51 protein-coding genes, 2 tRNA genes and 2 riboswitches (1 of these 55 running past the window's edge) are annotated in these 53,695 nt (G+C 38.2%); of the genes, 30 read left to right on the top strand and 23 right to left on the bottom strand.

Annotated features, from left to right (window positions below):
* A partial coding sequence (locus ACZBKJ_RS06065) for an EF-Tu C-terminal domain-related protein (protein ID WP_463199953.1) occupies window positions 1-175 on the top strand: 175 nt, incomplete at its 5' end.
* Between the two features lie 158 nt (window positions 176-333).
* Here ACZBKJ_RS06065 and ACZBKJ_RS06060 read toward each other — a convergent pair.
* Window positions 334-410, bottom strand: a tRNA-Arg gene (locus ACZBKJ_RS06060).
* 248 nt (window positions 411-658) lie between these two features.
* Between ACZBKJ_RS06060 and ACZBKJ_RS06055 the strand changes: the two genes are divergently transcribed.
* From ACZBKJ_RS06055 to ACZBKJ_RS06040, 4 genes are all read left to right on the top strand, one after another.
* A complete protein-coding gene (locus ACZBKJ_RS06055; protein WP_463200055.1) occupies window positions 659-1,228 on the top strand; it encodes a c-type cytochrome in 570 nt (189 codons plus the stop codon).
* A 137-nt stretch (window positions 1,229-1,365) separates the two neighbouring features.
* Entirely contained in the window at window positions 1,366-2,313 is a 948-nt protein-coding gene (gene ispH, locus ACZBKJ_RS06050) for a 4-hydroxy-3-methylbut-2-enyl diphosphate reductase (RefSeq protein ID WP_463200054.1), read from the top strand.
* A gap of 126 nt (window positions 2,314-2,439) precedes the next feature.
* Window positions 2,440-3,624, top strand: coding sequence for a phospholipase A (locus ACZBKJ_RS06045; RefSeq protein WP_463200053.1), 1,185 nt, complete (start codon window positions 2,440-2,442; stop codon window positions 3,622-3,624).
* Between the two features lie 35 nt (window positions 3,625-3,659).
* Complete coding sequence (locus tag ACZBKJ_RS06040) at window positions 3,660-4,355, top strand: ComF family protein (RefSeq protein ID WP_463200052.1); 696 nt, start codon at window positions 3,660-3,662, stop codon at window positions 4,353-4,355.
* A gap of 21 nt (window positions 4,356-4,376) precedes the next feature.
* On the opposite strand, the gene ACZBKJ_RS06035 is transcribed toward ACZBKJ_RS06040, so the two are convergent.
* From ACZBKJ_RS06035 to pepN, 4 genes are read right to left on the bottom strand one after another with little or no spacing between them, the layout of a single operon-like run.
* Window positions 4,377-5,117, bottom strand: a complete 741-nt coding sequence (locus tag ACZBKJ_RS06035) for a 16S rRNA (uracil(1498)-N(3))-methyltransferase (protein ID WP_463200051.1) — start codon at window positions 5,115-5,117, stop codon at window positions 4,377-4,379.
* Entirely contained in the window at window positions 5,114-6,445 is a 1,332-nt protein-coding gene (locus ACZBKJ_RS06030) for a 3-deoxy-D-manno-octulosonic acid transferase (protein ID WP_463200050.1), read from the bottom strand. The genes ACZBKJ_RS06035 and ACZBKJ_RS06030 overlap by 4 nt, the downstream gene beginning before the upstream one ends.
* 9 nt (window positions 6,446-6,454) lie before the next feature.
* Window positions 6,455-8,149, bottom strand: coding sequence for a tetratricopeptide repeat protein (locus tag ACZBKJ_RS06025; protein WP_463200049.1), 1,695 nt, complete (start codon window positions 8,147-8,149; stop codon window positions 6,455-6,457).
* Between the two features lie 2 nt (window positions 8,150-8,151).
* A complete protein-coding gene (gene pepN / locus ACZBKJ_RS06020; RefSeq protein ID WP_463200048.1) occupies window positions 8,152-10,710 on the bottom strand; it encodes an aminopeptidase N in 2,559 nt (852 codons plus the stop codon).
* A 245-nt stretch (window positions 10,711-10,955) separates the two neighbouring features.
* Between pepN and pal the strand changes: the two genes are divergently transcribed.
* The 9 genes from pal to ACZBKJ_RS05975 all read left to right on the top strand — a co-directional run bounded on the left by pal (window position 10,956) and on the right by ACZBKJ_RS05975 (window position 20,477).
* Window positions 10,956-11,477 (top strand): peptidoglycan-associated lipoprotein Pal, encoded by a 522-nt coding sequence (gene pal, locus ACZBKJ_RS06015; protein ID WP_463200047.1) that lies wholly within the window; start codon window positions 10,956-10,958, stop codon window positions 11,475-11,477.
* A 91-nt stretch (window positions 11,478-11,568) separates the two neighbouring features.
* Window positions 11,569-12,186, top strand: a complete 618-nt coding sequence (locus ACZBKJ_RS06010; protein WP_463200046.1) for a 4'-phosphopantetheinyl transferase family protein — start codon at window positions 11,569-11,571, stop codon at window positions 12,184-12,186.
* 799 nt (window positions 12,187-12,985) lie between these two features.
* Window positions 12,986-13,468 (top strand): pilus assembly FimT family protein, encoded by a 483-nt coding sequence (locus ACZBKJ_RS06005; RefSeq protein WP_463200045.1) that lies wholly within the window; start codon window positions 12,986-12,988, stop codon window positions 13,466-13,468.
* A 9-nt stretch (window positions 13,469-13,477) separates the two neighbouring features.
* Window positions 13,478-14,044, top strand: coding sequence for a type IV pilus modification protein PilV (pilV, locus tag ACZBKJ_RS06000; protein WP_463200044.1), 567 nt, complete (start codon window positions 13,478-13,480; stop codon window positions 14,042-14,044).
* Complete coding sequence (locus ACZBKJ_RS05995; protein ID WP_463200043.1) at window positions 14,031-14,900, top strand: prepilin-type N-terminal cleavage/methylation domain-containing protein; 870 nt, start codon at window positions 14,031-14,033, stop codon at window positions 14,898-14,900. The genes pilV and ACZBKJ_RS05995 overlap by 14 nt, the downstream gene beginning before the upstream one ends.
* A complete protein-coding gene (locus ACZBKJ_RS05990) occupies window positions 14,901-15,602 on the top strand; it encodes a hypothetical protein (RefSeq protein WP_463200042.1) in 702 nt (233 codons plus the stop codon).
* Between the two features lie 34 nt (window positions 15,603-15,636).
* Window positions 15,637-19,530 (top strand): pilus assembly protein, encoded by a 3,894-nt coding sequence (locus tag ACZBKJ_RS05985; protein ID WP_463200041.1) that lies wholly within the window; start codon window positions 15,637-15,639, stop codon window positions 19,528-19,530.
* 36 nt (window positions 19,531-19,566) lie between these two features.
* Window positions 19,567-20,058: a type IV pilin protein gene (locus ACZBKJ_RS05980; RefSeq protein ID WP_463200040.1), complete on the top strand. Its 492-nt coding sequence runs from the start codon at window positions 19,567-19,569 to the stop codon at window positions 20,056-20,058.
* Window positions 20,052-20,477 (top strand): type IV pilin protein, encoded by a 426-nt coding sequence (locus tag ACZBKJ_RS05975; protein ID WP_463200039.1) that lies wholly within the window; start codon window positions 20,052-20,054, stop codon window positions 20,475-20,477. Before ACZBKJ_RS05980 ends, ACZBKJ_RS05975 begins: the two co-directional genes overlap by 7 nt.
* 24 nt (window positions 20,478-20,501) lie before the next feature.
* On the opposite strand, the gene ACZBKJ_RS05970 is transcribed toward ACZBKJ_RS05975, so the two are convergent.
* Both ACZBKJ_RS05970 and epmB read right to left on the bottom strand, forming a co-directional pair.
* Window positions 20,502-22,295, bottom strand: a complete 1,794-nt coding sequence (locus ACZBKJ_RS05970) for an aminopeptidase P family protein (RefSeq protein ID WP_463200038.1) — start codon at window positions 22,293-22,295, stop codon at window positions 20,502-20,504.
* A gap of 47 nt (window positions 22,296-22,342) precedes the next feature.
* On the bottom strand, window positions 22,343-23,371 hold the full coding sequence (epmB, locus tag ACZBKJ_RS05965) for an EF-P beta-lysylation protein EpmB (RefSeq protein ID WP_463200037.1): 1,029 nt from the start codon (window positions 23,369-23,371) through the stop codon (window positions 22,343-22,345).
* Window positions 23,372-23,548: 177 nt separating this feature from the next.
* Here epmB and efp point away from each other — a divergent pair, with 177 nt between their 5' ends.
* Complete coding sequence (efp, locus tag ACZBKJ_RS05960; RefSeq protein ID WP_463200036.1) at window positions 23,549-24,118, top strand: elongation factor P; 570 nt, start codon at window positions 23,549-23,551, stop codon at window positions 24,116-24,118.
* 91 nt (window positions 24,119-24,209) lie between these two features.
* Here efp and gcvP read toward each other — a convergent pair whose 3' ends face one another.
* The 6 genes from gcvP to gcvT all read right to left on the bottom strand — a co-directional run bounded on the left by gcvP (window position 24,210) and on the right by gcvT (window position 31,819).
* Complete coding sequence (gene gcvP, locus ACZBKJ_RS05955; protein WP_463200035.1) at window positions 24,210-27,065, bottom strand: aminomethyl-transferring glycine dehydrogenase; 2,856 nt, start codon at window positions 27,063-27,065, stop codon at window positions 24,210-24,212.
* Window positions 27,062-27,469, bottom strand: coding sequence for an RDD family protein (locus tag ACZBKJ_RS05950; RefSeq protein WP_463200034.1), 408 nt, complete (start codon window positions 27,467-27,469; stop codon window positions 27,062-27,064). The genes gcvP and ACZBKJ_RS05950 overlap by 4 nt, the downstream gene beginning before the upstream one ends.
* 134 nt (window positions 27,470-27,603) lie before the next feature.
* Window positions 27,604-27,984, bottom strand: a complete 381-nt coding sequence (gene gcvH, locus ACZBKJ_RS05945) for a glycine cleavage system protein GcvH (RefSeq protein ID WP_463200033.1) — start codon at window positions 27,982-27,984, stop codon at window positions 27,604-27,606.
* 80 nt (window positions 27,985-28,064) lie between these two features.
* Window positions 28,065-29,507, bottom strand: coding sequence for an aldehyde dehydrogenase (aldA, locus tag ACZBKJ_RS05940; RefSeq protein WP_463200032.1), 1,443 nt, complete (start codon window positions 29,505-29,507; stop codon window positions 28,065-28,067).
* A 691-nt stretch (window positions 29,508-30,198) separates the two neighbouring features.
* Entirely contained in the window at window positions 30,199-30,675 is a 477-nt protein-coding gene (locus tag ACZBKJ_RS05935; protein WP_463200031.1) for a hypothetical protein, read from the bottom strand.
* 28 nt (window positions 30,676-30,703) lie between these two features.
* Window positions 30,704-31,819 (bottom strand): glycine cleavage system aminomethyltransferase GcvT, encoded by a 1,116-nt coding sequence (gene gcvT, locus ACZBKJ_RS05930; protein WP_463200030.1) that lies wholly within the window; start codon window positions 31,817-31,819, stop codon window positions 30,704-30,706.
* Between the two features lie 59 nt (window positions 31,820-31,878).
* A riboswitch (glycine riboswitch) is annotated at window positions 31,879-32,004 on the bottom strand.
* A 41-nt stretch (window positions 32,005-32,045) separates the two neighbouring features.
* Window positions 32,046-32,150, bottom strand: a riboswitch (glycine riboswitch).
* A gap of 72 nt (window positions 32,151-32,222) precedes the next feature.
* On the opposite strand from gcvT, the gene ACZBKJ_RS05925 reads away from it, so the two are divergent.
* The 5 genes from ACZBKJ_RS05925 to rplI all read left to right on the top strand — a co-directional run bounded on the left by ACZBKJ_RS05925 (window position 32,223) and on the right by rplI (window position 34,431).
* Window positions 32,223-32,543: a YcgL domain-containing protein gene (locus tag ACZBKJ_RS05925; protein ID WP_463200028.1), complete on the top strand. Its 321-nt coding sequence runs from the start codon at window positions 32,223-32,225 to the stop codon at window positions 32,541-32,543.
* 115 nt (window positions 32,544-32,658) lie between these two features.
* Window positions 32,659-33,147, top strand: coding sequence for a hypothetical protein (locus ACZBKJ_RS05920; RefSeq protein WP_463200027.1), 489 nt, complete (start codon window positions 32,659-32,661; stop codon window positions 33,145-33,147).
* A 144-nt stretch (window positions 33,148-33,291) separates the two neighbouring features.
* Window positions 33,292-33,687, top strand: a complete 396-nt coding sequence (gene rpsF / locus ACZBKJ_RS05915) for a 30S ribosomal protein S6 (RefSeq protein WP_463200026.1) — start codon at window positions 33,292-33,294, stop codon at window positions 33,685-33,687.
* Window positions 33,688-33,705: 18 nt separating this feature from the next.
* Window positions 33,706-33,933 carry a 30S ribosomal protein S18 gene (gene rpsR, locus ACZBKJ_RS05910; RefSeq protein WP_463200025.1) on the top strand — a complete coding sequence of 76 codons (228 nt, stop codon included), beginning with the start codon at window positions 33,706-33,708 and terminating at the stop codon, window positions 33,931-33,933.
* An 18-nt stretch (window positions 33,934-33,951) separates the two neighbouring features.
* On the top strand, window positions 33,952-34,431 hold the full coding sequence (gene rplI / locus ACZBKJ_RS05905; protein WP_463200024.1) for a 50S ribosomal protein L9: 480 nt from the start codon (window positions 33,952-33,954) through the stop codon (window positions 34,429-34,431).
* A 165-nt stretch (window positions 34,432-34,596) separates the two neighbouring features.
* Here rplI and ACZBKJ_RS05900 read toward each other — a convergent pair.
* Window positions 34,597-34,687: transfer RNA gene (locus ACZBKJ_RS05900), tRNA-Ser, on the bottom strand.
* Between the two features lie 137 nt (window positions 34,688-34,824).
* Between ACZBKJ_RS05900 and ACZBKJ_RS05895 the strand changes: the two genes are divergently transcribed.
* From ACZBKJ_RS05895 to ACZBKJ_RS05875, 5 genes are all read left to right on the top strand, one after another.
* Window positions 34,825-35,160, top strand: coding sequence for a carboxymuconolactone decarboxylase family protein (locus tag ACZBKJ_RS05895; RefSeq protein ID WP_463200023.1), 336 nt, complete (start codon window positions 34,825-34,827; stop codon window positions 35,158-35,160).
* Between the two features lie 95 nt (window positions 35,161-35,255).
* The gene (locus ACZBKJ_RS05890; RefSeq protein WP_463200022.1) at window positions 35,256-35,630 is read left to right on the top strand and encodes a rhodanese-like domain-containing protein; all 375 of its coding nucleotides are present in this window, start codon (window positions 35,256-35,258) and stop codon (window positions 35,628-35,630) included.
* An 80-nt stretch (window positions 35,631-35,710) separates the two neighbouring features.
* Window positions 35,711-36,802: a 3-deoxy-7-phosphoheptulonate synthase gene (locus tag ACZBKJ_RS05885; protein WP_463200021.1), complete on the top strand. Its 1,092-nt coding sequence runs from the start codon at window positions 35,711-35,713 to the stop codon at window positions 36,800-36,802.
* Between the two features lie 46 nt (window positions 36,803-36,848).
* A complete protein-coding gene (locus ACZBKJ_RS05880) occupies window positions 36,849-37,511 on the top strand; it encodes a Smr/MutS family protein (protein WP_463200020.1) in 663 nt (220 codons plus the stop codon).
* A gap of 73 nt (window positions 37,512-37,584) precedes the next feature.
* Window positions 37,585-38,226 carry a FixH family protein gene (locus ACZBKJ_RS05875; protein WP_463200019.1) on the top strand — a complete coding sequence of 214 codons (642 nt, stop codon included), beginning with the start codon at window positions 37,585-37,587 and terminating at the stop codon, window positions 38,224-38,226.
* A 43-nt stretch (window positions 38,227-38,269) separates the two neighbouring features.
* Here ACZBKJ_RS05875 and ACZBKJ_RS05870 read toward each other — a convergent pair whose 3' ends face one another.
* The 3 genes from ACZBKJ_RS05870 to ACZBKJ_RS05860 form a co-directional block, all read right to left on the bottom strand.
* The gene (locus ACZBKJ_RS05870) at window positions 38,270-39,796 is read right to left on the bottom strand and encodes a vWA domain-containing protein (protein ID WP_463200057.1); all 1,527 of its coding nucleotides are present in this window, start codon (window positions 39,794-39,796) and stop codon (window positions 38,270-38,272) included.
* A gap of 293 nt (window positions 39,797-40,089) precedes the next feature.
* Entirely contained in the window at window positions 40,090-41,133 is a 1,044-nt protein-coding gene (gene adhP, locus ACZBKJ_RS05865) for an alcohol dehydrogenase AdhP (protein ID WP_463200018.1), read from the bottom strand.
* A 205-nt stretch (window positions 41,134-41,338) separates the two neighbouring features.
* Window positions 41,339-41,734: a hypothetical protein gene (locus tag ACZBKJ_RS05860; RefSeq protein ID WP_463200017.1), complete on the bottom strand. Its 396-nt coding sequence runs from the start codon at window positions 41,732-41,734 to the stop codon at window positions 41,339-41,341.
* Between the two features lie 225 nt (window positions 41,735-41,959).
* Here ACZBKJ_RS05860 and ACZBKJ_RS05855 point away from each other — a divergent pair, with 225 nt between their 5' ends.
* The 5 genes from ACZBKJ_RS05855 (at window position 41,960) to ACZBKJ_RS05835 (ending at window position 47,879) form a co-directional block, all read left to right on the top strand.
* Complete coding sequence (locus ACZBKJ_RS05855) at window positions 41,960-42,949, top strand: polyprenyl synthetase family protein (protein WP_463200016.1); 990 nt, start codon at window positions 41,960-41,962, stop codon at window positions 42,947-42,949.
* Between the two features lie 50 nt (window positions 42,950-42,999).
* Window positions 43,000-43,854 carry an EamA/RhaT family transporter gene (locus tag ACZBKJ_RS05850; RefSeq protein WP_463200015.1) on the top strand — a complete coding sequence of 285 codons (855 nt, stop codon included), beginning with the start codon at window positions 43,000-43,002 and terminating at the stop codon, window positions 43,852-43,854.
* 21 nt (window positions 43,855-43,875) lie between these two features.
* A complete protein-coding gene (locus ACZBKJ_RS05845) occupies window positions 43,876-45,945 on the top strand; it encodes a UvrD-helicase domain-containing protein (protein WP_463200014.1) in 2,070 nt (689 codons plus the stop codon).
* 508 nt (window positions 45,946-46,453) lie between these two features.
* Window positions 46,454-47,668, top strand: a complete 1,215-nt coding sequence (locus tag ACZBKJ_RS05840) for an RtcB family protein (protein ID WP_463200012.1) — start codon at window positions 46,454-46,456, stop codon at window positions 47,666-47,668.
* A gap of 4 nt (window positions 47,669-47,672) precedes the next feature.
* Window positions 47,673-47,879 (top strand): hypothetical protein, encoded by a 207-nt coding sequence (locus ACZBKJ_RS05835; RefSeq protein WP_463200011.1) that lies wholly within the window; start codon window positions 47,673-47,675, stop codon window positions 47,877-47,879.
* A gap of 10 nt (window positions 47,880-47,889) precedes the next feature.
* Here ACZBKJ_RS05835 and ACZBKJ_RS05830 read toward each other — a convergent pair whose 3' ends face one another.
* The 6 genes from ACZBKJ_RS05830 to lon all read right to left on the bottom strand — a co-directional run.
* Window positions 47,890-48,612 (bottom strand): ribonuclease HII, encoded by a 723-nt coding sequence (locus ACZBKJ_RS05830; RefSeq protein ID WP_463200010.1) that lies wholly within the window; start codon window positions 48,610-48,612, stop codon window positions 47,890-47,892.
* 42 nt (window positions 48,613-48,654) lie between these two features.
* On the bottom strand, window positions 48,655-50,538 hold the full coding sequence (gene mnmC2 / locus ACZBKJ_RS05825) for a tRNA (5-methylaminomethyl-2-thiouridine)(34)-methyltransferase MnmC2 (protein ID WP_463200009.1): 1,884 nt from the start codon (window positions 50,536-50,538) through the stop codon (window positions 48,655-48,657).
* Window positions 50,539-50,543: 5 nt separating this feature from the next.
* On the bottom strand, window positions 50,544-51,077 hold the full coding sequence (locus ACZBKJ_RS05820; RefSeq protein ID WP_463200008.1) for a hypothetical protein: 534 nt from the start codon (window positions 51,075-51,077) through the stop codon (window positions 50,544-50,546).
* A complete protein-coding gene (locus ACZBKJ_RS05815; RefSeq protein WP_463200007.1) occupies window positions 51,070-51,378 on the bottom strand; it encodes a YciI family protein in 309 nt (102 codons plus the stop codon). The genes ACZBKJ_RS05820 and ACZBKJ_RS05815 overlap by 8 nt, the downstream gene beginning before the upstream one ends.
* 22 nt (window positions 51,379-51,400) lie before the next feature.
* Complete coding sequence (locus ACZBKJ_RS05810; protein WP_463200006.1) at window positions 51,401-52,015, bottom strand: inner membrane-spanning protein YciB; 615 nt, start codon at window positions 52,013-52,015, stop codon at window positions 51,401-51,403.
* Between the two features lie 106 nt (window positions 52,016-52,121).
* On the bottom strand, window positions 52,122-53,695 hold the 3' portion of the coding sequence (gene lon / locus ACZBKJ_RS05805; RefSeq protein ID WP_463200005.1) for an endopeptidase La. It continues 865 nt past the right edge of the window; the window shows 1,574 of its 2,439 coding nt (coding positions 866-2,439); its start codon lies off the right edge, out of view; the stop codon is at window positions 52,122-52,124.

The following is a 53,695-nucleotide window of genomic DNA, read 5'->3' as shown; positions in this document are numbered from 1 at the left end:
TGTAACAGGCGCTATCACTCTACAAGAAGGCACTGAAATGGTTATGCCAGGTGATAACGTTGAAATGAGCGTTGAGCTAATCCACCCAATCGCAATGGATAAAGGTCTTCGCTTTGCAATCCGTGAAGGCGGTCGTACCGTTGGCGCGGGCGTTGTTGCTAGCGTAAAAGACTAGTTCCTAATTAGTCCTAAAACCTCTATTGGTGAGAACCAGTAGGGGTTTTTTGCTTTTAATGCATTCATTGATTAGGTGGCTTACTGTCTTTGTTTAATGTATTAAACTAAAATTCAAATAACAAAAAAGCCATTTTATGGTAAAAATGGTTAACAAACTGGCGCGCCCAGCGGGAATTGAACCCACGACCTTCAGCTTCGGAGGCTGACACTCTATCCAACTGAGCTATGGGCGCACAGGCTGACAATTTTACCAACTTTTATTTAAAATAGCTATATTTTTATTAAAAATATGAGTTGTTTTTAAGGTTCTTTGAAAATTATGGAAAAATAACTAAATAATGAAATATCCAGCAGTAATCTTGCTAAATTTTTACAAAATATATAAAAAACATAACATTTTCTTTGACTTTTCCTTTATAATATCAGGGTAATTTTGTAAGATAACCCAGAGCATATGCTCAAGGCTAAATGAGATGATGACATGAAAAAAATCGCAACATTATCTTTGGCGACTCTACTGGCGTTTTCTGGTATTATGACCAGCCAAGCAGAGGAAGCAAAACAAGAAGTTCAAAAAACCGAAGCTGAAGCCCAGCCCACTAGTGATGCGCCTGCTGACGCTCAAACTGCTGAAGCAGCACCTGCACCAGAGGCACCTAAGGAAGTAATTCCAGAAGATAGTGTTCAGGTAAAAAAACTAATCGCAATGCATGCTGATTTGGTTGCTCGTATTGCACCTGTCGGTAAAGTGTGCTTTAATGGTGAAGAGTGCGATATTAATATTACAGTGCTTGCGCCAAAAGTTGAAGGACAGGCTCGCGATGGTGAAAGTTTATATAAGGCAATTTGTGCAACTTGTCATGACGCTGGTCTAGTTGGCGCACCAAAGGTAGGAACTGGCGATTGGGCGCCGCGTATTGCTAAAGGAAAAGCACTTTTGTATAACCATGCAACCAATGGTTTTAATGCGATGCCCGCTCGCGGTGGTGCAGATATCACCGACGAAGAAGTAAAAAATGCTGTAGATTACATTATTTCTAAATCCAGCTGATTGCTTTTTTGCATGACTAGCCAAATGATATCTGTCATTTGGCTTTTTGGTGTTTTTACATTTTCTTGTTTACAATTGTTTTTGTAATGTGTTTGTAATTTAATCCATAATTTATTTTAATAACCAAAGTGAGCATTATGCATATTTTACTTGCCAATCCCCGTGGTTTTTGCGCTGGTGTAGACAGGGCCATTGCTATTGTTAATGAGGCTTTACGCCGTTTTAATCCGCCAATTTATGTGCGTCATGAAGTTGTGCATAATAAATTTGTAGTAGAGGATTTGGCAAGACGGGGCGCTATTTTTGTAGAAGAATTAGATGAAGTGCCTGATGGTGCAATTGTAATTTTTTCAGCACACGGAGTGTCAAAGGCGGTTGAAGATGAGGCGTTACGTCGGGATTTAACGGTTTTTGATGCGACTTGTCCTTTGGTAACTAAAGTACATATTGAAGTTGGTAAGTTTGCTAAATCAGGTATGGATGCTATTTTAATTGGACATGCTGGACATCCTGAAGTTGAAGGTACGATGGGGCGTTTTGATACCCGATTTGGTGGAAGAATTCATTTGGTGGAAGATGTGGAAGACGTTGCTAATTTATCATTAAATGAACACAGTAAGACCGCTTTTGTTACTCAGACGACCTTATCTATTGATGACACAGCAACAGTTATCAATGCATTAAAGGATAAATTTCCCCAAATTAATGCCCCCAGAAAAGACGATATTTGTTATGCCACCCAAAACCGTCAAGATGCGGTAAAATCTTTGGCAAAAGTATGTCAAGTTGTTTTGGTGGTTGGTAGTCCTAATTCATCAAATTCCAATCGTTTGCGAGAACTTGCCGAACGCTTGGGGGCAAAAGCCTACTTGATTGATAATGCCAGTCAGATGGATAAAACTTGGTTTGATGGCGTGTATCAAGTTGGCGTAACGGCTGGAGCTTCAGCACCTGAAATTTTAATTCAAGAAGTTTTAGATACCTTGCAAGCTTGGGGTGGACAAACACCTAAAGAATTATCAGGCATTGAAGAGAATGTAACCTTTAGTCTACCTAAAGCGTTACGTAATCATCAAAATAGCTAATTTACTTATAATTTACAATAAATCAACCTTTTGTTAGAATACATTGATTTATTTTTTTTAATAAATTACAAGATGATGCATATCCCTGTCTTGGGGTGTGACAAAGAATCAACGAGGAAAAACTTTATGAAATTTATCCTTAAAACTTTGGTTTTGGCAGTGCTGATAACATCGGTATCAGCACATGCAGACACTCTTCAGACATTAAATATGCAAGAAGATAAGCCTGCAATGGACATACTGGAAACTACGTCGCGAAAGAGCACTCAAGTTCTATTTTATGAATGTGCCGCAGTAGTTAATGATAGTGCGCGATTGGCGTGTTTTGATAACGTTGCTCAAGGCAATCAGCCAAGTGTTTTAAAAGAAAAATTACCTTTGGATTTATCCAGAACAGTTGTTAGTACTATCAAGGGCAACCCTCAAGCGGTTTTGGCTCAAAAACAGATTGCTTACGGCAGTGATAAAATTGAGCAAGACGCTGAAAAGTATACACCGCTTAGTTTGACTTACGATTTAGATAAAAACAGCCCTATTGGTTTATGGAAAGTGCGTCCACATAATCCAACCTATATTTTACCATTATTTGTTAATGGCAAACCTAATCGCAATCCTAGTACTCCCAATCAGGAAGTTAAACATTACAGTACTGATGAAATGCGCGGTGTAGAAACTAAAATGCAAGTTTCTATGAAGGTTAAAGCGGTAGAAGACCTATTTGGTACTAATGCGGATTTATGGATGGGCTACACCCAACAATCGCATTGGCAAGTATATAATGAAAATAATTCTCGCCCATTTCGTGCTTCTGATTATCGTCCTGAAATTTTTGTCACTCAGCCTGTGTCTGCACGTTTGCCTTTTGGTGGTAAATTACGCATGATTGGAGCGGGAGCAGAGCATCATTCTAATGGTGAAAAAGACCCATTGTCGCGCTCTTGGAATAAGGCGTATCTTATGGGTGGTATGGAGTGGGGGAAACTGACCGTCATTCCGCGAATTTGGACACGTTTTGCTAATAAAGACAGCAATAAGCCAGATGATAACCCTGATATCCAGCGTTATTACGGTCATGGTGATATACAATTTATTTATCAGTTAGGTCAAGGTTCTCAGATATCAGGACTTGGTCGATTAAATCCCGCCACAGGTAAAGGCGCTTTACAATTGGATTACGTATATCCTTTAGGGCGTGGCATTAGTGGTTATGTGCAAGTGTTTCAAGGGTATGGACAATCCATTGTTGATTACAACCATGAAACCACTGCGGTAGGCGTAGGTATTATGCTTAATGATTGGCTTGGCTTATGAATCTGTTTTGGGTAATTGTGTTTGGATGAGTATTTGTGTTTAATAAATACACTCCAAAATTCCCATCCCATGTTTTGGCTACATCTTATCAACGATTTTTGGGTGATTGCCACTTGTGTGGTCAGCCCAAAAAGTCGGGCGTCTTAATATGTGATTATTGCCACCAGCAGCTTCAAAGAGTTCCTGTATTAAAAATTGATGATAAATTACCCTTGATTGTTGGTAGTTTTTATGATGTGCCATTTAACCGTGTGATGTCTGCTTATAAAGACCATGAGGATTTATCAGCACTGATGGTTCTTTATCATTTGCTTTGTTGGCTTCCAAGACCAAAAGGGCTAACAGCTCAAACCGCTATTATCATCCCTACCCCAACGACAAAAAGTCGTTTAATAAAGCGTGGATTTAATCCAGTTTTAGTACTAGCAAAATTTTTAGCATATCACTGGCAGATTCCGTTATGGCAAGGGGTTTTGCGTGAAGACAATCAAATTCATCAACGAGGATTAAGTCGCAGTCAAAGATTAAAAAACGTTCAAGAGGATTTTTATTTGGCGGAGACCATACCCAAAGTTCGTCATGCAATTTTGTTTGATGATGTGGTAACAACAGGGGCAACGCTGCAAGCAATTGCAAAAGTGGTTCAAGAACATAACCCAAAAATTCATACAGTTGGATTTGCAGTTTTACATGGCAAGCCTGGCATTCATTTGCCATTTTTGGCAAAATAAAGATGGTTGAGTTAATTAAAATTAAGCCAAGTATCGACCAAGTAGCGCATTAACTGCGCTTTCGGTGCGTAAAATTCTATCACCCAAACCAACACTATCAACCCGCATTTTTTCTAGCAAATCAATTTCATAGGGAATAAATCCACCTTCTGCTCCTACAAATAAAATCTGTGGAAGTCCAACTGTTTGGCTAAACGTATAAAACGGCGTTTTGGCATAAGGGTGGGCAACTACAGCAATTTTATTTGATGAGACTGTGTCATTTTTCATCAGTTTTGGTAAGCTGTCTTCAACAAAGGGTTTAAAATATTTTGCCAAGGTGATTTTAGGCGGAATACTATCCACTGCTTGCTGCAACCCTTCAAGTACAAATTCATCCAAGCGACTTAATAAGGGCGAATGCCAGTAGCTTTTATCAGTGCGAAAACTGTTCATTAATATGATATGTTCTACACCCATTGCGCTTATATCCAACATAAGCCGTCTTAAAACCTTTGGGCGTGGCAAAGCTAAGATCAGGGTCAAATCCAGCTTTTTGGGTGGTTTTTTATCTAAAATAACGTAATTTAATAAACATTGAGTATTGGTAAGTTTTGCAACTTGTCCAAAACCAAGCATGCCATCTATCATGCCAATTTTTAGACTATCACCAACTTTTGTTTTAAGGACTTTATGTAAATGCGTCAGCTGACCTTCATCGCTGATGATGGCGGATGTTTGAGATTTGTTAAAGGCAGTTTTGGGCAATAAAATAACATTCATAATTGCTTGATTTTATTATTAATTGATAAAAAGGGTTTTAGATAATCAAACTGTATTTGGGCAGCATTTTGTTTTTCTAGGGTAAGTTTTTTAGCTTTTTCTCCCAAAGTTTGACAATCAGCTAGTTGTTTTAACCAGCCAAAGAGTGCCTGATAAAGTGTCACATCATCATCAACTTGAGTTAAGGCGTCTATATTTTTAAGCTCAGAGACTAAAAGTTCACAATTTTTAACATAACTGCCCATAATAATTGGTTTGCCAAGACTGGCAGGTTCAATTGGGTTGTGCCCGCCAACATCAATCAAAGAACCTCCAACAAAAACAACATTTGCCAAAGCATACCACGCTAAAAGTTCGCCCATGCTATCTGCAAGATATATTTGAGTTTTTTGGGTGATGAATTGGTTTTGGCTGCGTCGGTGAGTGATAAAAGAGTGGGTTAGTTTGGCAACGTCTTCAAAACGTTCTGGGTGTCTTGGCACTAAAATCAATAATGCATCTGGAAAATCTTGCAATAATTTTTGATGAGCTGACAAAATAATTTCGTCTTCACCTTTATGAGTGCTGCCGGCTGTCCAAATAGGGCGGTTAATGCTCCAGCTGTTTTGATAAACATAGGCTAGTAAATTTTTATTGACATCATCCATAACAATGCTGCTTGCCCATTTTAAAGAATCAGCCCGTTTAACATTTGCCGAATTTGCCCCAAGTGCGATAAATCGTTGATAACTGTCATTATCTTGGGTGATGATGAGTGATAAATTTGCCATCATAGTACGACTGATATCATGCCATTTTTGATAGCCCAAAAAAGATTTTTGGGTCAATCTGGCATTAACCATCATACTGGGAATGTGTTGTTTTTTTAACAGATACAGTGTGTTTGCCCAAAGTTCTGTTTCAATAAAAAGAGCCGCACTTGGCTTGATGTGTTGAAGAAATTGCTCAATCACAGACATATCATCTACAGGCACAAAACTATGTTGAACATTTTTACCTAATTTGTCGTCAAATAAGGTATGAGTACGGTTAAAACCTGTTTGCGTGGTATTTGTAATCCAAAGATTAAATCCTTGATTTAAAAAAATATTTAATAAAGGTAAGGCGGTGTTAATTTCCCCTAAAGATACTGCATGACACCAAATCAGCCCCCTTCTTTTTTGTGTTGGTACTGGTAAATAAGACCGCCCAAAACGTTCAGCAATTTCTCGCTGATAAGTGGGTTTTTTACCCGATTTTTTAATCAACCATAAACGATACAACGGTTTAATAAGACAAATAAGCAACCGATAATATAAAGGCGGTTTTTGTAAACCTTGAGAATCCATTGCCTGCCCTTAAAAAAAGCTACCAAGCAGCATTAATAAAAATATCATAATTGCGGCAACCACACCAACAATAATGCCATATTTTTTATTGGTTTCTTGATCATTTCGTGAAACATTTTTGAGCATTTCCGCCTGGTTCATGTAGGCGCAAACTTTTCTAGCCTCTATGTGTCCACCATCAGCCGCTTTCTTTAGCCAATATTCACCAATATTTTGGTCAGGAGCGATTCCATCATTGTCTTTGTCAAAACCTTGATAATACAATCGGCTCAGTAATTTTTGTGCGCGAATATCACCCATTTCAGCCGACTTTTTAATTAAGGCAACCGCCTTTGAAGTGTTTTGTGGCACACCACGCCCTTCAAAAAAATACAATGCTAATCGAGTCATAGCTGACATATTGCCATTTTTTACCAGTCCAACCAAGACTTGTAGGGCCTTATTACGAATTTGAATTTGTTCGGGGCTAAAGCTAATTTGATTGATGATTTTGCCTTCTAAGAGTTCTGCATTGATGTGTTTGTCAAATCTATCCAAAATCATACTGGCTTTTTGATAGCCGTCATTGTTGTCGCTGGCAACTTCAACATTTAGTAGGTCGCTATAGGCTTCAGTAAACAGTTTTGGGGTGTGTGATGCTCTAGCTCTTTGTTTGTAACTGGCAGGTGTTGGCGTCTTACTTGATGGGTAAGCGGGCTTAACTGTGTTTGATTGGGTTTCAGACAAATCAGGACTGGTGGAGATATTAGGCGGGCTTTCTGCTTGTATTGTGTCCAATGGTGCATTATTTTTTATGTGAATATCTTGACTATTTTTCTGATTTAGTGCGTTATCATCATCAAGCTTCGCCATTTTTTTATCAGCATTATTAACCAAAGAATCATCAATAGTTGTTTCATCTTTATTGACTTGCGGCGCTGTTTCAGCGATTTGACGAATTTCATCGATTTGTGCCATTAATTTTATGTCGTCTGGACTATGAACCATTTCTGAATTGAGTCTTGGTACTGCTTTCATGGTGTTGAGCAATTCTTTGGCTTCATCATTTTCCAAAGATAAGAATTTTTGTAAAAAGTCATGCACTGCCCAATATAAACTGTCTTCTAAAGGTTCATCACTAGGGCTGCCAGTATGGTCTAATCCACGAAAAACCCTGTCAAACGACCCAAAAATTCTTGAACCAATAACTGACAATACAAAGAAATTTTGAGCAACATTTTTGCGCAGCGCATTCACTCCAAAAGCATGCACAAAAAATCCTTGATAAAAAGTATCTACTTCACCTGCGCTTAATTGACCGCCAGAGAGGTTGGCAAATGCTCTAGCATAAACTTTGCTAAAATCTTGAGCAACGTAAAGTGATAAATTTGCGTCTTTGATAAAACGATTAATTTCGGTTTTAATTACTTCAACGGTGTGATACATCAAGACCGCAAGTAGTTTGATAAATTCGTTATGGTTTAACACCAAAATTTCACCGATTTGCCGATTTGCCAAATCTGATTTGACTGATGATAACAAAGCATCAATCACCTTTAGACTGTTTAAATCGGCGGTAACACCCAAGCGCTGTTCAACAAACAAACGTTTAAGTCTGTTTTGATAAGCAAATGTTTTATTGGGTTTATCTTCTTTTAGACTTTGCCAAAGTTGAATGACTTCAGCATCAAACTCAAAATAAACAAAAACAGCAGTGTCATTCATAATCAATCCAGCATATTCATCAAACATTCTTGCACATTTTTTGATTGCACGTTGTGTTTTAGGATTATTAATTTGGTTTTTACCATGATTTTATCAGCATCATTTAGGGTCTGCCAGCGTGCCAAAGCGGTTAAAAGTCGCGCCGCCAAAATAGGATTTTGATTGTCTAAGCGTTTGATGGCTGATAAATATAAATCCAGCCCCGCATCGCTCCAAAGCTGAATGGGTTTGTTTGTCAGTGCTGATAGCGTGGTACGCACGCGGTTTGGTGTTTGCCAATCATAATCGCTGCGTTTCATTAAAGTGTCAATAAATGACACATCTCGACTGTCAGCAGATGCTTGCGCGCTAAACCATAAATCAATCACTAAATCTTCTTTGGCAAATTTTTGATAAAAATCAGCTAGATGTTTTTCTGTATTTGGTAAATCAAAGCAAATCATCGCTGATAATGCACCAAGTGTTTCGCTCATACAGGTGGCGTTTTGATATTGATATTCTGCCCAATCTTGTGCTTTTTCTTGGTTGGCGGTCAAAGCAATTTTTAATAATACGTTACGCAAGAGTCTTTGCCCGCGTGCTTTGGCAGAGTCTTGATATGGCGTTATTGGTAGGGCATGATACCAAATATTTAATTCTTGTTTTAAACCATTGGCAATGGCTTGTTTTAATGCATCTCGGATTTGTTTGACAGTTTTGGGCTGGTAATTTTTGTCATACGCCATAGCAAGTTCGGTTTCACTTGGCATATCAAATAATCTAGCCGCCAGCATTGGGTCATTATCTATTAAAGAAGGTATGGCTTGTTTTAATGAATCTATGACAATTTGCGTATTGCTGGATTGTCCTAATAATAAACGATTAATCAAAGTTTGCATGGCTTGCCAGCGGTTAAAGCCTTCAGGTTCAAAACTGACCAACTTAGCAAGTTCATCATCACTGTACTCAAATTCTAATTTTACAGGTGCAGAAAAATTACGTAAAACTGAAATCACAGGACGCACACCACCTAAATCAAGTCCATCAAGGCAAACCGTTTGGGATTTTTGATTTAAAAGATGGGTTTTTTGGCTTAGGAGTTTGCCAGTTTCACCGTGAAAAACTGCCATATCTACAGGAATGGGTAAATCTTTTGGGGCATTAAACCCTGCAACATGGCGAGTATGCTGACTTAAATGCACTAAAACTTGATTGTTTTCTACTGTAAAATGCCCAGAAAGTACTGGAGTTCCTGGTTGTTGATACCAAATTAGAAAATCTAAAACTCGTTTATCAGCAATTGCCAAAGCGGATAAAAAATCTTCCACAGTTACTGCCATGCCGTCATAACGACGAAAATATTCATCAGTTCCTTGACGAAATTTTTCTTTACCCAAAAGGGTCGCAATCATACGCACAATTTCTGCACCCTTTTCATAAATAGTTGTGGTGTAAAAATTGTTAATTTCCACAAAACTATCAGGGCGTACAGGGTGTGCAAGACTGCCTGCATCTTCGGCAAATTGATGGCTTCTTAAAAATGCAACATCTTCAATTCGTTGTACCGCAGGCGAGCGATGACTTGATGAAAAACTTTGTTCGCGAAAAACGGTAAACCCTTCTTTTAAACACAACTGAAACCAGTCTCGACAGGTGATACGGTTACCCGTCCAGTTATGAAAATATTCGTGAGCAATCACTGCTTTGACGTAAAAACTGCGTTCATCGGTGGTTGTCTCTGGGCTAGATAATACGCACGAGGTGTTAAAAATATTTAAGCCCTTATTTTCCATCGCCCCCATGTTCAATTGACCTGTTGCCACAATCATATAGCGGTCTAGGTCATATGCTCGCCCATAATGCACCTCATCCCAGTGCATGGCGTCTTTTAGGGCGGTCATAGCAACCTGACATTTGGCAATGTCGCGATTATGAGCATAAATCTCAAGCAAAACCTCTCGACCTTCAATGGTGGTGTAGTGATCACTTAAAATTTGCAAATCACCAATTACACAAGCAAACAGATAACTTGGTTTTTTGGTGGGATCATGCCAAATAGCAAAATGACGACCGCTATCAGCTTTTCCTTTATCAATAAGATTGCCGTTAGCTAATAATGTGGGATATTTATCGTCAGCTTCGATGCGGGTGGTATATGTTGTTAAAATATCTGGTCTATCAGGAAAAAAGGTAATTTTACGAAACCCTTCAGGTTCACACTGTGTTACAAACATGCATTCATCGCCGCTACCTGCTTGATAGAGACCTTCTAAAGCGGTGTTGGTTTGAGGGGTGATGCGAACTTTGGTAAACACAGTTGCTAAATCAGGGGCATTTTTAATTGTCAGAGTTTCTTGATTTAAAATATAATCATTTTCTGACAAATGATTGCCATTAACTGACAATTCTAAAAGTTCTAATTCTTGTCCAAATAATATTAAATCTCCTGTATGTTTTTTGTGCATTTGTAATGTACTGCTGACAATGGCATGGTCATCAAATAAACAAATGTCTAAATCCACGCTATTAACATGATAAACAGGTGGCAAATAGTCTTTTAAATAAATTTTTGTTTGTGTCATTTTTATGCTCTTTGGTCTAATAAAAAAATATTTTTTTGGTTTTAAAAAAAATTAAACGGGTCATACTATCAAAAAAATTGCTTAAAATCATCACAGCTTTGTGTAATTTCATTATTTTTTCCGCCAAAATGTTTAAAAAACCGTTCAAAATGCCTTGTCAAATGTGAATATCTTTGTCATCATAGTCAGGAAATCTTATCCTATTTTTGCTTAAAAAATAAACAGATACTTTTATGGAGTAAACTATGTCTCATTTAAACCTAAAAAAAATCTTCGCTATTATACTGACAGCAGGCGCAGTTATGATGACTGGCTGTGCTAACAAACCAAAATCTCAAGTAGTGGTTGCTCCTTTAGGTATGGGCGGCGGTCACCTAAATGGCGGTTACATGGGCGGCGGTTTGGTTAATAACTCCGACGCCATTCGTAACGCCGCTCAAAACTTGCAAAGCACAGTACATTTTGATTTTGATTCAGATGCCATCAAGCCTGAAGCCGCTCGTATTTTGGACGCTCAAGCCAATTTTTTAAACAGTAACCAAGGGGCTAGAGTTCAGGTAGCAGGACACACCGATGAGCGTGGAACACGTGAGTATAATATGTCATTAGGTGAACGTCGCGCCGCCGCAGTTCGTAGCTATCTTGGTAGTAGAGGCGTAAACATTTCCAACATTGAAATCATCAGTTTTGGTGAAGAACAGCCAGTTGCCACAGGTTCAAACGAAGCATCTTGGGCGCAAAACCGCCGTGCTGAGTTAAGCTACTAATTTAATTAATTGGGTTGTTGCCATAAACAGCTTTTACTGTAAGGCTGGTTTAAGCTGTTTATATATTTAAATTTATGTTAATAAGGTTATTGTGCTGATTTCACCTGTCATCACCCACCAGCAAGATAAAACAGTGATTGCTTGTGCTGATATAAATACCAATTTTAGCTTGGCAAGCAAACAAAATGTACAATCTTTAGCGGTTAGGCAGCTTTTAAGTTGGCTGCAATGTAGGCTTAACTTAACAGGCAGACTAATTGAAACTGCATTTCCTTATCACTTCTTTAGCCAAAATAATCAGCAGTTTTTTGTTTGTTTTAGTCACAGCCAAAACAAAGTAGCTGTTATTATCAGCCCAAAAATATGTGCTATTGATATTGAAACTAGAGTCATCAAGCAATCAATTGCCAAGCATTTTTTTCATGCAGATGAATTGATGTTTTTGCATAAAATGCCTATTAAAAATCAGGAATTTTTCCATTTAGTCTTATGGCAATTTAAAGAAAATCTAGTCAAGCTATATGGTCAAACTCTGATTTTCTGGTTGCGGCAAAATCATAGTCAGATATTGCCTTATATAAAATACAGCAATAACAAGCAATCCATTAAGCTCAATTTTAATGTTTGGCAAGACTGCTGCCAAAAAGATTCTTACCAGCAATTTTTTTGCCATCAAGATTACCAATATAGTGCAATTTTTAGCACTTAAAATTAAATATATATGATTAAAATTTAAGCATATAGGCAATATTTGTACCGTAAATTTTTAAAAACCAAATCTGCAACTAAATCGCAACAATCATTGGATGGTTACATACATTTATGACTAACTTTGCCAGTTGCCATCTGAAAATTTTGTCAGCTTTTTTTACAAAATCATAACCAACTTTTTATCAATCACTACAAACCTGCCAAAAATTTCCACTTGGCACAAAAAAGTCAATGATTTTTGGAATTATGTGAACAAAATTTCATCAATAAACAGTGAGATAATTTTAAAAAACCAATCATGATTTTTAATCTGTTTGTAAAGGACTTTTTACCCTCATTCATTGCTTAATTTCTAAGCATAATTCCGCCAAGATACAAACCTTAACAATTCATCACATAAAGACAATAATAACACATTCCCAGATTGTAATAAAATTAATATTTATAACTTATTGATAATTGAATAATTTTAGTTCAAGATTTTTTTGCTATAGCTTTATGTTATAAATTTGTAAAACAAACTGCTTTGGTCATGGATTGAATTTTGCAAACTTTCTGTAAGTATTTTGATTTATTTTTAATCAAAATTTTAAATTAACCATGGCTAAGACGGCAATTTGTAAGGCGATTGATGAACAATATTTTTAGCAATCAATTGTTGCTAAAGTCTTGCCATTTATACCATAGTAACTCAAGTTTTATCAAAAAACACTACACGTATATGGGTATAAACTATATTATGATGTTATCGTAATTGAAGCGATTAATAAATTGGGCAAAGCATTTAGAGACGGATTATGAAGCAGCAAAAAGGGTTTACTTTGATTGAAATGATGGTTGTGGTGGCATTAATTGCTATCATCGCAACTTTGGCTGTGCCATCAATGCGAACCTTTATCCAGAGAAGCCAAGTAGATGAGCAAACCCGTAATCTTGCAAATTTTTTGCAAGAGGCGCGCAGTGGAGCAGTTTTGTTAAGAACGCCACAAAAAGTTGTTGTTCAATCTACAGGGGTGGCAGGTGGCAATTCTAGTGTATCTGCTAATACTCATACTTGGACGCCTGATTCAGATAGAGTCAATATAACGCATAATAATGTATCCGGTGCTGGTTCATCAACACCAGAAAATTTTGAATTTTCTTTTATGGGGGCAACCAATCTAAATGATTATGCCTGTTATGAGCTAAAACACCCCAACAATGCCGCTATTGTACGTGTGTTGATATTAGATAAAATGGGAACAAGCCAAATACACCAAGATATGACAGCTTGCCCTTAGGAATAAACGATGAAACCTATTTTTAATTCTCATCAAATGTTTTCTAATCAAATTTCCCACCAAAAAGGCATTGGCTTATTGGAAGTGATGGTTGCTTTATCACTGTTGGCAATTGCAGTGCTTGGTTATGCAGGCATGCAGGTGCGCTCAGCCAAAGTGGGTTTGGAAGCAGATAATAACACCCGAGCGGTGGAATTTGCTCGTGATTTGCATGAACGCATGCGAATCAATCGCGAAGGTACAAAAGTATTTGAAGGCAATTATAACACCAAAACTCCTGCAAAAAATTGTAGAACTACTAACTGCACGCCTAACGAGCTTGCCCAGTTTGATTTTAGTGTGGTTGCTAAAAACGCTGAAGAAATGGCAATGGATATGGCAGTGAGGCAATGCCCGATGGCAGGCACAGCAGAAAAACGCCACTGTATTTTTGTGGCGTGGGGCAAAACCACCCCAACGATTAAACCCGACCCAGAGATTGACGCTGCTGATACGGATTGCATTTCAAACACCTTAATTTATGCCCCCGATGCCCAATGTATTTTTATGGAGAGTTTTAGTTATGCAAAACCCTAATTTTTCAAACCAGCAAGGGTTTACGCTGATTGAACTAATGATTGCCATTACGCTTGGGTTGATTGTTACGGCGGCAGCTTTGATGATGTTTTTAAGTTCTCAGCGCTCGCTTGCAATGCAAAATGGCTTATCTAGCATTCAGCAAAATGCAACATTTGGCTTAACCAATGTTGCAAAAGATTTGCGTCATATTAATTTGGATTCAGGCAGTGAGTTTGTCAATCGTTCAAATAATAAGTCAGGTATTGTTTTTCAAACTATAGCTGGCGTTACTGCTGATAAAGTTACTAAAGCAGAGTCTGGGCAAAGCATAATGACTCCAGATAGTGACCAACTCACCATTCGTTATGTTAACCGTAAAAACAACACAATGAATTGTGAAGGCGTGATTGTTGAACAGGATAAGGAAATTATTCAGCGCTATTACATTGATAAACTACCCCAGGTTCAGCAAAATCAAGGCGATACCCGTTATGGGCTATTTTGTGAGGTGCTTGATGAAAAAAAGACAGGCAAACCCGCCATTGCCATCGCTGATGCTGAAAGTTTTAAAGTGAGTGTGGTTACAAGAGATTTTAATGGCACGCCTGCTGACCGCAAAGACGACCAATTGCGTTATCAGACGTTAAAAGAATACATTACGGCCCCAACTGGTAATGCGGTTGTTGCTGTTGAAATTGGTGTGGTGATACGCTCATCAGGTTCAGTGCATGCTGATAGTAGTATTAATGCCAATCCAACGTTTACCATCGCTGGTCAGGAAGTAAAACTATCCAACCCGCCATCTACCGCCAGCCATCTTAGAGTGCCAGTAACTCAGATGGTGGCGATTCGTAACAGTCAAGGAGTTGAGTAAATGAAACAACAACAAGGGGCAACCATGATTATTGTGCTTGTGGTGCTACTGTTAATTGCAGTTGCAGGTACGGTGGCACTGCGTTCGGGTGTATTTGGTATGCGATTATCTACCAACACACAAGCAGGTAATTTGTTGATTAACAATAACGACTCAGCATTGACTAAATTTGAAAGCATGGACAAAAGTGAAGTCGAGGCAAACTTTGCCCAAGGTGGTACGTACAACTTTTTGTTAAATCCTGCAAATGCCACCAAAGAAATGGTATTTTGTTATAACGCCAAAGACGCTAATACTTTTGCTTACGATAAGGCAGCGGTTATTAATGAGGGTAATACACCTGATAGAGTGGGTAATTTTTGTACAACAGATAAAGCATCATCAGGTCGTAACGCGGTTATCACACAAGTGCATATGCGTCGCAATACCGCTGATGATAGAGTTGCCGAGGGTTATACTGTATCAAGTAGTGTGCCAACAATTGAAAATCGAATTAATTTGTCATTATCGTCAATTTCAGTAATGCCAACCTTCACCAATTCTACCATTACACCTGAGCAAATTAATGGCTGTTTGCAAAAAACTGCTTTTGAAGATGAGGCAACCACTCAAACCAACGCTAAATGTTTGCAAGCGTTAGGTGTGGCTTATGAAGTACAAAGTGTGGATTTTGAGTCAGGTAACGCAGTAAAAGTACAGTAAATAAATTGGTAAGAGTAAATAATAGAGTCAAATCATGAAAAAATTATCCTTAAAAGCCCTATGTGCATCCATTAGCACATTAATGGCAATGATGGCAATAACAACTCCTATCGCTCAGGCAACAGATACCGAGATTTATCAGGTGGCTACTAAAGGCAAAACCACTCTAATGTTAACCATTGATATTTCAGGTTCTATGGGTGATGATGCATTTTTAACGGATTACGCACTGCAGTATTCTCAAGCCATCAATCCTTGTTATTATGGCGGCGGCTATCCTAGCCGTAGAAAAATTAAGACTGAAAATGTGGTAGATGCCAGTGGAAACAAACTTTATAGTCGAAGTTTTTGTGATATTCCAAAAAATCAGGTCAATAATGCCAACTATTATGCTAGATCTCGTTATTATTACCCTCAAGCACCAGGAGCGTGGGTTACTGACCCACAAGGCTGTAATTTAATGGGTACAAGTGGTAGTCAATTTTACCGTTGTTATGATCGCATGAGCCGATTAAAAGAGGCACTATATGATACACTTGCTGGCAATCCAGTCAAAGGTATTGAAAGATTAAGCGGCGATAAAATCATTGGTATTGCAACTTTGGGAGTTGTTGCTCGTCAAAATGGTCAGCCATGGACACCAACTGGCGACCCTTTAAACTCACCAGATAAGCCATATTATCGTGACGCAGGAGCGGTACGTGTGCCTGCTCGTCCGCTTGATGAAGTGGTCAATGGTAAGACCCAGCGCCAGCATTTATTAGATTTATTAAAAGACGAACAAATTTTCCGAGCTTATTCATCAACGCCAACCGCACGTAGCTATGCCGAAGTTGTATCCTACATGATGGGTACAACCACTCTTGAAAACGATGTTACCATGCGTCAGCTCTACATGCAAGATACTCAGTCTTTTGCTCAACGCTGGTGCGCAACCTGGCAATCAAATGGTATATGTTCTAGATGGGTATTTAATGCTAGTGAAGCTCCTAGAGGCGCAATTAGTGGTGACACTAGTTTTATCTATCCAACGGCAATCCCTCAAAACTTGTTAAGTAGCTATTTTCGACCAGCTCAACAGCCAAATGCCAGAATGTTGTGGGGTTATTATAGTCCTACTTATGGTTATTCAGGTTCTGGTTTTCCATTTTCTAGTTTTGATGCCAAAAAAGCTGATAGAAAAACTTATCAAGCTCCAGAATCTCTAACTCAACCTGAACGTGAGCGAGTATGTAATGGCCAGGGTGTTTATATGCTCTCAGATGGTGCCCCATCTATTTTATCTGGCGAAGAGCGTATGATGCGTTTAGCTTTGGGTAGCCAAGGTTCAAGTTTTAGTTGTGGTGATGATGACTGGACATGTATCCATAAATTTTCTGAAACCTTGCTTGATGGCACAAAAAACCCTCATGGTATTAAATTTAAAACAGCAGCAGTAGGTTTTGGTCGTCCTTATATCTTTGCGCCTGCTTATGATTCCAATAAGAAAAAAACAGAAAACCTAAAAGCTATTGATGATTATGCCAGAACTTTACCTAGCGAGGCAACTTTGCTTGCTTTTGATGGGGGTAGACGTTCTTATGTGGACGTAATTCATAGTCCATTAAACTTTGCTCGATGGGGAATTAAAGGAGAAGGCGGTTGGTATTCAGGTAACCGTTCTGAAGATGTGGTTAATAGTATTAATGCCTTTATTAGTCAAATAACTACAGATATTCCTGAAGTGGTTACAGGTCAGCCATTTATTCCAGTTAATCCATTAAATCCACTTCGTTATATGGATGATGCTTATTATGGTACATTCACCCCCAAGGTTGGTTCAAGTTATAGGTTTTGGGCGGGTGATATGAATAAGTATCTTGTTAAAAATCAAAAGATTTTAGGTAAAGATGGCAATCCTTTGTTTGACGACACTGGATTTATTAACTCTGGCGCTACTGGCTATTGGGATGCTGGTGTGGCCTCCAAATTGCCATTACGTCAAAATCAAAGACAGGTATTTACAAACACTGATAGAAGTGTAAATACTCCTTTAACTAAAGTTACTGTAAACAACCTATATGGTGGTAACGCGGTATTAAGCAATTTGGTTTATCGTAATGCTTGGTTGAATGCTTTGGGTTATAGGGTGGATGTTAATGGTACACCAGTTGAACAAAGTGCCTTACCAACAATTCCAGAGTTAAGACAAGTTGGTGCAGTGCTGCACTCCACGCCCATCATTTTAACTCAAACGGGTAAAGTTGTGCGTGATAGTGGTGGTTTAAATACTTCAGACGGTCGTGAAGATTATTTGTTGTATGGCAGCACTCAAGGCATGATTCATGTAGTTAATACTCAAACAGGGATGGAAAAAGTTGCTTTTGTTCCTCAGGAAATGATAACAGGTTCTACAACTCGTCCTGATAATCGCCAAAACTTCCAAGATGCTGAAACAGCGTTAGGTTCTATGAACTATGGCATGGATGGACAGTGGACAGCTTATACCCAATACAAAGCATTGGAGTCGGGTGGATTTACTGTAAATGACCCAAACAATATGGCAGCAACCTCTACCAATCTTGGTGGTTTTGGATTGCAGTGGGTGTATGGTGGTATGCGCATGGGCGGACGAAGTTACTACGCTCTAGATTTATCTAATGTGGATGCTCCAAAATTAAAATTCCATATCGCACCAGAATCTGCTGCACCAAATACACCTCTATATTACATGGGTCAAAGCTGGTCAAAACCTGTCCTTGGTTTTGTAAGATGGCAGGGTCAGCGCCGTCTGGTGATGTTTGTGGGTGGTGGTTATGATGCAGGTTATGAAAACCGTTTATATGACCAAGCAACCGCTAACACCACAGGTCAGGCATCGGGTGCAGGTGTGTATATGTTTGATGCTCATACAGGTAGTTTGTTATGGTGGTCTAGCAAATACGCTCCTAATACAACAGCTAGTGGTGCTACCCATTCAATCAATAATCCAGCCTTACAGTATAGTGTTGTAAGTAACATTTCAACCTTTGACCGTGATAACGATGGTTTGGTGGATAATTTGATTTTTGGCGATTTGGGTGGTCAAGTATTCCGTGTGGATTTGGATAATGGTTATGACCACAGCGACAATTCAAAATCATTGGCAACTCGTGTGGTACGTGTTTACAATGGACATCAACCAGGCGGATTATCACCTCGTTTTTATGACACCCCAAGTTTATCTGTGCATTCTCAAGAAGGTGTAACCGGTCAATTTGGTGTTATCTCCATTGCTTCTGGCAATAGAAGTTCACCACTAGCAGTTAATACTGAAAGTGCAAGAGATGGATTGTTTGTGATTTTTGATCGTGACGTTTTAAAACGTGGTATGGCAAAAAGCAGCTTTACCCCAAGTGTAACTGATGCAGGTGTGGATAAATTAACAGAAGTTACACGTGCAACCAATACTGAAGTAAAAGCAACAGATGGTGTACAAGGCTGGAAATTTTACTTTACTGCTGCCAATGGTAGACTAAAAGGTTACAGTTCTCCTCGTGTTGTAGACAACTTCTTGTTTGTTAGTACTTATACTCCTGAGGGTGGTACGGTTGAACAATCAAGCTGCAGTGCGGGCATTATTGGTGAAAGCTTCCAAGAAGTATTTTGTATGCCAGGTGGGGTGTGTAACAAAGAAACAACCAAACGTTTGGGTGAATCTGTCGTTGGTAATACCAATCCAGAAGATGGTTCAAAATTCCGTTTCAAGCTTGGTGTAGGTATTGTGCAGGCAGGAACTGGTAATGCCAAAGATAGTAGTAATGCTAATACCTATGGCACAGTTTCTCCAACAGTGGATTGCACAAAATCAGCTTATAAGAATAGTCCAGCTTGTTTGCAGGAAATATCTAGCATTAGCAATAAACCTGTTCGTTGGTATGAAGATACACCAAGAACAAAAGCCAATTAATCGCTAGAATGATTGAACTGGCAAGGAAAAATTTTGATGAAAAAACAACTTGGTTTTACGTTATTGGAGATGGTAGTGGTGGTGGCGATTATCGCCATCATGGCCGCCATCGCCACCCCAAGCTATCAAGAGTATACGCGCAGACAGCGCCTTGCACTTGCCAAGCAGGAAATGCAAGTATTGGCAGGTGAGCTTGAGCGTTTTAAGGGGAAAAATTTTAGCTATAAAAAATTTGATCCAACCTATATCTACCCCAGTTTTGATAAGTCAACAGGTACATTAACTGTACCTGTGGGTAAGCCGCAAGATGTTCGTTATACCATCACGCTGAAAGATGCTGGTGGTAGCAAATTGCTTTCTGATGACAATGCCTCTGGATTGGGTTGGGTGATGATAGCGGAGCGAACTCCTGCTGATGACCGTAATTACGATGTTCTGATGACCAGTTCTGGTCTGCGCTGCCAGACTAAAACTTATAATCAAGTGGAAAATTGGACAAATTGTGGGTCGGAGTCAGAACCATGGTAAAAAAACAACTTGGTTTCACCTTGATTGAAATGATGATTGTGGTAGCAATCATTGCAATTTTAGCAGCGATTGCATTGCCGAATTATACCGAATACGTTCGCAAAACTAAACGTGGCGATATGCAGGCTGAAATGATGCGCATGGCACAAGATGCTCAGCGTTATCAAACCGCAAAGCGCAGTTTTAAGGGTATGGAGCATTATTTGCGTCAAAATACCTTTCCAAGCAACGGCTCACCCTTATATAATTTAACACTAAAAGTGGAGGCGGGTGGTAATGCTTGGGAGATAGTAGCAACACCAATTACTGGCACAACTCAAGCCAATGATGGGGTGATTTGTTTGAACAGTCAAGGGAAAAAATACTGGGAAAAAGGCGGTACAGCGTGTAACTTCACTGCCGCCAATTCATCTTGGTAAAATTAAGTTAATTAAAAGTTAAAATTAAACGGGTCTTGTTCGAGCGGTGAGCCATGTCTTGGCAAGACCTTCTACTTTGTCATGCAATTTATCATACACTAGTTGATGATAATCATTGAGCCATTTCTTCTCTTCATTATTTAGTTGTTCTATTAAAATGAGTCGAGTATCAAACGGACACAGTGTTAGTGTTTCAAAGGTTAAAAACTCACCAAATTCTGTTTTGTTTGCCGCTACTGTCACCATGAGATTTTCTAAGCGTATACCCCATTTGTCTGTACGATACAGCCCGGGCTCATTACTGGTAACCATACCGATTTTCATGGTGCGTTCTAAAGTTCTTGGAGCGTTTTTTGAGATGGATTGTGGACCTTCATGAACGTTTAAAAAATAACCCACACCATGACCTGTACTATGTCCGTAATCTAAGCCTTTTTGCCAAAGTTTTACCCGTGCTAAGACGTCTAGCTCCGATGCTAATGTGCCTTTTGGAAAACAGGCAGTAGCCAGCGCAATATGAGCTTTTAATACGTCTGTAACATCTTGTTTTTGTTGGTAATTAATATCACCAATGCCCATCATGCGAGTGATGTCTGTAGTACCATTTTGGTATTGTGCGCCCGAGTCAATCAAAAGCAGCCCATCACCATCTAGATAACAAAAGTTATCATGGTCAGCCTTATAGTGAACGATGGCACCATTTTTAGCAAAACCAGCAATGGTATCAAAACTGGCACTAACATAATAAGGTTTTTGGCTACGTTTTTGAGTAAGCAAATCAGCCACATCAAGCTCGGATAAGCGCTCGCCATTTTGTAATCGTTGTTCAAATTCAGCAAAAAATTCACACAAAGCTGCCCCATCTGATATCATGGAGTTTTTAATGTGTTTGAGCGCTTTGGGGTTTTTGATGGCTTTTAGTAGAGTACTAGGATTGGTTTGTTTGGTTAAAACCGTATTTTTAGATAAATGCTTTAAAGTACCAATGGCAGTTTTATTGGGGTCAATCAGTAGATTGCCGCCATCAAATTGCTTGTTAGATAAATAATCTTGAATATCAAAATAATCTTTTATTTGAATGCGGTTATTATTTAATAGTTCTGTTGTTTTTTTATCTAATTTTTCAGAATTAATAAATAAAATAGTTTCGTCTTCACTGATAAATAAATAAGCCAAAAAGACAGGATTAAATTCAATATCATTTCCGCGTAAATTGGTTATCCAAGCAATATCATCTAGACTACTAATTAAATGAAAATCTGCTTGTGATTTTTTTAATTCAAATCTTATATTGGCAAGTTTGTTTTCTATACTATCATCTATAAAATCACTTGAATGAATGTAGGTTTTTTGATTGGGTAGTGGGGGTCTATCTTGCCATACTTCATTTAATAAATCCAAATCGCTAATCAATTCGATGTTTTTATCAGAAAAATTTTGTATAAAGCATTCATATTGAGTTACTGATAAAACATTGCCATCAATGGCTACTTTGGCATGATTGGGTAGGTTTTGTGATAAAAAATCCACCATGTCAATGTCCACACCATATTTTTTTAATTCAATGGTAGTATTTTTTAATTCAATATTGGCTTGTATCCAATAGCGACTATCAGTCCATAAAAAAGCCTGATTTTCCAGTACTAATAATGTGCCAAAAGAACCAGTAAATCCAGATAACCATTGCCGACCCTGCCAATATTTGGGTAAATATTCTGACATATGTGGGTCAGAACTTGGAATGATAAGCGCATTAATTTGATGTTTTTTCATAAAAATACGCAAATGATTTAAACGCTGTTTGATAATCTCAGACATAAATTTTCCTAGATAATAAATTGATAAAATAAATATTTGTCATACAATTATAAAAATTGATAAATATTAATTGGAGTTTTATAAGGTTTATCTGGTAATTCTTGTACTAACTTTGGCACCAAATATCCTGATAAATTTTCTAAAAGTTCCCAATAAATATTAATTGCTTTTTTTATAGGTATATCAAAATGGGCTGCACCATTTACTTTATCTAAAATATGTAAATAATAGGGTATGATACCATTATTAAATAAATCATAACTTAATTGAATTAAGGTTTGTACATCATCGTTAATGTTTTTTAATAATACACTTTGATTTAATAAGGTTACTCCGGCATCTTTTAATAATTGACATTGTTTTTTTAAATTTTTATCAATTTCTTGTGGGTGGTTAATATGTAAAACCATAACAATATTCTTTTGATAAGATTTGAATAAATCAAGCAGTTCATCATCAATTCGAGAGGCTAAAACAACAGGTAGGCGTGTATGTAAACGAATGGTTTGAATTTGAGGCAATTTTGATAGCATTTCAAACCATATTTTTAATCGCCGATTAGAAAGATTTAATGGGTCGCCTCCGCTAAAAATCACTTCTTTTATTTTGTTATCATGTTGAATATATTGATAAATTTCCCCAATTTCCGTATTAGTTGGCAGGTTTACCCCATAGTCAAAATGCTGGCGAAAACAGTATCGACAATTAATCGCACAAACACCTGTTAAGGTAATTAAGACCCGACTTTGATATTTATGTAAAAGCCCTTTAATAGGATTGTGACTATGTTCATGTAATGGGTCATTAGTGTATCCGATAGTTGGTAGTGTTTCTTGTATGGATGGCAAAACTTGCAATAATAAGGGGTCATTTGGGTTGCCTTTTTGCATTTTTTGAACAAATGCTAAAGGAGCTTTTAGGGGAAAATTAGGTTGATAATTGGTTGGCGTCTCAATATCTAATAGCTGGCAAAGCTGATGAATATCACAAATAGCATTTTGCAGTTCATTTTGCCAGTTAGATATTTGTGGTTTGCTGGTTGTGATTGGTTGTTTTATCAAAAAATGTTGGGTCATAGCTGATATTTGTAATTAAATTATTTTACTAAAATCTTTTTATCAAATATTTTTTGTAAAAAGATTTGGCTTATTGTTTGCTTTGGTAAAATTTGTTAGAATAAACGGTTAATTGCTTGCTTTTTTTAGGCAAGAAAAAACATAATTTTACTATATTTTTTGATAAAAGGTAATTTCATGGCAAGTTTTTCTACCAATGATTTTAAAGCTGGTTTAAAGGTGATGTTGGATGGCAACCCTTGTTCCATCTTAGAAAATGAATACGTTAAACCTGGTAAAGGTCAGGCATTTAACCGTGTTAAACTGCGTAACTTAAAAACTGGCAAGGTGTTAGAACAAACTTTTAAGTCAGGTGACACCCTAGAAGGGGCGGATGTTGTAGATACCGAAATGAACTATCTATATAATGATGGCGAATTTTGGCATTTTATGCACCCTGAAACGTTTGAGCAGTTACAAGCGGATAAAAATGCAATGGGCGATGCTGCCCAGTGGCTAAAAGAAAATTCAAATGCACTGTGCACCATCACATTATTTAATGGTACACCATTATCTGTAACAGCCCCTAACTTTGTAGAATTACAAATTGTAGAAACTGACCCAGGCGTACGCGGCGATACTTCGGGCGGTGGCGGCAAACCTGCTCGTTTAGAAACGGGTGCAGTAGTGCGCGTACCTTTATTTGTACAACAAGATGAAGTAGTCAAAGTAGATACACGTACTGGCGAATACTTATCCCGTGTATAATTTATTAGTAGTTAGTAGATTATCTATTAGTAGGTTTGTAAATAAAAAAAGCACCTAATTAATTAGGTGCTTTTTTTATTTATGAGTAGTTTTATTCGTAATTATCAATACTTGGACAGCTACAAATTAAATGCTTGTCGCCATATACGTCATCCACTCGCCCTACACTTGGCCAGAATTTATGCGCTTTAACATAAGGTAGTGGGAAAGCGGCAACTTCTCGGCTGTAAGGTCGATCCCATTCACCAACAATCACATTTTGGGTGTGTGGAGCATGGATAAGTGGGTTGTTATCAGAAGTCCAACCATCTGTACCAGCTTTGACTTGCAAAGCTTCTTGCTTGATTTGTCTTAAAGCACTGATAAAACGGTCTAATTCGGCTTTGCTTTCTGATTCTGTGGGTTCAATCATCAAAGTACCTGCCACAGGAAAACTCATGGTTGGAGCGTGAAAACCATAATCCATAAGGCGTTTAGCAATATCAGTTTCCGTGATGCCTGTTTCTTCTTTTAAAGGGCGAATGTCAATAATACATTCATGTGCCACAAAACCATTTTTACCCGTATAAAGCACAGGATAGTCATCAGCTAAACTTTTGGCAACGTAGTTGGCGTTGAGTAGAGCTTGTTTGGTTGCTGATACTAAGCCGTCTCGACCCATCATGGTGATATACATCCATGAGATTGGCAAGATGCTTGCTGAACCATAAGCGGCAGCTGAAACAGCAGTTTGATTATTTGTTGCGTTAAAGACGCCAGTGACACTATGGCTTGGAATAAAAGGCGCAAGATGTGATTTTAAACCAATTGGTCCCACACCTGGACCACCGCCACCGTGCGGAATGCAAAAGGTTTTATGCAGATTCATATGTAGTACGTCAGCGCCTACATCTGCAGGCTGCATAAGCCCAACTTGAGCATTCATATTTGCACCATCCATATACACCTGCCCACCATGCTTGTGAATCAGGTCGCAAATATCACGAATGCCTTCCTCGAATACGCCATGTGTTGATGGATAAGTAATCATCAACGCTCCAAGATTGGCAGAGTGTTCTTCACATTTTGCTTGTAAGTCTGTTAAATCCACATTCCCACATTCATCTGTTGCCACAACTACAACTTTCATACCCATCATTTGGGCGGTGGCAGGGTTTGTACCGTGAGCTGAACGAGGAATTAAGCAAACATTGCGATGCGACTCATTACGACTTTCGTGATAACGGCGAATGGTTAACAGTCCAGTGTATTCCCCTGATGCGCCAGAATTAGGTTGCATGGAAATTTCATCAAAACCAGTAATCGCCTTTAATTGTGTTTGTAGGCTATCAATCATATCAAGATAACCTTGCACCTCATCTTTAGGAGCAAATGGATGAACGTTGGCAAATTCATCCCAAGTGATGGGTAACATCTCACTGGTAGCGTTAAGTTTCATTGTGCAAGAACCTAAAGAAATCATAGAACGATTCATTGCTAAATCTTTGTCTTCTAGTGATTTTAGGTAGCGTAGCATTTGGTGTTCGGTATGGTGTGAATTGAACACAGGATGTGTTAGGATTTCATCTTTACGCAATAGAGCGTCTGTCAAGGCAATTTGTACGTCATTAAGTTCGCCTTTTGCCCCAAAGATTTCACACAGCTCAGCAAAGTCAGCTTCATCACTGAGTTCGTGGAAAGCGACTGAGATTTGACCATTGCCATGTTGCCACAGGTTGTAGCCTTTAGCTTTGGCATTTTCAAAAATACTTTGGGCTTTGTCGCCACATTCTACCAACACAGTATCAAAAAACACGTCATGCTTTATGGTAAAACCTGCTGATTTGACTGCACTTGCAAAGGCAGTTGCTAAGGCGTGAATACGAGTGGCAATGCGTTTTACACCTTTTGGACCGTGATAAACGGCGTACATGCCTGCTAAATTGGCTAATAGCACTTGACTGGTGCAAATGTTTGAATTGGCTTTTTCGCGACGGATATGCTGTTCACGAGTTTGTAGCGCCATACGTAGGGCGGTGCTGCCTTGCGCGTCTTTGGATACGCCAATGATGCGACCTGGGGCAGAACGCTTGTCTTTATCTTTAAAGGCAAAATAGGCTGCATGAGGTCCGCCAAAACCCATAGGGATGCCAAAACGTTGAGTGCTACCTAAAGCAATATCTGCCCCCATGCTGGCGGGGGATTTTAGCAAAACAAGACTTAAGATATCGCTTGCAACGATCGCGTATGCGCCATTTTCTTTAGCAGTGGCAATAGCATCGGTTAAATCTACCACGTCGCCATCTTTGCCAACATATTGAAAATATGCCCCAAAATATTCGCCAGCTTTAATCGCATCCAATTCGTCAACAATTACATCAAATCCAAAATATTTGGCGCGAGTTTTGATGACATCTAAAGTTTGAGGGTAAGTGCGGCTATCAACAAAAAACGCATTGGATTTGGATTTGCTGACCCGTTTTGCCATGCTCATCGCTTCAGCAGCAGCGGTAGCCTCATCAAGCAGACTTGCTCCTGCCAAATCCATGCCAGTTAAATCAATGCACATTTGCTGAAAATTTAACAAGGCTTCTAAACGACCTTGGGCAATTTCGGCTTGATAAGGGGTGTAAGCGGTGTACCAACCAGGATTTTCTAACACGTTACGCTGGATAACCGCAGGTAAGCGAGTGGGAGCGTAGCCTTGCCCAATATAGCTTTTTGAAACTGTAATATTGTCTGCCATACTACGTAACTTGCTAAGAGCATTGTGTTCGCTGATAGCCTTAGGTAGGTCTAATTCTTTGTTTAATCGCACAGTTTTTGGAACAACCGCATCAATGAAACTTTCCAAATCATTAAAGCCCACGGTATTTAATAGGGCTTGTTTGTCGTTTTGGTCTGTGCCAAGGTGGCGTTCCACAAAGGCGTTTTGGTTGAACAAATCGGAAAAGGTTAAATCACTCATTGTTTATCCTTTGAGATTGAAGGTTGGTTTTCTATAACACAAGTACCAGTTAAAAAATCTGATAAATTTCTATAGTAATATACAAATAATATATAATTGATGGCAGCAAAGATTAAAGTGAAATTTAGTAAACAAATCAAGTTTCTAACAACGGAAATAATAAATCCCGTTGGTTTTTGTGTTTTGAAATTTACTATTTGTATTTTTAGTAGGCGTTTTCCAATACTTTGACCATGAAATGTATCACCTAATAAAAATAAAATTAAACAAAATTTAAAAAAATAATCATATTCAATGCTTATAAAATCTGATAAAAATGAAAATAAAACTGCAATGATTATAAGTAACACAGCATCAATAATATAAGCAATAATTCTTTTATGAATTGAAGCCAGTTGCAACATAATTTATTACAGGTGCGTAAATCACACTAAACGCTCAAGTGTTTTAGTGCGCTACTAAAACATAAATTGAAAAACCACTGATATTTACCAAAAATAAGGGTAAAAAATCATTTCACCCTTATTTCAGTTAAGGCTTATAGTGAACTTTCGTACTCTTCTGCGTTCATCAAACCATCATAGTCGGCAGGATTGGCAGGTTTGATTTTAAAGAACCATGCTTTGCCATATGGGTCTTCGTTGGCAAGTTCTGGATTATCCACCAATTCTTCATTAATCTGTACAATCTCACCAGCGATTGGAGCGTAAACATCAGAAGCTGCTTTTACTGATTCTACAACGGCAACTTCTTCATCAACTGCTACACCACGACCAACTTCGGGCAACTCCACAAAAACCACATCACCCAATAAATCTTGTGCGTGGTCAGTAATGCCAACGGTGATAATGCCGTCTTCTTCGCGTTTTAGCCATTCGTGACTAGCAACGTATTTTAAATCATTTGGAATGTTACTCATGGGCGTCTCCTAGTGAGTTTGTTATTAAAAATAGGGAGTCAAGCAAGCACTTTTAAACACAAAGTGCTTGAATGTTAAACTTAAATATTGGTTTCTAAATAGACCATCTGTGTTTGTAGGTATTCTTCTAGACCATGTTTGCCGTCCGCACCGCCAATACCTGACTTTTTCCAACCAGCATGAAAGCCTTGCATGGCTTCAAAGTTTTCACGGTTGATGTAAGTTTCGCCAAATTGTAGACGGCGAGTCACATAAAAGGCTTCGTTGAGATTGTTGGTATAAACTGAGCTGGTCAAGCCATAGTCGCAGTCGTTAGCAAGGGCGATAACTTCGTCCAAGCTTTCAAAAGTAGCAATTGGCAACACAGGACCAAAGGTTTCGTTTTTCATGATGTCCATGCTGTTATTGACATCTACCAAAACAGTTGGCTCAAAGAAATAGCCCTTGCCTTTGGCACGTTTACCACCCATCAGCAAAGTTGCCCCTTGTTCAATCGCACGAGCCACTTTGGCTTCTACCGTTTGGGCAGCTTGTTCATTGATGAGTGGACCCATATCAAGCTCACCTTTGCCAGCTTCGCTTGGGTTGCCATAGCGTACAGCCTTCATGGCATCCATCATCTTGGTGGTAAAGGCGTCTTTGATGCTTGAATGCACATAAACGCGCTCAGCACAGTTGCAGATTTGCCCTGTATTACCCACACGAGATGCTAGAATGGATTTTACTGCCAAATCTAAATCAGCGTCTTTTAGCACAATGGCGGGGGCTTTACCACCCAATTCTAGCGAAACTTTGGTGATGTTTGGAGCAGCGGTTGCCATCACTTCTTGACCTGCACGCACTGAGCCAGTTAGGCTGACCATGGCGACTTTTGGGTGTCCTGCCAAATGACTGCCTGTTTGATTATCGCCATTAACTACGTTAAAGACACCAGAAGGCAAGCCCACGCCATCAACGATTTCGCTAAAAATTTGGCAGTTGATGGGCGTAAAGCTACTTGGTTTAATCACAATGGTATTGCCCGTTACCAAGGCAGGTCCCATTTTGCGAGCGATTAAGAAAAATGGAAAATTCCAAGGCAAAATGCCAGCAATCACCCCCAAAGGACGCTTAAACAAAAAGATGTTTTCACGTGGGCGGTCGCTTTGCAAAATCTCACCTTCATAGCGTCTTGCCCATTCGGCTTGATAATCCAAATAATCGGCAGTAAACATCACTTCAATGCGTGCTAAATCACGGGTTTTGCCACCTTCGGCAACGATGGTTGCGGTCAACTCGTCAGCTCTGGCACGAATACCGTCAGCGATTTTGTGCAAATATGCCCCACGCTCCACCGCAGGCAAACGCTCCCAAGCAGGTTGAGCGGCATAAGCAGCTTCTACGGCACGATTGACATCATCGGCAGTGCCAAGTGGTTCTTTGGCAATCACTTCTTCAGTGGCAGGGTTTAGCACGTCGGTGTACTCGCCTGTAAAGTTGGTATCAAACGTACCATTGATATACATACTTAAAGATTTCATCATGCATACTCCTCGTTTGGGTTAAAACTCTGTTTTGGGTATAGACTACTTTTTGTCATCTCTGACATTTGACAGTTTAACATACAATTTTTATTACTCTGTTTTAAACTGGCAAGATTACTTAAAACTAATAAATTTAGCGTTAAAGCCCAATCTTTTACAATACTTTGGCAAAATGCCATCAAAATACAGCAAAAGCTCGCTGTTTCATTCTTTCTTTGATATAAAAACCGTCAAATGGCTTTTTCAATAAATAGGTTGCCAGTTTTGGGCTGTTTGTATTGTGCAATCATCAAATCAACCCTTACTATGTTTAATTGCTAATTTGATGGTTTCTTGCCTTGCGGCATAAAAAATACATATTCTTTATTGCCAATAAACCAACTTTCATATTCAAAGTTATCAATTTGAATACAACCATCATCTTGAAGATGAGTTAAGTTTTGGGTTTTTTCATTTAAACTTGGATTTTCCAGATTAAATTAAAACTTTCTACAAAATCATTGGCAAAAATGGCAGATGGTTTTACTCTCATGGCGTGTAATAAATGAATGATGGTTAGACTTAAATCATTCATCCGTGAGCATCTTGGTTAATGGCAATTTCTTTTTTTCATTGTATTTTTTTAAAAATCAATATCTTGCATGATTTAGTATCTTTGTAAGATGTCTCAATCATATTTTTGTGTCAAAACTTATAAATGACTAAGCACCAACCATTGCCCGTCCTGTTTAATCATTTCTATATGTGTGGATTTATTTTCACCTGATTGGGCAGATTCATAAATAATGTTAAAATTTAGAGCGTTTTTAGTTGGCATAGACCAATTTCCAATACGCACAACATTTAGGCATTTGTCATGTGTAATATATTGCATGCCATTGGTTGGACTCCATAAATTCACTTGGGCTTGTACATTAGGTGATCGAATGGAAGCGATGCCTTGAATGTAGTAACCCATAGAACATGACGCATTAATTGCTAATGTCTCTATGTTATGCCTTGCTTCATTAATTGCAGTGCGAATTTGAGCATTATCTGATGACATAAAGGCTGATTTAACCGCTTGACGTTGCTCATTACTGGGCTGTAATAAAATTTCAGATTTGGCAAAAGATGATTGGCACGCAAGAATGCAACCAAGCACTACTAACATTTTGAGTTTAGACATAATCTCTCCTTATGAAAGCCGATTAAAATCAATCAAATTGCTTTTTACCGTTTCTTACAAATGGCAGTTTTAGCACACGCACATCCACTTCTTTGCCACGCATGATGACTTTGGCGGTATCGCCTGTAAAGTCAGTGGGTACTCGGGCAATGGCGATTGATTGGTTAAGACTTGGGGAGAATACGCCACTGGTGATCATGCCATTGCCTGCATCTGTTACGACTTCCATGCCACTACGCAAGACGCCACCTTTACCCGTTTGTAGTAAGCCTACTTGTTTGACTTTGACGCCGTCTGCTTTTAGGGCGACTAGGGCAGATTTACCAACAAAATCACGGCTTTCGTCTTTTAAATCCACCGTCCATGCCATGCCAGCTTCCAGCGGGCTGGTGTCATCATCCATGTCGTTGCCGTATAGGTTCATGCCTGCTTCCATACGCAACGTGTCTCTTGATCCAAGACCACAGGGCTGTATACCTGCTTTGATCAGCTCGTCAAAAAACGTTACTGCTTGGTCGCTTGGCAAAATCACTTCCACGCCATCTTCGCCAGTATAACCTGTGCGAGCCACAAACCAATCATCACCCAAATCTGCTCCAACAAAGGGCTTTAAACCATTGACTGTGTCTGTCCAGTCAGCTTTGATGGAAAGTAGTTTTTGAGTGGCTTTTGGACCTTGAATGGCAATCATTGCTAAATCATAACGTGGCGTGAGTGTTACGCCAAAGTCTGTGGCAATTTTGCCAAACTGTGCCAAATCTTTTTCGCGAGTTGCTCCATTAGAGACGATACGATAAGCGGTTTCTGCTTCGTTCATGCGATAAACGATTAAATCATCTATCACGCCACCATTATCATTGAGTAGGGCGGAGTATAGGGCTTTGCCAACAAAGGACAATTTAGCAACATCATTGGCAAGCAGTTTTTGAAAAAAGGCTTTTGCGTGTTCGCCTGTTACGTCAGTAACCAGCATGTGTGAGACATCAAACATGCCCGCATCAGTACGAACGGCTTCATGTTCGGCAATTTGTGAACCATAATTAATAGGAAGCTCCCATCCTGCAAAATCAACCATTTTGGCATTGGCATCTAGATGGGCTTGATAAAAAGGTGTGCGTTTGGGAGTGTTGTCTTGGGTGCTCATAATAAATCCTTATAAATGTGCAAAAATATGCCAACAAATTTCAATGACAATTAATTTTTAGCACCCCATCTGTCCTTTTAACCTGAGATTTTCAACCATCAAAAAAGCATAACTGTAAAAAAAGTAGCTAAAATGGTTTTCTTCCCTTCGGTGAGCAAAAGCTGCCACTCTCCAGATTTGTATTGATAATAAAAGACCATTTTTCCAACAAATGGCTGATTTATCATAAATTTTTTCAGTCCTTTTACCTGAGCGATTGTAGGGTAGGTTTGCGCCTTCGGTGTCATTTTAGGCATTAATGCCATAAAATGCACTCTCCTGAAAAAATCAACGTCTCTATTATGAGAAATAATGATAAAATTTACAAGTAAAATTTTAACTTTTTAACAATTAGGTCTGATTTATGCATTGTGACATTTATAAATTTCCCAAAAATGATGATTGGTATGTATATATTGCTCGCCCTGATTATCCAAATGATACAAATCAAATCAAAGATTGGTTGGGTGTTCTGCCTAAAGAGTTGCGTCAAAAATTGGGTTTGGGGCAATTTGTGATGCATCTAGATTTGGCAAGTAGAGAAAAGCTGGCACGGGCTGATATTTGCGATGTCCGTCAAAAATTGGCAGAACAGGGCTATTATGTACAAGCGCCGCCCGCCGATATTTTGGCTGCTCAAGCTCTTACTAAAGCTAAAGCCTTACAAGATAAAAAATACGACTGATATAAACAATATTCTAATGGGCAACTGATGGTTTTTTGTAACATCAAAGTGGTAAAAAGCAAAAATATGTTACAATGACTCGTTTTATTTTTGGTAATGACTTATGCACTGGTTAATGAATATATCTCTTGATTCTTTAAGTGAGATGGCGGCAGAAGCCATGGTTTGGTGGAGCCAACTTACCGAAGGCATTGCTGATGATCAATTGCAACTTTATACTTATGTTGGTGCTTCAGTTATTGCTTTATTGTCACTATGGTTTATCATTCGTATGTTGCCCCGTTGTTTGCACAGTTTTTTAACAGGCATTTGGCTGTTTGCAGCAGCGTTATTATTAGCGCCAGGTGATACATTGCTAGGTTCTGGGCAGATGGCACCAGCAGTTGCAGGTGTGGCGTATAGTATTCTGATGAAGGATTATTCAGGAGCTGCTACCTTATCGCTGCCAATTTTAACGGTTTTTGTATGTTTGTTATTACTAAATGCGGCTTGGCAATTGATTAAAAGTTTGATAGAACAAAAAGCAGCCAAAGCCAAAGAGCTTGCTGAAATTCAAGAACAAAAACGGCAATTAGCCTTAGAGCTTGAAAAAGAGAAATCATAATTTACCATGGAACTGCTTTTTTTTATAAAAAAGCTGTGGTATAATCAGCGACTTGTTAATTAGTTTTGATGAATTTTTAATCAAAATTATTTTTCTCCTTGCCATTATATAAATAATGGCTGTTTTAATCCGTAGGGAGTCCTTATGAGACATTATGAAGTGGTACTGTTGGTTCATCCAGACCAAAGTAACCAAGTTGCTGATATGGTAACTAAATACCGCTCAATCGTTGAAGAAAATGGCGGTACTAACCATCGTTTGGAAGATTGGGGTCGTCGCCAATTGGCTTACCCAATTAACAAAATCCATAAAGCTCATTATGTTCTATTAAATATTGAATGTAATGAAGCAACTTTGGCTCAATTAGAAGAGTTGTTTAAATATAATGATGCGATTATTCGTAGCTTGATTATCCGCCGTGATGCCGCAATTACTGAAGATTCTCCATTAAAAAAAGAAGCTGAAGAAAAGCGCAAACGCAAAGACAGTCGTCGCAATGAAATTCGCAGCGAAAGCGAAAGCGAAGCTGCTGATGAATAATTAACTAAGGAGATTATCATGGCACGTTTTTATCGTCGTCGTAAGTTTTGCCGTTTCACTGCTGAAGGCATTACCCATATTGATTATAAAGAACTGGATTTATTAAGACAATACATCAGCGAAAATGGCAAAATTGTTCCTAGCCGCATCACTGGTACTTCAACCAAATACCAACGTCAGCTAGCTGTTGCCATTAAGCAAGCTCGTTATTTGGCATTATTGCCTTACACTGACAATCACAAGTAAGTTTAACGGAGAAAAATCATGCAAGTTATTTTATTACAGCGTGTCGTTAATCTTGGCAAACTTGGCGAAACCGTTGATGTAAAAGCAGGTTACGGTCGTAACTACCTAATCCCACAAGGCAAAGCGTTGCCAGCAAATGAAGCAAACCTTGCTAAATTTGAGGCTCGTCGTGCTGAGCTTGAAGCAATTGAAGCCAAAGAATTGGCAGAAGCCAAAGCGCGGGCCGAAGCATTGGCAGATGTTAATGTTATTATGCGTGCTAAAGTTGGTGATGAAGGTAAGCTATTTGGTTCAATTGGCACTCGTGATATTGCTGATGCTTTGACTAAATCAGGATTGCCTGTAGACCGTGTTGAAGTGAAATTGCCAGAAGGTTCATTCCGTCAAGTGGGTGAATACAAAGTTACCATTCAATTGCATCACGACATCAGCGCAGACATTTTGGTAACTATTCTATCTGAAGATGCACAAGCTACAACAGATGAAGATGAAGCATAAATCTTATTAGGTTTAGACTCATCTAACCCCTAACTTTTTGTTAGGGGTTTTTAATTAATTATTGTTTTAATCTTAATGGATTGAATTGATTTAATTTATTATAAATAATGATATTTAAAATGACAAAATAAAACCCCCTAAAATAATTTAGAGGGCTTTAAAGTCTGGCGGTGAAGAAGGGATTTGAACCCTTGATACGCTATTAACGTATACACACTTTCCAGGCGTGCGCTTTCAACCACTCAGCCACTTCACCAAAATTTTGGGGTATTGTAGCAGAGTTTTATCAATTATGCAAAATTATATTATCAGTTTTATTGTACAATTGTTATTTTAAGATGTGCTAAAATTCAACTGTTTTTTGATTAACTTTATTTAAGTTGAGAGGTCATTATGTTTCAAGATTGGCAAACACATACTCAAGATGTGAAAGCTGCATTTAAAGAGCTTGGTGCTGAGCGTCCAAAGATGCTAAAGGCTTATGGTGCGCTAACTCAAGCAATTGATAGTAGTGTGTTGGATGATAAAACTCGCGAATTGATTTCTTTGGCAGTTGCTGTAACAACTCGCTGTGAAAGCTGCATTAGCGTACATGCTGAAGCTGCTGTAAAAGCTGGCGCTAGCGATGATGAAGTTGCCGCTGCTTTGGCGACCGCCATCGCTTTAAATGCTGGTGCTGCTTATACCTATTCACTGCGCGCTATTGAAGCGGTTAAAGCTCAACGTTGATAAATCAAATAGTTGTAGTTACTTATTGTGGTGCTTGACTACGATTTTGATTTTGTGATTATTCATCAACTGCATTTCTTAGTGAGAATTTTTTAATGAAAAAAGTTATTTTACCTTTGTTTGCTGTGTTTTTGCTTGTGAGCGCTTGTCAGAGCAAAGAATCCACCCAAACCACCAACCAAGAAACGCATACCGAAACTGTCACTCAAAACCAATCTGAAGTTTGGATTGATGTGCGTAGCAAGGAAGAATTTGATTCGGGGCATTTGCAAAATGCACTTCATATTCCACATGAAGAAATTGGCGGTAAAATTGCCCAATTGGTACCTAATAAGAGTACAAAAATTAATCTATATTGCCGAAGTGGTCGACGTGCTGAGATTGCCAAAAAAACCTTGACAGATTTGGGGTATCAAAATGTTGTTAATCAAGGTGGTTATGAAGACTTACGTAAAAAAGGTTATCAATAGGTAACTACTTGTCAAATTGGGGTGTTTTGTGCATAATAGGCATTTTTATAAATGCCACCTTTGATAGATAAGGGCTAGCTATGAGCCAAACACCCCATACTGTAACACACCATCATGATATTGACGACGTGAATATTGAAAAATTTATCCCTCTGATTACTCCAAAAGCTTTAAAAACCAAATATCCTTTATCTCAACAAGCCTATCAAACCGTTTTGCAGGGCAGAAGTGTTGTGCAAAATATCTTAGATGGTAAAGACAAACGTATTTTGGTTGTCGTAGGACCTTGCTCCATACACGACACCAAAGCTGCGCATGAATATGCAGATAAGTTAAAAGTTTTGGCAGAAGAGTTGTCAGATGAACTATTTATCGTGATGCGTGTCTATTTTGAAAAACCCCGTACTACTACGGGTTGGAAAGGTCTTATCAATGACCCAGACATGAACGACAGTTTTGACATTGAAAAAGGGCTAGGGATGGCAAGGAAGCTATTGCTTGAATTAAATGAAAAAGGCTTGCCATGTGCTACCGAGGCTCTTGACCCCAATACTCCACAGTATATCCAAGATTTGATTAGTTGGTCGGCAATTGGTGCGCGTACAACCGAAAGTCAGACACATCGTGAAATGAGTTCTGGTTTGTCTTGTCCTGTTGGTTTTAAAAACGGCACCGATGGTAGTATGACGGTTGCGGTGAATGCCATGCAAGCGGTACAGTCGGGTCATAGCTTTTTAGGTCTTTCTGATGAAGGTCAAGTTTGTATTATCAAATCCAAAGGCAATCAATACGCTCATGTAGTGCTGCGTGGTGGCAATGACAAGCCTAACTACGATGAAAATGCCATTAAAGCTACTGAAGACGCATTGGTTAAAAGCAATACCAGTGGCAAAATTATGGTGGATGCCAGTCATGCCAATTCGGGTAAAGACCCATATTTGCAACCTATGGTGATTCAAAATATTGCTAGCCAAATTCAAAACGGCAATAAATCCATTATGGGACTGATGATTGAAAGTCATTTAAAAGGCGGTCGTCAAAATATCCCAAGTGATTTATCTCAACTTGAGTATGGTAAATCAGTAACGGATGGCTGTTTAGATTGGGATAGCACTGTTGAAGCATTACGAGCTTTTGCTAAGGGTGTCAAAAATCATTTGGCAAATCGTTAATTAAACCAAAAGGGTGTTTACACCCTTTTTTTATTTTTAATCAATTATGGCAACCTTTAAAAATCTATTATCCAAAGAATTGCAAAATCAATTGCAAGAACTTAAAAAAGAGCAAAAAGCAAAAACTGCTCAAACAGTTAAAGTTAAAGCGGCTAAATTGCAAAACCCAGATGACAGCACACTATTTGCTCAGGCAATGATGGGTGTTACGCCTTTAAAACATGAAAAAACTGTTACTAAACAATCTTTAAAAGATGACCCAAACACCTTGTTGCGTCGAGCTGCTGCGACTGGTACTAAAGAAGTAATGACCAATAAATTGTCTGATATGCAAGCTTTATTGAATCCTGTATCTGGCGATGCTTTTTTAAGTTATAAAAATCCTACATTGCAAAATAAAGTTTTTGAACAGTTAAAGCAGGGTAAATTTCATTGGTATAATGCCGTGGATTTGCATGGTTCAACCATTGATGAAGCCCGCGATGCTGTTTTAACTTTGATAAATGACGCGATACAAAATGATGAAACAGTGGTCAAAATTGTGCATGGTAAAGGAATTGATGCCATTCTTAAAACATGTGTTAATGGCTGGCTTAGACAAATGGATAATGTGTTGGCTTTTGTGTCTGCACCGAGCAATGATGGCGGTACGGGTGCAGTCTTGGTATTATTAAAACGTAAAAAATCACAGCATAACAGTATCGTTTAATTATTGACAGCATTATTGACAAAAAAACTTGTAAAATTATGTTAGAATAAATAAATTTTATTATAATTTTCCTATGGCTACGCAAAATTCCACTTCATCAGTAATTAAAACTTCCGCTCCTTGGTATAAAAACTATATGGTTGCTATATTTGTCATTGGTTTGCCTGCTGTAGTGGTAGTTGCTTGTATCTTTTTTGTATTTTTTTCAGTCAAACATAAAGATGCTACTGTGCGCGATGATTGGTATATGGATGGTAAAACGCTGTATCAAGATGCGTCAAAAGACCAGCTAGCTCATGATTTAGGAGCACATGGCGTAATGCGTTTTGATGGTGATGTAGTTACTTTTGAACTTAATTTTGCTAAGCCTGTTGATTCTGATGCATTTTCCAACAATCTATCCGTGCGCATCTCACACGCTACCGACCCTAAAAAAGACCATGACTTTACTCTAACACGTATTAAAGATAATTTGTATCAAGGTAAAATTGCATTAAATTTCAATGAAATCCGTACAAAATATTACATTAATATCAATGATGATCAACATGCTTGGCGACTTACTCAAGTCCAAAAACTTCCTGCTCAAAATGTGATATTTCAGCCACTATCAGCTTTTGACGAAGTTAATCAAACATTACCTGACCAAAGAAATAAACGTTTTAACGCCACGCCCAATCATGACACAAAAAATCACGCTGAACAAAACAATTAAAATATGCCCAATTTACATGGGCATATCAACCATAGATAGGTGTCTATTTTGGTTTTTTTGAACTTAAGCCGTCAGCAATACCAACAAGTTCAATAAACTCAGCCTTTAAGCCATAGCTATCATTGCTTTTATTGGTTTGAGCCAGTTGTTTTACAGCTTGATAATCCAAATCACCTGAATATTTTCCGCCCTTTAAGAGTTCAGCAAAGCTTGCCACAGTTATTGCCCATTGGGTGTCAGAGTCGCCATTGGCAAAAGGCACGGATTTGTTTTTGATGGGTATATTGATAAGATTGCTTTGGCTTTGGTCGGGCAATTTATAACGAATGGCAACGTGAGCATATTCGTCATTTTTACCAGTTGTAGTTGGTGTTTGTTGGTAATGGCTTTCATTTAACCAGCCTTGCTTACCTACTGGAATGATTTCATACAATGCCGTAACACTATGTCCTGCCCCAATATCACCTGCATCAACTTTATCATTATTAAAATCTTCTTCTTTTAATAAACGGTTTTCGTATCCTATTAGACGATATTCTTTTACGGTAACAGGATTGAATTCTACTTGTATTTTGACATCTTGAGCAATGGTTGCTAAAGTGGATGACAATTGGCGATGCAATACTTTTTTTGCCTCGTTTTTAGTGTCAATATAGCTGTAATTTCCATCACCTGCATCGGCAATTTGTTCCATGAGCTGCTCGTTATAGTTATCCGTTCCAAAGCCAAAAGTAGATAAAGAGATTCCCGATTTGCGTTTTTCGGCAACCATGTTTTTTAATGTTTGAAAATCAGTAATACCAACGTTGAAATCGCCATCGGTTAAAAGTAAAATGCGATTAATGCCACCTTTGATGTAGGATTTTTCTGCTGATTGATAAGCTTGCTGGATTGCGCTTTCACCATGAGTAGAGCCACCCGCTTCAAGCTGATTAATGGCTTTTAGGATTTTATCTTTATTAGCTTGCGTGCCTTTAGTTGCTTCTAGTAGCACCTGTTCGCCACTGGCGTAGGTAATAAGCGTAATGGAATCTTGTTCGCGAAGCTGCTCGGTTAAAAGTCTAAGTGTATGCTTGGCAAGCCCTAATTTTTCTTCACCATACATACTGCCAGATACATCAATCAAAAATACCAAATTAGCAGGTGGAAGTGCCTCAGTGGTTATTTCTTTACCTTTAATACCAATACGAATTACTTTGGCTTCAGGTTTCCATGGTGAGTCTACAACACTGCTACTTACTGCAAAAGGTTTGGCATCCGTTGGTGTTTTGTATTGATAAGAAAAATAGTTTATCATTTCTTCAGCGCGCACAGCATCTGCTGGCGGCAGATGTCCATTGTTTAAAAAATGCCGTACATTACTGTAACTGCCAGTATCTACATCAATACTGAACGTAGAAACAGGAGTTTTAGCGACACTGTAGACGGGGTTTGAGTCTAAATGCTGATATTTTGCTGTATTTTGTTCAGGTTTTAATATAAATGAATCTTGCACGATCATCGATGTCATGTAGTTAAGTTTAAAACCATTCATATTAGAGCTAGGGGCGGCGGCTACCTCAGCAGCCATCTCCTTTTTTGCAGCACTCTTAGGCGTATTGACATTTGAAGACGATGGCGCAGTTGTTGTGCAACCTGCGATTAATGCTGTTAAAACGCAGGTCCATAAAAAAGATGACTGATTCACAAGATTAACTCCATTCAATAAAGGTTAATTAATTGTAAAATAAAAGAAAACTTTTGACAATTATCTTTTGTAATCAGCTTTTTGAGTGGATATTTTATTTAAAAAGACACATCTTGATTGATTAAAAAAACAAAGCCAAGCTACTACTTGACTTTGCTGGATTGGTTGATGTTAGATTAATGATTGCAAGCACAAGGAGCTTTCATATCAATAACCATGCGTCCTTGGATTGTACCATCTCTCATTTCCTGAAAAATCTCATTAGCTTCAGAAAGTGTGCGTTTTTGAACGACAGGTACAACCAAGCCTTCAGCACCAAATTGGAAAGCTTCCGCTAAATCTTGGCGAGTGCCAACCAACGAACCAACCACCTCAATACCATCCAACACAAGACGCGGAATGGATAAATCCATGCTTTCAGGTGGCAAGCCAATTGCGATGACACGACCGCCAGCACGCACACAATCTACAGCTGAATTAAAGGCAGCTTTTGAAACGGCAGTGACTACTGCAGCATGAGCCCCGCCAGTTTTTTCTTGAATAAAGCGAGCAGCATCTTCTTTGGCGGGATTGACTACTAAATCTGCCCCCAATTCTTTAGCAAGTGCTAATTTATCATCGTTAATATCAACAGCAATGACGTGAGCGCCAAAGACTTTTTTGGCATACTGTACACCCAAATTACCAAGACCGCCTGCTCCATAGATGGTAATCCATTGACCTGGACGAACACCTGAAACCTTGATGCCTTTATAGGTGGTGACACCTGCACAAGTAATGGAACTTGCTTGGGCAGGGTCTAGACCCTCTGGAACTTTTACGGCATAATCTGCATCAACAATACAGTGGGTTGCCATGCCACCATCGGCGGTATAACCTGCATTTAATACACTACGACAAAGTGTTTCGCGTCCACTGTTGCAGTATTCACAAGCGCCACAGCTTTTAAACAACCAAGCAATGCTGACACGGTCACCAACGTTTAAAGTGCTTACACCATCTGCAACTTTTGTTACGATACCAATGCCCTCATGACCAAGTACGCGACCAGGCTTATCGCCATAATCGCCCGCTGCTACGTGTAAATCGGTGTGGCACACACCACAATACTCAACTTCCACTAGCGCTTCATTGGTTTCTAGAGGGCGAATGTCTTTTTCAATGATTTCAACATTGCCATCACAGTTTTGGGTAACAACAGCTGCTTTCATCTTTGTCATGAGAGACTCCTTGGCGATGATGATATTTATCAAAAATAATGATAAATACACAATATTAATATTAATGGGAAAATAACATCAAACCCATTAATAATTGAAATTCTCTATCACAATTATGCTCTGCAAGTTACCTAAAGTCAAATATTTTTTAATAAAAAAACAATAAAAATCAATGAATTATATTATGTTATAACATAATGAATTATTAAAAGAAACCAATGATAACTTGATTATTCGCCTGAGCTTGGCTGAATAAATTTTTTACTTCTGTTAAAGTTGCTACACAATGGTCATGATTGCCATCTAACATGTCAGCAAGTTTATTTAAATCCGTTTCATTAAAAGCATGAACAATTTCATCAATGGCACCAGTGCTATAATAAATACCGCCATCAATTTGCTCACTGTATCGCTCATCACCTTCAGTCATCAGAACAGACAAAGGTAGCATTTCACTCATAACTAAATCGATAAAATCTTGAGTGTAAAAATCCAGCGTTGCCTCTTGTGGGTGCTCATAATCTGCTAAATGGAGTTTACCTTCATCAACTTTAATAACGTCATCAGCACTGATGGGGAAAAAACTTAATTGAAAAGACATAATTGAATCCTTGGCGTTAAAAAAGATGACCATTTTACTATAAATCATATTGTAAATTATATAATGATTTTTGCCTTTTAATAGATATTTGGATAATTGGTATTTTTTAGGGGTTTAGCTGACTTTTTGCATTTCATTTTGCTTTGGGCTTTAGTAAAATGCGCGCCTGTGTTATCATAGCGGGCTTGAATTTGTTAATAATTTTCTAAATAAATAGCGAGTTTTATGAACGCCATACCTAGTTATGCTGACATTCAAGCCATTGTTGCTGATGATTTTGCCATTATGGATAAACAAGTTTTTGGCAGCTTAAATTCCAAAGTACGTCTGATTATGCAGGTTTCTAAACATGTTATTGATGCAGGTGGCAAGCGAATGCGACCTTTGATTACGCTTTTGACTGCTCGAATGTTGGAAGATACTCAGCGTCCACAAGCGATGGAACTTGCGGCAATTACTGAGATGTTGCATACTGCAACACTGGTGCATGATGACGTCATCGATGAGTCAGGATTAAGACGGGGGCGACCAACCGCAAATGCTACATGGAATAATGCCACTGCTGTTTTAGTGGGAGATTATTTGATTGCCCGTTCTTTTAATCTTTTGGTAGGATTTAACAATCTGCCTTTGTTAAAGTTATTTTCAGATGGCACCTGTGATATTGCTGAAGGTGAAGTGTTGCAGCTGCAGCATCAACATAATCCAGAAACCACCGAAGCCGATTATTTACAAATTATTGATGGTAAAACATCTCGATTATTTATGATGGCAACCATTGGCGCCGCACTTTTACAAAACCGTGCGGACTTGTCTGATACATTGGGGGCATTTGCTTATCATTTTGGTAACGCATTTCAAATGATTGATGACATTTTGGATTTTAGTGGTGATGCAGCTATCATGGGTAAAAACCTAGGCGATGATTTGGCAGAAGGCAAGCCAACTCTACCCATCATCAAAACCTTAGAAATTCTAAAAAACAATCAATCTGCCGATTATGATACATTACGCATTGCTGTACAAACAGGCAAAATAGATGACCCTTTAAAACTGATTCATCTAGTACAATCGTCGGGCGCGTTGCAATATTGTACAAAACGAGCGTTACAGGAAACCGTTTTAGCTCAAAAAGCATTGTTGTCTTTACCTAATAATCAATACCGAAAAGGGCTTTATCAATTAACCAAACTTGCCAGTCATCGATTGGTTTAATGTATTGATTAAAATGCTTAAATTATTCATAAAATAATAAGGAGATTGTTTTGAGTTATTTAATTTTAGCAATTTTTGCGAGTGTGTCAGTTTCAATATTTTTAAAATTGGTTAGAGTGCAAAATATTGATGTGCGCCAAGCGATTTTAATCAATTATATGACAGCTATTTTTTTAGCATTGTTATTTTTAAAGCCTGATTTTTCTCAAGGTTTACCCAAATTTGGCACAGCACCAAGTTTTATTTTTATAGCGCTGGGTGTATTATTGCCCAGTGTTTTTATCGTTATGGCAAAAGCGGTAGACCGCGTTGGTATTGTCAAATCAGATGCTGCCCAACGATTGGCTTTGTTCTTACCAATTATTGCTTCTTTTACAATATTTAATGAAGTTCTAACAACCCAAAAAGCCATTGGTATTACACTGGCTTTTTTAGCTTTATTTTTATTGGTGTATAAAGAAAATATCCAAAAATCTTATGATGTTGAATCATCAATTATGGTTTTATTAGGTGTATGGCTGGGGTATGGTGTTATTGATATTTTGTTTAAACAAATGTCAAAACTGGGTAATGCGTTTTCCGTAACACTGCTGATTACTTTTGTACTAGCCTTTGTGATTATGTTGGGTTATTTATTAATCAAAAGAACTGCTTGGCAAGCTAAAAGTTTGGGTAGCGGTGTTATTTTGGGTATTTTAAATTTTTCCAATATTTTATTTTACGTCAAAGCTCATCAAGCGTTTAAGTCCGACCCAACCTTAGTGTTTGCTGGTATGAATATTGGTGTAATTTGTTTGGGAACTTTGGTTGGTTTGTTTTTATTCAAAGAAAAAGTCAGTAAAATCAATCTGTCAGGTGTCATGATTGGTATGATTGCTATTTGGTGTTTGTTTTATTTACAATAATTTACTAACAATATAATTCTTATGAGTCAGCATAATAATCAATTAAATCCACGTCAAAAAGAAGCCTTACTTCATGTTTCAGGTCCATTATTGGTTTTGGCAGGAGCTGGTTCTGGTAAAACGTCAGTTATTACCCAAAAAATTGCCCATCTTATCAATGAGTGCAACATTCCAGCTGAGCGGATTACCGCAATGACCTTTACCAATAAAGCGGCTCGTGAAATGAAAGGGCGGGTGCAAAAACTGTTACCAAGTGAAAAAACACGTGGGCTTAACATCTCAACGTTTCACCATTTTGGATTGCAATTTTTGCGTTATGAGCTGCTACATACCCCTTTAAAAGGCAACTTTAGCATTATGGATTCTGATGACAGTAAACGGTTACTGGCTGAATTAATGGTGCGAGATAATCTTAGTGGAGCAGAGCGAGGCGATTTGTTGTCATTGGCTATTAAGATGATTTCAGATTGGAAAAATGATTTAATTGAGCCAAAAGATTCCAGTCAAACCATTGATAAAAAAGAAGATTTAATCTTTGCGCATCTGTATGAATTATATGAACGACACCTAAGAGCTTATAATGCGGTGGATTTTGATGATTTGATTGTGCTGCCTGTAAAAATTTTGCGTGAAAATGCTCAAGTTCGTCAAAAGTGGCAAAATCGCATTCGTTATCTTTTGGTGGATGAATATCAAGACACCAATACTGCTCAATATGAATTGGTCAAACTCTTAACAGGTGTTCAGGCGCGTTTTACTGTAGTGGGTGATGACGACCAGTCCATCTATGCATGGCGAGGAGCAAAACCTGAAAATATGCAGTTGTTAAAGCAGGATTTTCCACACTTAACGGTGGTTAAGTTAGAACAAAATTATCGTTCAACCAATCGTATCTTATCTGCTGCAAATTCAGTGATTACCAACAATGAACATATTTTTGAAAAACAGCTTTGGTCTGACAAAGGTCATGGTGAAAAAATTCGCGTTTTAACCTGTACCGATGACACGTCAGAAGCCCAAAAAGTTGCCAAAGAAATTTTAACCCATAGAATCCGTCGCAGCGGCACCTGGGAGCAATATGCGGTTTTGTATCGTTCTAACTTTCAAGCTCGAGCCTTAGAAGCCGAACTGCGTTCTTTGCAGATTCCTTATAAATTATCGGGTGGCACATCATTTTTTGCACGTACTGAAATCAAAGATGTGATGAGCTATTTAAGAATCATTTTAAACCCTGATGATGATACTGCATTTTTGCGTATTATTAACACTCCAAAACGCGGGATTGGTTCGGCAAGTTTGGAAAAGTTAGGACTTTTTGCTCAAGAATATAGTATTTCACTGTTATCGGCGTGCAGTCATGCAGGCTTAAAAAATGCTTTGGGCGCTAAAGCTGCTAATACATTGCAAGATTTTTCAGAATTTGTTGAGCGTTTCACTCGTGATTTGTATGAGAACACTGACCCCATTCCTTTGATTCGTCAGATGATAGAAGAAACGGGTTATTTGGATTATATCAAAGGCGATAGCAAAACTCCCCAACAAGAAAAAAACCGCTTGGATAATATTGAATCGTTATACTCATCCATCAACAGTATGATTAACCGTGCCGAAGATGACGATGAAAAAACTATTGATGCAGTGATTCGCAAACTGGTACTGTTGGATATGTTGGAACAACAACAAGAAGAAGCAAATACTAACAAAGTCAATTTAATGACTCTTCATGCCGCCAAAGGTCTTGAATTTGATTATGTGTATATCATTGGTGTGGAAGAAGATATTTTGCCACACCGTAACTCATTAGATGATGATGGTATTGAAGAAGAAAGACGTTTAATGTATGTGGGCATTACTCGAGCTAAACATGAATTAACGTTAATGGTGGCAAAAAAACGCCGTTCAGGTAAAGATTTTCGCCAAACCACACCTTCGCGATTTTTGGACGAGCTACCCAGTGAACATATTGATTATCCAGAACGTCAAACCAAGACCCAGAGCAATAAAAATCCAGAACAAATTGCTACGGATTACCTAAAAAATATGCAGGCTATGCTTGCTGCAAAACGTCAAAATATGCAAAACAAACATTAAAATCGGTTTAAACAATCAATTATTTTAATAAAAATACTTGACTTTTATTTTTAAAGTTTTATTATATGCCCATTCATTACATTTTAAATTTAATTTATTTTAAAATGTGTTCCATTCACCCATTAGCTAAAAAGGAGTAAAACCATGTTTGTTTATTTATTAAATTCTGTAAATTACATAAACCACACAAGCCATTTTAGCTGTTTGGGTATTTGTTTTAATTAGTTTTTAAATACAATAGATTGATTTATAACTAATTTAGACATCTGTATACCTTTAAAAGAAGCGACGTATCTTGTGGTACGTCGTTTTTTTATCAGCTTTAATTGCTTTAATGATTATGTAAAAATTTATTCAAAATAATTGTGTTTTTTTATTTAAAAAACACATGGGTTTTATTTATCTTTTTTTATTCTAATTTTACTAAAAATAGTTTTATTTTTAGTAATGGGGGATTTTGTTTTTTTAAATTTATATAAAACAAAATTCCTTTATAGGAAAATAATTTATGACAATTGAGCTTATTTTAAATGAAAATGCCAAAACGGGCGTGCCTGTAAAAATTTATACCACAGACGTGGAACAATCAGCGATAAATCAGCTTTATGCGATGAGCCAATTATCCTTTATTCATTCACACATTGCGGTGATGCCCGATGTGCACACAGGAAAAGGAGCAACGGTGGGCAGTGTCATTCCAACCAAAAAAGCAATCATTCCTGCGGCTGTGGGAGTGGATATTGGCTGTGGCATGAATGCACTTCGACTATCCATCAAAGCCAATCAGTTGCCTGATAACCTGAAAAATGCTCGTTTAGCAATTGAAAAATATGTCCCTGTTGGTTTTGCTAAGCACAAACAAATTATGGCGAAAATGAGCACTTTAGACCCTTTGGCGATTCGTTTAAAACGCATTACTGATAAACATAAAGGCTTGTTAAAAATGCTTAATAATTTTGACCGTACTTGGGCAAAACAGTTGGGCACACTCGGTGGCGGCAATCATTTTATTGAATTGTGCATTGATGAGAACGATGATGTTTGGATTATGCTGCATTCAGGAAGCCGAGGTATTGGTAGCTGCATCGGAGAATATTTTATCACCTTAGCCAAAAAAGAGAATGAAACACGATTTGGTTATATTCCAGATAGGGATTTATCCTATTTTGCTGAAGGTAGTTCATATTTTAACGATTATTTAGAAGCAGTAGAATGGGCGCAAGATTATGCGATGGAAAATCGTAAAGAAATGATGCGATTAATTATCAAGGCACTTCATTCACCAGACGCTAATTTTCCGCACTTTACCATCACCAAAGAAGCCATCAATTGCCATCATAATTACATCAGTCAAGAGGTGCATTTTGGCGAAATGGTATATGTTACGCGTAAAGGGGCAATCAGTGCTTATGCAGGTGAACTTGGCATTATTCCAGGTTCTATGGGGGCAAAATCTTATATTGTGCGTGGTCGTGGCGAGACCCAAAGTTTTTGCTCTTGTTCGCATGGCGCGGGTAGAAAAATGAGTCGTGGTAAGGCGGCGCGAACATTTGTGGTGGATGATTTGATAGCGCAAACCCAAGGTATTGAATGCCGAAAAGATAAAGGTGTTATTGATGAAATCCCTCATGCTTATAAAGACATCGATGAAGTGATGCAAAAGCAGGCGGATTTGGTGGAAGTGGTTCACACATTAAAGCAGGTTTTATGCATTAAAGGTTAAAAAAATGAGTCTAAAAAATTTATTAAAAATGGAACGTTCTTTGGTTTTTGAGCAAAATAAAGCCAATAAACGACCAAAAATTCGTAATTTATCAGCTTTAACACCTTTATTAAAAAAGGGTGGCATTCATGATAAAGATAACCCAAAAACCCATCATAAAAAAGACCGAAAAGCAACCAAACTTTTATTAAAAAGGCAAATCTGGTCTTAATTTGGGTATGTTAAAGTAAACTTCTTATTGGTTCAAAACTTTGGCGATGTTCAGGTAAAACGCCAAAGTTTTCAATGGCTTCTCTATGGGCTTTGCTGCCATAGCCTTTATTGCTGCCAAGTTTGTATTCAGGGTATAAGGCATCGTATCTTTGCATTTGCCTATCACGATGAACTTTTGCCATGATGCTGGCGCAGGCAATGCTGCTGTGTATGGCATCACCTTTTACCAATGTGCTAATGTTGGCGTGATTGTATTCAAATCTTTTGCTTAATTTGGGTGTATCATTGCCATCAATAAGTACGTTTAGAAGGTTTGATGGGTATTCTTGAATAACCCGTTCAATCACTAGTCGCATTCCTAACAATGTTGCTTGGCGAATGTTGACCAAATCAATTATATAATGGGGAACATCAACAATAACTAAAGCAATGTTTAGTTTGTCAATTTTATCGTATAATTGTTCCCTTCTTTTTTCAGTTAATTTTTTACTGTCATTAATGAGTTTTAGCGGTGTGTTATTTAAATCTATTTTATCTAATTCACCAGTTAAATCATTGGGTAAAATTACCCCACAAATGCTCATATGACCAAACAATGACCCACGACCCACCTCATCAATTCCTAATGTCAGTGGTGTATTAGAATTTAATTTAATAGCATCCAATAAAGTAAAGTCGCTTGTAATACTACACTGATTATCATAAGTATCAGAAGTATGATTGTAATACATAGGCTATCCTTAAATTAATATACAATTCTTTTATTTTGTTAATCAGTTATTTTGATTGATTGGTGTTTGCAATCTTTTACGATGGATGGATAGTTTATCCAATAGATTTTGAGAAATACAAAGTGGTTCATTAAAAATCAGTCCAGCTAAAATTTCACTACACAGTGGAGCAAAACTAAACCCTTTAGAGCCCATGCCATATAGGGCAAACACTCTTTTTTTACCAAAAAGCTGCCCAATAATTGGGTGGTAATCGGGAGTTTGGGCGCGAATGCTGGCTCGTCCTTTTAGGTCGCACGTTCTTAGGTTTAATTGTTTGGCAATGGCGGGTATATTTTCATTAAATTTATTTAAATTAAATTCATGTTCCGACAAAGAAACATCAGTATTTGTATTATTACGAATAAAACTTGCGCCCATTAAAAGAATATCATCAAAAGCCGCACAATAGCCATCATATTTAATAGGGGTTTTTAGTTTATTGGGTAAATTAGTTTTTTGAATATATGAGATTTGACCACGAATTTTTCTTGGATTAAATAATTGACTGTCTAATAAATAACTTTCAAATCCAGAACAAATAATGGCAATATCTGAGCATATTTTATTATCAAAATCGTCCATCACTTCAACAATTTGACTGGTTTCAGCAATAGTAACCGCATGAAATTTTTTAAAATTAATCAAAGGATGGCTTAAAATAAAATCACTTAATTTTTTAGTATCAATTAAGCCTGCTTTTTCAATCCATGCACTGATGGTATGCTTTAAGACATCAGGAATTTGTTGATTAATCGTGTCATCGGTCTGGCAAATCAGTTCATTAGGATAGTCGTCAATTAAATTTTTAAGTGTTTGATGGGTTTTTTTGTGTGGCAATAAAAAATCAATCACACCCGTTTGACTAAAAATTTCAGTATTGGCTAACTGATTTAATGTTTGATAAAAACGCTGACTGTATAAAAAACTGACGGTTGGTAAATGGTCTTTGACATCTTTTAGCAGTGTAATTTTAGGTGCAAATAACGCTTTGGGATTGCCAGATGCACCTGCAAGTGGTGAAGTTTTATCCAATAAAGTAACACAAATTCCGCGTCTGGCAAGAGCATAACTGGTCAAAAGCCCTGATACGCCAGCCCCAATCACGGTGGCGGTTTTAATTGTCTGTGATGAGGTGCTTAACTTGTGAGCGTCAAAACAACAATAATCACCAAAGTGCGCGGTCAGCATTTCACGTTTGCGCCCAAAGCCTTTTATTTTTTGTACAGTCATGCCAATATTTAGCAAAGCACGTTTAACAAAACCTGCACTGGTAAATGTAGCAAGGGTGGTACCAGATTTTGATAGTCGTTTAATCTGATTAAATATTTCATCGCTCCATAGCTCATTATTTTTGCTTGGAGCAAAACCGTCTAAAAACCATGCGTCCGCTTGCCCATGTATTTGGGTAAAACTTTCTTTGGCATCGCCAAACCATAAATCCAGTGTGATTTGCCCAAATTCTAAACGATGGCAGCCTGCAATCAATAAAGGATAAAGACAAATGAGTTTATCTGCCCAAAATTTAAGCGGCGTATCTTGCCAAGTTTGCAAAGCAAGTGATAAATCCGTATGAGTTAAAGGAAATTTTTCTGTGCTGACAAAATAAAGACGAGCATTTTTTGGGGCAAGACTGGACCATAAAAGACAAGTTGCTAAAAAATTCAATCCTGTACCAAAACCAGTTTCTATAATGGTAAATTTTTGATTTTCCTTTAAATTTTTAAAACGTATTGGCAGATGATTGCCTGATAAAAAAACATAATTGCTTTCATCAAGTCCACCAGTTTTAGAAAAATAAACATCGTCAAAGGCTAAAGAGACAGGAAGTAATTGACCCGTGTCATCTGTTTGCCAAGCCAATTGTGCCGCATCGAGTGTTGTCATTTGTTTTACCAGTTTGACTTTTTCTTATTTAAAATAAACCACACACTAACCGCCCCTAGAAAAAAAGCAATCAATGCTGTCAAAGCGCCGTACAAATACAGCTGACCGGTACGCTCATTCACAAGAACATTGACCTGAGTGGTTAATTCACTGACTTTGCTTTCCAGTTCAGTATTTTTAGCAAGCAATTCTTTGTTGGCAAGCGATAATTCACTTTCGGTGGGTTCTTGCAGTTCGGCAAGAGTTGGCGCATTAGGGTCGTGCGGGCTTGGCGGTGGTGGATTGGCGGTATTAGCAGCATCACTCGGGGTTTCACTTTCGCTGGAGCTTGCCTCGTTATTATCTGCTGTATTTTGGGCTGCCGATGTTGTGGCGTCGGTGCTGGCAGGTTTTTCAGCATTAACTGGCGGTGTTTGCTCAGCGCTTGGGGTATTTGTGGCAGTTTGAGCATTTGAACTGGCTTGATTGTTGGTTGTGTTTTCAGCATAAACTGGCATGCTTAGCATAAAAATCAGGCTAACAAAGGCAACTTTAGGCATGATTATCTACCTTTGGTAGTACCTGTACAAAAGGCTTGACATCCACATGACTATAAACACCACCTAATAAATAGGGTTCTTCGCCAGCCCATGCTTTAGCGTGTTCTAAGCTGTCAAAATGAGCAATAATCAAACTTCCTGACATGGCAGGTTCATTGTGCTCAATAGGGGTAGGACCTGCAACGACCAGACGATTTTGGGCATGTAAGACTTGTAGGCGCTGTAAATGTTGTGGACGGATTTCTTGACGTTTTTCGGTACTATTTGGTGTATCATGACCCATAATAACAAATAAAGGCATACTATTCTCCTTAAAATTTTGTTTATTTTATATCAGTTTTTAAATTTTTGCGCAAAATAATAAACATCAAAACCATAAAAGCAAGCATGACTATCATATCACCAAACGCGGTAAATTCGCCCCAATACTCACCATTTTTAAAAACAAAGGCAAAAAAAGTGTGTAGTCCTGCCATACCAAAAAATAATCCAGCCCATGCTAGATTGAGTTTTTGCCAACCCTTAGTGGTAAGATTAAAAATGGGTTCGAACATTTTATAAACCACGGGTTTTTTGTCTTTGATAAATAAAGGCGAAATTAAAAAACCCAACCCAAACGCCAGATTAATCAATACTGCTTTTAAGCGAATGTAATAATCGTCGCTAAGTGCTAAAGTTAGTCCGCCAAAAACAACTGTCATTAATAAAACAAACCATTGTTGTTTATCCAAACGATATTTTTGGTAAATAAATAAACCGCCATAAACAACCGCAGTGGCAATCACTAAACCCAAAGTTGCAACCAGAATATGATTATTATTAGCGCCACCTGTCAATCCAAAAAATTCCAATAAAGGTTGATTTGGATTGTTTTTATCAGTATTTTTATAGAGTACAAAAAATACAATCAGTGGAATAAAATCAATTAAAGCTTTCATATCAATATATTTGGTAAAAATTATGTATAAAAATATACGTAAAACGCATATAAAAATATGCAATGTAAAAAAACAAAAGCCCTATTTGGTAATAGGGCTTTTATAATTAATGACGTAAAGCCTGTTCGTCTGTTTTAGCTGTTTTTGGTGGTATCAAGGGGATGGGTGTTGTAACCAGCGCTGCTTGTAAGACTTGGTCAATGGTTTCAACCGACTCAATAATCAAACCTTCTTTGACGTTATCAGGAATCTCGGTTAAATCTCGCTCGTTTGATTTTGGAATCAAAACGTGTTTAATGCCTCCACGATGTGCCGCTAGAAGTTTTTCTTTTAGTCCACCGATTCTCAGCACCTTACCACGCAATGTAACCTCGCCTGTCATGGCAATATCAGCACGAATGGCAATACCAGTTAATGCAGAGACTAAAGCCGTGGTTAAAGCAATCCCTGCAGATGGACCATCTTTTGGGGTTGCTCCTTCAGGCATGTGTACATGTATATCGGTTTCTTTAAATTTTTCGTGGTCAATGCCAAAACTGTCGCCTTTAGCGCGTACGACACTCATTGCCGCTCGAATGGATTCTTTCATTACATCGCCTAAAGAGCCGGTAAAAATTAATTCGCCTTTACCAGGCATTGTTGCTGTTTCAATGGTGAGCAGTTCACCACCAACGCTTGTCCAGGCAAGACCAGTAACGCGACCAACCTCGGGCAATTCTTCAGCCAGCCCATAATCAAATGGTTTTACACCCAAATAATCGCTGATATTGGTATCTGTAACAACAATGGGTTCAATTTTAGTTGATTTTTTAGGCTTGGTGCCATAAGTATCTACTTGATGACGCACCGCTTTTCGGCTAATTTTATTAATTTCACGTTCTAGATTTCGTACGCCAGCTTCTCTGGTGTAATGACGAATGATGCTAGTAATGGCGTCATTACTAATGGTAAGTTCGTTATCGTGCAAACCATTTTGCTTGATGGCTTTCGGTGTTAAATAATTGTTAGCAATGGCTAATTTTTCATCTTCAGTATAACCTGGCAAACGAATTACTTCCATACGGTCAAGTAAGGCAGGCGGGATATTCATACTGTTGGCAGTACAAATAAACATAACTTCAGATAAATCCAAATCCAAATCCAAATAATGGTCATTAAAACTATGATTTTGTGACGGGTCAAGCACTTCTAATAAAGCGCTTGCAGGGTCACCACGAAAATCCTGTGCCATCTTGTCAATTTCATCAAGTAAAAATAGCGGGTTTTTTACTTCTACTTTGGATAAAGACTGTACAATTTTCCCGGGCATTGCGCCAATATAGGTGCGTCGATGTCCACGAATTTCAGCTTCATCGCGCACCCCGCCCAGTGCCATACGTACAAATTTACGACCTGTGGCGCGAGCGATACTTTCACCCAGTGATGTTTTACCAACACCTGGAGGTCCAACCAAACATAAAATAGGACCTTTGATTTTATCCACGCGCGATTGTACCGCTAAATATTCTAAAATACGGTCTTTAACATCGTCTAAACCATAATGGTCTTTATCAAGCGTTTCTTTGGCTTTAGCAAGGTTGATGGCAACCTTGGTAGATTTGTTCCAAGGTGTATCTAAAATCCATTCTACATAGCCACGCACCACCGACGCTTCAGACGAAGCCGATGGCATCATTTTTA

Source organism: Moraxella sp. I5G (assembly GCF_055193055.1).
This window is presented reverse-complemented; position numbering and strand designations above follow the sequence as displayed.

What these genes read in the sequence shown, in the direction of transcription:
- gcvT (WP_463200030.1), bottom strand. Translation starts at nt 31,819, where the DNA reads ATGAGCACCCAAGACAACACTCCCAAACGCACACCTTTTTATCAAGCC.
- ACZBKJ_RS06035 (WP_463200051.1), bottom strand. Translation starts at nt 5,117, where the DNA reads ATGAATGTTATTTTATTGCCCAAAACTGCCTTTAACAAATCTCAAACA.
- ACZBKJ_RS05815 (WP_463200007.1), bottom strand. Translation starts at nt 51,378, where the DNA reads ATGCCTTTATTTGTTATTATGGGTCATGATACACCAAATAGTACCGAA.
- epmB (WP_463200037.1), bottom strand. Translation starts at nt 23,371, where the DNA reads ATGACCCAACATTTTTTGATAAAACAACCAATCACAACCAGCAAACCA.
- ACZBKJ_RS05855 (WP_463200016.1), top strand. Translation starts at nt 41,960, where the DNA reads ATGAACGCCATACCTAGTTATGCTGACATTCAAGCCATTGTTGCTGAT.
- ACZBKJ_RS05985 (WP_463200041.1), top strand. Translation starts at nt 15,637, where the DNA reads ATGAAAAAATTATCCTTAAAAGCCCTATGTGCATCCATTAGCACATTA.
- ACZBKJ_RS05880 (WP_463200020.1), top strand. Translation starts at nt 36,849, where the DNA reads ATGGCAACCTTTAAAAATCTATTATCCAAAGAATTGCAAAATCAATTG.
- ACZBKJ_RS05820 (WP_463200008.1), bottom strand. Translation starts at nt 51,077, where the DNA reads ATGCCTAAAGTTGCCTTTGTTAGCCTGATTTTTATGCTAAGCATGCCA.
- ACZBKJ_RS05860 (WP_463200017.1), bottom strand. Translation starts at nt 41,734, where the DNA reads ATGTCTTTTCAATTAAGTTTTTTCCCCATCAGTGCTGATGACGTTATT.
- ACZBKJ_RS05885 (WP_463200021.1), top strand. Translation starts at nt 35,711, where the DNA reads ATGAGCCAAACACCCCATACTGTAACACACCATCATGATATTGACGAC.
- pal (WP_463200047.1), top strand. Translation starts at nt 10,956, where the DNA reads ATGTCTCATTTAAACCTAAAAAAAATCTTCGCTATTATACTGACAGCA.
- ACZBKJ_RS06005 (WP_463200045.1), top strand. Translation starts at nt 12,986, where the DNA reads ATGAAGCAGCAAAAAGGGTTTACTTTGATTGAAATGATGGTTGTGGTG.
- ACZBKJ_RS05920 (WP_463200027.1), top strand. Translation starts at nt 32,659, where the DNA reads ATGAATATATCTCTTGATTCTTTAAGTGAGATGGCGGCAGAAGCCATG.
- ACZBKJ_RS05950 (WP_463200034.1), bottom strand. Translation starts at nt 27,469, where the DNA reads ATGTTGCAACTGGCTTCAATTCATAAAAGAATTATTGCTTATATTATT.
- ACZBKJ_RS05810 (WP_463200006.1), bottom strand. Translation starts at nt 52,015, where the DNA reads ATGAAAGCTTTAATTGATTTTATTCCACTGATTGTATTTTTTGTACTC.
- mnmC2 (WP_463200009.1), bottom strand. Translation starts at nt 50,538, where the DNA reads ATGACAACACTCGATGCGGCACAATTGGCTTGGCAAACAGATGACACG.
- ACZBKJ_RS05990 (WP_463200042.1), top strand. Translation starts at nt 14,901, where the DNA reads ATGAAACAACAACAAGGGGCAACCATGATTATTGTGCTTGTGGTGCTA.
- ACZBKJ_RS05845 (WP_463200014.1), top strand. Translation starts at nt 43,876, where the DNA reads ATGAGTCAGCATAATAATCAATTAAATCCACGTCAAAAAGAAGCCTTA.
- gcvP (WP_463200035.1), bottom strand. Translation starts at nt 27,065, where the DNA reads ATGAGTGATTTAACCTTTTCCGATTTGTTCAACCAAAACGCCTTTGTG.
- rpsR (WP_463200025.1), top strand. Translation starts at nt 33,706, where the DNA reads ATGGCACGTTTTTATCGTCGTCGTAAGTTTTGCCGTTTCACTGCTGAA.
- ACZBKJ_RS05995 (WP_463200043.1), top strand. Translation starts at nt 14,031, where the DNA reads ATGCAAAACCCTAATTTTTCAAACCAGCAAGGGTTTACGCTGATTGAA.
- ACZBKJ_RS05925 (WP_463200028.1), top strand. Translation starts at nt 32,223, where the DNA reads ATGCATTGTGACATTTATAAATTTCCCAAAAATGATGATTGGTATGTA.
- ACZBKJ_RS05890 (WP_463200022.1), top strand. Translation starts at nt 35,256, where the DNA reads ATGAAAAAAGTTATTTTACCTTTGTTTGCTGTGTTTTTGCTTGTGAGC.
- ACZBKJ_RS06045 (WP_463200053.1), top strand. Translation starts at nt 2,440, where the DNA reads ATGAAATTTATCCTTAAAACTTTGGTTTTGGCAGTGCTGATAACATCG.
- ACZBKJ_RS05980 (WP_463200040.1), top strand. Translation starts at nt 19,567, where the DNA reads ATGAAAAAACAACTTGGTTTTACGTTATTGGAGATGGTAGTGGTGGTG.
- adhP (WP_463200018.1), bottom strand. Translation starts at nt 41,133, where the DNA reads ATGACAAAGATGAAAGCAGCTGTTGTTACCCAAAACTGTGATGGCAAT.
- ACZBKJ_RS06030 (WP_463200050.1), bottom strand. Translation starts at nt 6,445, where the DNA reads ATGGATTCTCAAGGTTTACAAAAACCGCCTTTATATTATCGGTTGCTT.
- ACZBKJ_RS05870 (WP_463200057.1), bottom strand. Translation starts at nt 39,796, where the DNA reads ATGGCTGCTGAGGTAGCCGCCGCCCCTAGCTCTAATATGAATGGTTTT.
- ACZBKJ_RS05975 (WP_463200039.1), top strand. Translation starts at nt 20,052, where the DNA reads ATGGTAAAAAAACAACTTGGTTTCACCTTGATTGAAATGATGATTGTG.
- efp (WP_463200036.1), top strand. Translation starts at nt 23,549, where the DNA reads ATGGCAAGTTTTTCTACCAATGATTTTAAAGCTGGTTTAAAGGTGATG.
- rplI (WP_463200024.1), top strand. Translation starts at nt 33,952, where the DNA reads ATGCAAGTTATTTTATTACAGCGTGTCGTTAATCTTGGCAAACTTGGC.
- ACZBKJ_RS06055 (WP_463200055.1), top strand. Translation starts at nt 659, where the DNA reads ATGAAAAAAATCGCAACATTATCTTTGGCGACTCTACTGGCGTTTTCT.
- pepN (WP_463200048.1), bottom strand. Translation starts at nt 10,710, where the DNA reads ATGACACAAACAAAAATTTATTTAAAAGACTATTTGCCACCTGTTTAT.
- ACZBKJ_RS05840 (WP_463200012.1), top strand. Translation starts at nt 46,454, where the DNA reads ATGACAATTGAGCTTATTTTAAATGAAAATGCCAAAACGGGCGTGCCT.
- rpsF (WP_463200026.1), top strand. Translation starts at nt 33,292, where the DNA reads ATGAGACATTATGAAGTGGTACTGTTGGTTCATCCAGACCAAAGTAAC.
- pilV (WP_463200044.1), top strand. Translation starts at nt 13,478, where the DNA reads ATGAAACCTATTTTTAATTCTCATCAAATGTTTTCTAATCAAATTTCC.
- ACZBKJ_RS05970 (WP_463200038.1), bottom strand. Translation starts at nt 22,295, where the DNA reads ATGTCTGAGATTATCAAACAGCGTTTAAATCATTTGCGTATTTTTATG.
- aldA (WP_463200032.1), bottom strand. Translation starts at nt 29,507, where the DNA reads ATGATGAAATCTTTAAGTATGTATATCAATGGTACGTTTGATACCAAC.
- ispH (WP_463200054.1), top strand. Translation starts at nt 1,366, where the DNA reads ATGCATATTTTACTTGCCAATCCCCGTGGTTTTTGCGCTGGTGTAGAC.
- ACZBKJ_RS05875 (WP_463200019.1), top strand. Translation starts at nt 37,585, where the DNA reads ATGGCTACGCAAAATTCCACTTCATCAGTAATTAAAACTTCCGCTCCT.
- ACZBKJ_RS06025 (WP_463200049.1), bottom strand. Translation starts at nt 8,149, where the DNA reads ATGAATGACACTGCTGTTTTTGTTTATTTTGAGTTTGATGCTGAAGTC.
- ACZBKJ_RS05935 (WP_463200031.1), bottom strand. Translation starts at nt 30,675, where the DNA reads ATGTCTAAACTCAAAATGTTAGTAGTGCTTGGTTGCATTCTTGCGTGC.
- gcvH (WP_463200033.1), bottom strand. Translation starts at nt 27,984, where the DNA reads ATGAGTAACATTCCAAATGATTTAAAATACGTTGCTAGTCACGAATGG.
- ACZBKJ_RS05895 (WP_463200023.1), top strand. Translation starts at nt 34,825, where the DNA reads ATGTTTCAAGATTGGCAAACACATACTCAAGATGTGAAAGCTGCATTT.
- ACZBKJ_RS05830 (WP_463200010.1), bottom strand. Translation starts at nt 48,612, where the DNA reads ATGTATTACAATCATACTTCTGATACTTATGATAATCAGTGTAGTATT.
- ACZBKJ_RS05835 (WP_463200011.1), top strand. Translation starts at nt 47,673, where the DNA reads ATGAGTCTAAAAAATTTATTAAAAATGGAACGTTCTTTGGTTTTTGAG.